A 56220-nucleotide genomic window follows, 5' to 3' on the forward strand; every position below is an offset into this window, starting at 1 on the left:
GGCTCTGAAATCCGGTTAGAGGCTCTTTGCAGACGCCGGGTTGATCATCCGCGCCAACCCAAGGTTCTTCAGCGCCAATTGCAGCGAGCTGTGGATAACTTGCGGGTTGTCGATAGTCATCAACTCCGCCAGCAGCTCCTTGGCCCGGCTCAGGTTGATCTGGCGCAGCATCCATTTCACCTTCGGCAAGTTGGTGGCGTTCATCGACAGGCTGTCAAAGCCCATCGCCATCAACAGCACAGCCGCCGCCGGGTCACCGGCCATCTCGCCGCAGATACTCACCTGCTTGCCTTCGGCATGGGCATCGCGCACCACGTTCTGCAAGGCTTGCAGCACCGCCGGGTGCAGGTAGTCGTAGAGGTCGGCCACCCGCGGGTTGTTGCGGTCCACGGCCAGCAGGTACTGGGTCAGGTCGTTGGAGCCCACCGACAGGAAGTCCACCTGCCGCGCCAGCTCCTTGGCCTGGTACACCGCCGCCGGAATCTCGATCATCACGCCAATCGGCGGCATCGGCACGTCGGCGCCTTCGTCGCGCACTTCGCCCCAGGCACGGTGGATCAGGTGCAGGGCTTCTTCCAGCTCGTGGGTGCCGGAGATCATCGGGAGCAGGATGCGCAGGTTGTTCAGGCCTTCGCTGGCCTTGAGCATCGCGCGGGTCTGGACGAGGAAGATTTCAGGATGGTCGAGGGTAACGCGAATACCGCGCCAACCAAGGAAGGGGTTGTCTTCCTTGATGGGGAAATACGACAGTGACTTGTCGCCGCCAATGTCCAGGCTGCGCATGGTCACCGGTAACGGATGGAAGGCGGACAATTGCTCGCGATAAATCGCCAGCTGCTCCTTCTCACTCGGAAAACGCTGGTTGATCATGAACGGCACTTCGGTGCGGTACAGGCCCACCCCTTCGGCGCCGCGCTGTTGTGCACGTGCCACGTCCGCCAGCAGGCCGGTGTTGACCAGCAGCGGTACGCGGTGGCCGTCGAGGGTCACGCACGGCAGTTCCCGCAGGGCGTCGAGGCCCTGGGACAGCTGGCGTTCTTCTTCCACCACTTCGGCGTATTGCTTGCGCAGCACTTCGCTGGGGTTGGTGTAGACCTCGCCGTGGTAGCCGTCGACGATCATTTCGATGCCGTCGACCTTGGAATACGGCAGGTCCACCAGACCCATCACCGTCGGAATGCCCATGGCCCGAGCCAGGATCGCGACGTGGGAGTTGCCCGAACCCAGTACCGAGACCAGGCCCACCAGTTTGCCTTCCGGCACTTCGCCGAGCATGGTGGCGGTCAGTTCTTCACTGATCAGGATGGTGTTGTCGGGGTACACCAACGTGGTCGAGCGCTCTTCCTGCAGGTAGGCCAGCAGACGGCGACCGAGGTCCTTCACGTCCGAGGCGCGCTCGCGCAGGTAGGCGTCGTCCATCAATTCGAAACGGTTGACGTGATCGGTGACCACCTGGCGCAGCGCGCCCTGGGCCCACTGGCCGGTCTTGATCACGTCCTTGACTTCGCTGCCCAGGGACGCGTCGTCGAGCATCATCAGGTACACGTCGAACAACGCCCGCTCTTCAGGCCGCAGCTGGGTGGCCAGCTTGGTCGAGAGGGTGCGCATGTCATTGCGTACGCCTTCGAGGGCGGTCTTGAACAGGATGATTTCAGCGTCGATGTCGGTGACGGTCTTGTCCGGCACCACGTCCAGGTCGGCGGGCGGCAGCATGACCACGGCGGTACCGACAGCAGCACCCGGCGAACCCGGCACGCCGACGAACTTGGCTTCCTGGATGCCCTTGCCCTGGCGTCCCAGGCCGCGAATCGAACCGGTGGCCTCGGCATGGGCGATAACCCCGGCGAGCTGCGCGCTCATGGTCACAAGGAAGGCTTCTTCACCTTCGTCGAACTGGCGGCGTTCTTTCTGCTGGATGACCAACACGCCGACAACGCGGCGGTGGTGAATGATCGGCGCACCGAGGAACGAGGCGTAGCGCTCTTCACCGGTTTCGGCAAAGTAGCGATAACGCGGGTGATCGGCCGCGTTTTCGAGGTTCAGGGGTTCTTCACGCGTCCCCACCAGGCCCACCAGACCTTCATTGGGCGCCATGCTGACCTTGCCGATGGAGCGCTTGTTCAAGCCCTCGGTGGCCATCAGGACAAAACGGTTGGTCTCGGGGTCCAGCAGGTAAACCGAGCAGACCTGGCTGCCCATGGCTTCCTTGACGCGCAACACAATAATCCCCAACGCCGCCTTGAGATCCTTGGCGGAGTTAACTTCCTGGACGATCTTGCGCAGCGTATTGAGCATGGCTCGGGGTCGAACTCCGTCGTCAGTCGCGCGCTAAAAGGCGCGGGGCAAGCTCTTTAAGAGCGCGACGATAAACCTCGCGCTTGAATGTCACCACCTGGCCCAACGGATACCAATAACTGACCCAGCGCCAGCCATCGAACTCCGGTTTACCGGTCAAATCCATCCGCACCCGCTGCTCGTTGGAGATCAGGCGCAGGAGAAACCATTTCTGTTTCTGGCCGATGCACAGCGGTTGGCTGTGGGTACGCACCAGACGTTGCGGCAAACGATAGCGCAACCAGCCTCGGGTGCAGGCCAGAATTTGCACATCTTCACGTTCAAGGCCTACTTCTTCGTTCAACTCACGGTACAAGGCGTCTTCAGGGGTTTCGTCGGGGTTGATTCCGCCTTGAGGAAACTGCCAGGCATCTTGGTTGATACGGCGAGCCCATAGCACCTGTCCGGCATCATTCGTAAGAATAATCCCGACATTAGGACGGAAACCATCGGGGTCGATCACGGCAACAACCTCGCAAACGCATGTCACCGCATTGTTCCACAAAGATTGATACAGCGGCAACGAGGCTGCTTACCTTATGTGCACTCTTGTGAAAAGACCGTATTCTGGACGCCTTTTTACAGACTTTTCAGCGAGTAACTGCAATGCGCCTGGCTTTATTCGACTTGGACAACACGCTTTTGGGGGGTGACAGCGATCACGCCTGGGGCGATTACCTCTGTGAACGCGGGATTCTCGACGCCGTGGCCTACAAGGCCCGCAACGACGAGTTCTACCAGGACTACCTGGCCGGCAAGCTGGATAACGCCGAGTACCTGAACTTCTGCCTGGAAATCCTCGGCCGCACCGAGATGGCCCAGCTGGATGAATGGCATCGCGACTACATGCGCGACTGCATCGAGCCGATCATGCTGCCCAAGGCGGTTGAGTTGCTGGCCAAGCACCGGGCGGCGGGCGACAAGCTGGTGATCATCACCGCGACCAACCGTTTTGTGACCGCGCCGATTGCCGAGCGACTGGGGGTTGAAACCCTGATTGCGACGGAATGCGAGATGCAGGATGGCCGCTACACCGGGCGCAGTACGGATATCCCGTGCTTTCGCGAGGGCAAGGTGACGCGCTTGAATCGCTGGCTGGAAGAGACCGGGTATAACCTGGAGGACAGCTACTTCTATAGCGATTCGATGAATGACCTGCCGCTGTTGGAGCAGGTGACGCATGCAGTGGCGGTGGATCCGGATCCGAATCTGCGGGCTGAGGCTGAGAAGCGTGGTTGGCCGGTGATTAGCCTGCGCGGCTGATAAAGCTTTCGCGAGCAAGCCCGCTCCCACATTTGCTCGAGTTCCACCTTTGGAATGCAGTCAAATGTGGGAGCGGGCTTGCTCGCGAATTGAGGCAACTCGGTCTCAAGCCTTAAACCGGCTTGGCACCCATCAACCCGGCAATCGCCACAAACCCCACCAGGCTCACCACCGCCAGCGCCACGGTAAAGTTCAAACTCCCCGCCCCGCCCAGCCGCAGTCGATTAAGCCGCACCACCAGCCAGAACCAGCTCAGCGCCGCCACGGTGTAGATCACGCTGGAACCCAGGATCCAGGTTTGCCCCAGCGGCCAGCCGATCAGGTGCGCCAGCCACCAGCCGGTGAACGGCATGCTCACCACGCAAATGCCCATCAACAACCACACAAACACCCACGGCCGCTGCACGGTATAGGCCGGCCCCGCGCTGCGTTTGCGCCAGGCCAGCACTGCCAGGGCGAGGCCGCTGAGCAGCAGCAACACCGTGGCCGCGATGTGGATAACTTTAAGGGTGGTCAGCGTTTCCATGTTCTCGATTCCTTGAAGGCCGCCCAGTCAGCGTAGTCGCTCAACCGAGGAACAGCTGGTAGGCCGGGTTATCACTTTCATCCCAGTACGGGTAGCCAATGGCCTCCAGCGCCGCCGGCACCAGGTGACGCTCGTCCGCCGGTACTTGCAGGCCCGCCACCACGCGCCCATCGGCGGCGCCGTGGTTGCGATAGTGGAACATCGAGATGTTCCAGCGCCCGCCCAATTTGTTAAGGAAGTTGAACAGTGCCCCCGGACGTTCCGGGAATTCGAAGCGGAACACCACCTCGTCGCTGACATCCGCCGCATGGCCGCCGACCATATGGCGGATGTGCAGCTTGGCCAGTTCGTTTTCCGTCAGGTCCAGCACCGGGAAACCCTGGCTGGTGAGGCTGGCGATCAGCGCGCTGCGCGGGTCGTTTTCCGGGTGGGTCTGCACGCCGACAAAAATGTGCGCCTCGCGCCCGGAGTGGTAGCGGTAGTTGAATTCGGTGATCTGGCGCTTGCCCACGGCTTCGCAAAAGGCCTTGAAGCTGCCCGGTTTCTCGGGGATGGTCACGGCAATGATGGCTTCGCGGCCTTCCCCCAGCTCGGCGCGCTCGGCCACATGGCGCAGGCGGTCGAAGTTGACGTTGGCCCCGGAATCGATGGCCACCAGGGTTTGCCCGGTGATGCCACGGGTCTCGACGTACTTCTTGATGCCCGCCACGCCCAGGGCGCCAGCCGGCTCCGTGATGGAGCGGGTGTCGTCGTAGATGTCCTTGATCGCCGCGCAGATTTCATCGGTGCTGACGGTGATCACTTCATCCACGTAGTCCTTGCAGATGTCGAAGGTGTGCTGGCCGATCTGCGCCACTGCCACGCCGTCGGCGAAGATGCCCACGGTCGGCAATACCACGCGCTCGCCCGCCGCCATGGCGGCTTGCAGGCAGTTGGAGTCGTCCGGCTCGACGCCGATGATCTTGATTTCGGGCCGCAGGTATTTCACGTAGGCCGCGATACCAGCAATCAGGCCGCCGCCGCCCACCGGGACGAAAATCGCGTCCAACGGCCCCGGGTGCTGGCGCAGGATCTCCATCGCCACGGTGCCCTGCCCGGCAATGGTGTGCGGATCATCGTAGGGGTGAATGTAGACGTAGCCTTTTTCGTCGACCAGCTTCAGCGAATACGCCAGGGCTTCCGGGAAAGAATCCCCGTGCAGCACCACTTTGCCGCCACGGGAACGCACGCCTTCGACCTTGATCTCGGGGGTGGTCTTGGGCATCACGATGGTGGCCTTGACCCCCAGCACCTTGGCCGCCAGGGCCAGGCCCTGGGCATGGTTGCCCGCCGAAGCGGTGACTACGCCGCGCGCACGTTCTTCGGCGCTCAGTTGGGTCAGCTTGTTGTAGGCACCGCGAATCTTGAACGAGAACACCGGCTGCAAGTCTTCGCGCTTGAGCCAGACCTTGTTGCCCAGCCGCTCGGAGAGCTGGCGGGCGGTCTGCAGCGGGGTTTCTACGGCAACGTCGTAAACGCGCGAGGTGAGGATCTTTTTGACGTACTGTTCAAGCATCGGAAAGCATCACTGGGCGGGTTGGGCAGGGCCAAGGAGTCTAACCCAGCGTTTGGCCGGGCGACCACACGAAAACCGAGGTTTTGTTGGGTTATACTCGCGCCCCTCTTTACTCCCCGCCCGTTCCGGAGCCCGCATGACCCAGGATCAACTCAAACAGGCAGTGGCCCAGGCCGCCGTCGATTTAATCCTTCCTAAACTCGACGATAAAAGCATCGTCGGTGTCGGCACCGGTTCCACCGCCAATTGCTTTATCGATGCGCTGGCCCTGCACAAGGGCGCGTTCGACGGCGCGGTTGCCAGCTCCGAAGCCACCGCTGCGCGGCTCAAGGGCCACGGTATTCCGGTGTACGAGCTGAACACCGTCAGCGACCTGGAGTTCTATGTCGACGGCGCCGATGAAAGCGACGCACACCTGAACCTGATCAAGGGCGGCGGCGCAGCCCTGACCCGCGAGAAGATCGTCGCGGCCGTGGCCAAGACCTTCATCTGCATCGCCGACGCCAGCAAACTGGTGCCGGTACTCGGCGCGTTCCCGCTGCCGGTGGAAGTGATCCCGATGGCCCGCAGCCACGTGGCCCGCGAACTGGTGAAACTGGGCGGCGACCCGGTGTACCGCGAAGGCGTGCTGACCGACAACGGCAACATCATCATCGACGTGTTCAACATGCAGATCACCAACCCGGTGGAACTGGAGCGCCAGATCAACGCGATCGTCGGCGTCGTCACCAACGGTTTGTTCGCGGCCCGTCCGGCTGACGTACTGCTGCTGGGCACCGCGGAAGGCGTGAAAACCCTTAAGGCGTAATGCAAAACCCGTGTGGGAGCGGGCTTGCTCGCGAATGCGCAGTGTCAGTCACTGAATATGGCGCCTGATACACCGCATTCGCGAGCAAGCCCGCTCCCACATTTGTTCTGCACATGACTCAAGACTTGGTTTTTTTGAATACATAGAAAAGATTGGGCTCACTGACCATGTACAACGTGCCGTCGTTGTCCATGGCGATCCCCTCGGCCTGAGGCACGCGCTGCTTCAGGCCATGGCGCCCCTTGAGCAGCGACAGGCTGCTCAGGGGGCGACCGTCGATATCCAGTTCCAGCACCAAAAATGACTCATCCGACAGCGCCAGCAGATGACCGCTACGCTCGTCGTATTGCAGGCTCGACAGGTCGCGCACAAACAACCCGGCATCGCGCTTGGGGTTGTTGATCACGTGCACCGAGTAGGTTTTTTCCGGTTTGAAATGCGGAAAGCCGTGGACCTCGTAGATCAGCATCGGGTCGCGTTCCTTGGCCACAAACAGGCGCTTGCCCACCGAGTCATAGGCCAGGCCTTCGAAGCCCTTGTTGCCGCCCAGGTGCACGCCGAGGGTCATTTGCTCGGCGTCGGCGGCATCGAGGAATTGGGTGTCGTCATCCACGTGGACCTTGATCAGCCGCTGCTGGCGTTCGTCGCTGATCACGTAGGTGTTGTCGCTGATGTACTCCACGGCCTCGGCATCGCCAAACCCCACCAGCGCAATGCGCCGCAGGATTTTGCCGTCCAGGGACAGTTCGACCAGCTCAGCGTTCTTGTTGGTCACGGTAAACAGGCTGTTGCGCACCGGATCAAAGGTCAGTGCCGAGACATCATCGTTGAGGCCGTCGATCACCTGCGCCTCCAGGGCCACCCGGTAATCCCCAAGGCCAATGGAGTGCTCCCCGGCGGGATTGCGCCAGGATTGCCAGTTGAACCAGGCACGCTCGAACAGACGCAATTGCTGGGCAACCACACCGCACGCCACCAGGGCGATCAGGATCAGGATAAAAAAAGCAGGTTTGGGGCGGGCAAGTCGACGCATCGGGCGGGGCTCAGAGTAAAAACTGGCGAATGAATATCACGGTCGCCTGAATTTAAACTTAAACGCCCCGGGTGTCTGGCATATGCCGCAGATAGAGAAAAATCTGACGTAATCGAACTACTGCGCCTGCTTCTCGAAGCGATAGAACAGGTTCGGCTCGCTGACCATATACAGCGTGCCGTTCTCGTCCATGGTCACACCTTCGGCACGCGGGATGGTGTTCTTCAAGCCATTGAAGCCGCCGAGCAAGGTCATGAAGCTGACCTGCTCGCCCTTTTCGTCCAGTTCCAGCAACAGATGGGAGTCCGCCGACAGCGCCAGCAGGTGGCCGGTACGCGGGTCGACGGTCAGCGCCGACAGGTTGCGCATGTCCAGTTCAGTGCTGGCGAGCTTTTGCTTGACGCCGGAGAGGGTCTGGCTGCCGTCGCTTTTCCAGGTGAACAGGGCCGGTGGGCGTTCTTCGCCGAGGATCAGCTGTTGGTTGCGCTTGTCCCAGGTGACCGCCTCAAAGGCTTTGTTCTGGTCCTTGGACGGGCCCAGGTCATAGGACGGGAAGTCGGCTTTGTTCAACTGCTGGGTCTGCGGGTCGACCTTGACGATGGTCAGGCTGTGCTGGCGCTCATCGACCACGGCCATCAGGCCGTTTTCCATCATGGTCACGCCTTCCGGGTTGTTCCAGCCGTTGAGCGGCATCTTGCGCAGCACGTCGCCTTGCAGGGTCAGTTCAACCAGGAACGGGTTCTTGCCCATCACCGAGAACAGGGTCTTGGTCAGCGGGTTGTAGGTGAGGTCCGAGGCTTCGTCCTTCTCCATGCCGGGCAGCAGCTTGGCGTCGATCACCGCGTGGTAGTCCGGGAGCCAGACGCTTTCCAGGCGCTCGGCCGGGGTTTCGAAACCCTCCGCCAGCCACAACACACCGCGGTCGTCCCAGTGCATCGCCCAGGCCACGCCGTAAATGATCGCGCCGGCGAGGAACAGCCAGGAATACCAGCGCATGGCAAGGCGTGAACGAAACGTGGGTTTTACGGAGGGGAGAGGCACGGCCATTACGCTTTCCAGAAAGTCAGCTTTAGGGGATAGCACAGGATCACAAGGTCCGCGCGCAGGAGGCTGAGGATTATCCGGATGGGGTGTGAAAAAAATGCAAAAACCCGATTGGGTGACAGTACACAGATCAAATGTGGGAGCGGGCTTGCTCGCGAAAGCGGAGTATCAGTCACTGAATCTGTCACTGATACACCGCTTTCGCGAGCAAGCCCGCTCCCACATTTTTTAACCGCGTTTCACCCGGTATTTAGCGAACGCTGCTTTCGAAGCGGCTCACACCCGGCAATTCCAGCACCAGCTCGTCACCCACATTCAGCGGGCCCACGCCTGCCGGCGTACCGGTGAGGATCACATCCCCGGCCTGCAACGAGAAGCAGCCGGCCATGTACTGGATCATCGGGATGATCGGGTTGAGCATGATCGCGCTGTTGCCGTCCTGGCGCACTTCGCCATTGATGGTCAGGCGGATGCCGATATCCGTCACATCCGGGAAGGTGCTGCCGACCACGAACGGGGCAATCACTGCCGCGCCATCAAACGACTTGGCGATTTCCCACGGCAAGCCCTTGGCTTTCAGCTCGGCCTGTTTGTCCCGCAGGGTCAGGTCCAGGGCCGGGGCGAAGCCGGAGATGGCGTCCAGCACTTCCTCGCGGCTCGGTTTGGCCGACAACGGCTTGCCGATCAACACCGCGATTTCCGCTTCGTAATGCACCGAACCGCGCTCGGTAGGGATGGCAAAACCGCCTTCCAGTGCCACTACGCAACTGCCGGGCTTGATAAACAGCAGCGGCTCGGTGGGTACCGGGTTATCCAGTTCCTTGGCGTGTTCGGCGTAGTTACGCCCGATGCACACCACCTTCCCCAGGGGAAAGTGAATATTGGTGCCGTCGACATACTTGTGCTGGTAGCTCATGGACCGACTCCTTCAGGGACTGTTAAACAGCGAAAATCTTGCCCGGGTTCATGATCCCGTTCGGGTCGAACACCGCTTTCACTGCCTTCATGTATTCAATTTCAACCGGCGAACGGCTGTAGGTCAGGTAATCGCGCTTGGTCATGCCCACGCCGTGTTCGGCGGAGATCGAGCCGTTGTACTTCTGCACGGTCTCGAACACCCACTTGTTGACGGTGGCGCACTTGGCGAAGAACTCGTCCTTGCTCAGGTTTTCCGGCTTGAGGATATTCAGGTGCAGGTTGCCGTCCCCGATGTGGCCGAACCAGACGATTTCGAAGTCCGGGTAGTGTTCGCCGACGATCGCGTCGATTTCCTTCAGGAAGGCCGGTACTTTCGACACAGTCACCGAAATGTCGTTCTTGTACGGCGTCCAGTGAGAGATGGTCTCGGAGATGTACTCGCGCAGCTTCCACAGGTTGTGCAGTTGGGTTTCGCTCTGGCTCATCACGCCGTCCAGCACCCAGCCCTGCTCGACGCAGTGTTCGAACGTGGCCAGGGCATCGTTGGCCACTTCTTCGGTGGTCGCTTCAAATTCCAGCAGCGCGTAGAACGGGCAGTCGGATTCGAACGGCGCCGGCACGTCGCCGCGACCGAGGACTTTGGCCAGGGCCTTGTCGGAAAAGAATTCGAAGGCGGTCAGGTCCAGCTTGCTCTGGAAGGCGTGCAACACCGGCATGATCGAGTCGAAATCGGTGGTGCCGAGCACCATCGCGGTGAGGTTTTTCGGCGCCCGGTCCAGGCGCATGGTCGCTTCGACCACAAAGCCCAGGGTGCCTTCAGCGCCGATGAACAGCTGGCGCATGTCGTAGCCGGTGGCGTTCTTGATCAGGTCTTTGTTCAACTCCAGCAGGTCGCCCTTGCCGGTGACGACTTTCATACCGGCCACCCAGTTACGGGTCATGCCGTAGCGAATGACCTTGATTCCGCCGGCATTGGTGCCGATATTGCCGCCAATCTGGCTGGAACCCGACGAGGCGAAATCCACCGGGTAGTACAGGCCTTTTTCTTCGGCGACGTTCTGCAATTGCTTGGTGACCACGCCCGGCTGGCACACGGCGGTGCGGTCGGTGAGGTTAACGTCGAGGATCTGGTTCATATAGTCGAACGACACAACCACTTCGCCATTCGCAGCGACGGCAGCGGCCGACAGGCCGGTACGGCCACCGGACGGCACCAGCGCGACCTTGTGCTCATTGGCCCAACGGACGATGGCCTGCACCTGCTCGGTGGTCTTCGGGAAGACGATGGCCACCGGGGCCGGCGCGAAATGCTTGGTCCAGTCCTTGCCATAAGCCTCAAGGGAGTCAGCATCGGTCAGGACCTTGCCAGGCTCAACCAGGGTCTTCAGCTCATCAATCAGGGCAGGATGGGTCATCGACAGAACTCTCGAACAATTCATGGTCATCCTGAGAACGCTTCACGTCGCAGGAATGGGTGTTTAGCGGGGCACGTATGCTAGCATACCGCCCCCGCAGGATAGTGCCCAAGGGCGTTCTGCGGTGACGGCTTTCCTGCCGTCCGGGTCAGCTTACGTGATCCGATTCCCTGCCATTTTTCTCCGGGATACAGGTTTACGCAGATGAGCAAGACTTCTCTCGATAAGAGCAAGATCAAGTTCCTTCTTCTGGAAGGCGTCCACCCATCGGCCGTCGAAGTCCTGAAGGCCGCCGGGTACACCAGCATTGAGTACATCACCAGTTCTCTGCCGGAAGCCCAGCTCAAGGAAAAGATCGCCGACGCGCACTTTATCGGCATTCGCTCCCGCACTCAGCTGACCGAAGAGATCTTCGATCACGCCAAGAAGTTGGTAGCTGTCGGCTGTTTCTGCATCGGCACGAACCAGGTCGACCTCAACGCAGCGCGCGAGCGCGGCATCGCGGTGTTCAACGCACCGTACTCCAACACCCGCTCCGTTGCTGAGCTGGTATTGGCCGAGGCGATCCTGTTGCTGCGCGGTATTCCCGAGAAGAACGCTTCCTGCCACCGTGGCGGCTGGATCAAGAGCGCAGCCAACTCCTTCGAAATCCGCGGCAAGAAGCTGGGTATCGTCGGTTACGGCTCGATCGGCACGCAGTTGTCGGTACTGGCCGAAGGCCTGGGCATGCAGGTGTTCTTCTACGACACCCTGACCAAGCTGCCATTGGGTAACGCCACTCAGGTGTCGAGCCTGACCGAGCTGCTGGGCATGTCCGACATCGTGACCCTGCACGTACCGGAAACCGCTGAGACCCAGTGGATGATCGGCGAGAAGGAAATCCGCGCCATCAAGAAGGGCGGGATCCTGATCAACGCTGCACGCGGCACCGTGGTCGAGCTGGACGCCCTGGCCGACGCGATCAAGGACAAGCACCTGATCGGCGCCGCCATCGACGTGTTCCCGGTAGAGCCGCGCTCTAACGACGACATCTTCGAAAGCCCGCTGCGTGGCCTGGACAACGTGATCCTGACCCCGCACATCGGCGGCTCCACCGCTGAAGCCCAAGCCAACATCGGCCTGGAAGTGTCGGAGAAACTGGTCAAGTACAGCGACAACGGTACGTCGGTGTCCTCGGTCAACTTCCCGGAAGTGGCTCTGCCGGCTCACCCTGGCAAGCACCGTCTGCTGCACATCCACCAGAACATCCCTGGCGTGATGATGGAGATCAACAAGGTCTTCGCGGAAAACGGCATCAACATTTCCGGTCAGTTCCTGCAGACCAACGAGAAAGTCGGCTACGTGGTTATCGACGTAGACGCCGAGTATTCGGACCTGGCGCAAGAGAAGCTGCAGCACATCAACGGCACTATCCGTAGCCGCGTGTTGTTCTAATCGCTAAACGCGCATAAAAAAGGGAGACCCTCGGGTCTCCCTTTTTTTGTCTGAACAAATCTTACTTGACGTTAACCGTGATGACTTTCGAGGCTACAGTCGGGTTGAACTGCATGTGCAGTTTGTCGCCGGCTACCAGTTGCAGCGTGTGCTTGCCTGGGGTGAGGGTCAGCTCGGTTTCGGTCTGTGCCTTGCCGTAGTGGATCACGGTGTCGGTGGCCGGGATCGGCACGCTGGCATCCGGCAATTCTTTCTGGTCGATCAGCAGGTGGTGGTGGCCGGTGCCCGGGTCCTGACTGGTGGCCGGAGCCAGTTTCAGGCCTTCCATGCCGAATTTCACGGTGAAGGTTTTATCGACAGTGGCGCCATCTTTGGGCGACACGATGAACACTTTGGCACCTTCTGGTGGAGCGCTGCGCGGGATGCCATCAGCAGCGGTCGCCAGCATCGAAGCGCCCAGCAATAGGCTGGCCAGGGTTGCACGGGTCAAAAAGGCTTTCATTCACTTCTCCAGTTTTTCCGGGAAATCTGTAGGGTTATGACAACTTCGCGACAAATTGCTGTCCAAGGCATTCAACACCATAGCAAAGCGAGCCTGAACAACGCTTCGCTCATTCGAATTCTTTAGGAGCGACCATGCGTTTCCTGCCTGGCCTGTTACTTTTACTGCCCCTTGCAAGTCCCTTGGCCCATGCCGAACTGATCGACGATGTATTTGACCGCGGGGAACTGCGCATCGCAATGGAAGCCAACACCCCGCCCTTCAACTTCAAGGAAGGCGACAAACTCACCGGTTTTGAAGTGGAGCTGGGTGAGTTGCTGGCCAAGGAAATGGACGTACGCCCCTCCTTTATCACTGTCGATGCCGCCGAGTTGCTGCCCGGCGTGGAAAGCGCCAAGTACGACGTGGCCATCAACCATATCGCTATGACTCCTGAACTGGCGGATCGTTTCGACTTCAGCGAGCCCTACAGCTACTCCAGCGCACAGCTGATCGTGCGCAAGCAGGAACAGCGCCCGTTGGGCAGCTTTGCGGCGCTCAAGGGCAAGGCGTTGGGCGTGGCCCAGGGCAGCCAGTTTGTGGAGCAGGCACGCACCGCCGAGGGCGTTGATTTGCGCAGCTATGCCGATGCCAGGCAGCCGATCAAGGACGTTGCCGATCAACAGATCGATGCCGCCATCAGTGATCGGCTGCTGATTCCCTACGCGATTCGCGACAGCCAGCTGCCGGTGAAGGAAGGCGCAGACGTCGGCCCGACGCTGAGCCTGGCGATTCCGTTCCAGAAGGGTAACCCGGCGTTCAAGGCCAGCCTGGACAAGGCCCTGCAACGAGTGAAGGCCGATGGCCGGCTGGCGGCGCTGTCGGAGAAGTGGTTCGGGATGGATGCGAGCAAGCCGGTGAAAAAGGCCGAATAAACGACTCGGTCAATGTGGGAGCGGGCTTGCTCGCGAATGCGGTGGCTCGGCTTGAGCATCGGGTGACTGACACTGCGCTTTCGCGAGCAAGCCCGCCCCACATGTTGATCTATGTCGGGCTTGAGCATTTTGCCAGGGCCACTGCCGCTTCAGGCAACTCCAGCTCACTGAACACCAGCACCCCATGGCGCTTGAGCAACGCCGCCGTCACGCCTTCGCCCGTGACCTTCACGCCGGTGAAGGTACCGTCATAGGTCAGCAGATTGCCGCACGACGGGCTGTTGGCCTTGAGTACGGCGACGCGGATATTGTGACGCTGTACCAGCGCCAATGCCTGGCGGGCGCCATCGAGGAAGGCTTCGCTGAAGTCTTCCCCCTGGGCCGTCAGCACCTGGGCGCGGCCTTCCCACACGTCAATCCCCTGCCCGCCCGGGATTTCGGCAGACGGCCGTGGCGTCGGCAAGCCACCCGCCACTTCCGGGCACACGGCAACCACCCGGCCTTCGGCCTGCCACGCGGCCAATTGATCGAAAGGCCCGCTGGCCCCTCCGTCGTAGCGTACCCGGTGCCCCAGCAGGCAGCGGCTGACCAGAATCTTTTGCATCATCAAAACGGCTCGTTGCCCCGCCGGCGAAACCAGCCGGTGAGGGACAGGCGTTCGCGGGTGGCGGGCATGACTTCATGGGGGATTTCCCCCGACAGGAATACCACCAGGCAACCGCCGGTGGGCACCACATCGTATTCGACGTCGCCCTTGAGGTACATGCGCAACTGGCCGCCATGTTCCGGCAGCCAGGCGTTGTTCAAGTAGATCACCGCCGACACCATGCGCCGGTCGTCATCGCGAAAACGGTCCACATGCTTGAGGTAAAACGCCCCCGGGGGGTACATCGCGAAGTGGCTTTCGAAGTCTTCCAGGCCCAGGAACAGGCCACGGTTCATCGCCACCCGCAGGCTGTCCATCAGCTCCAGGTAGTTATCGCAGGCCACCACTTCGCCCGGCTCCAGCCACTGGATATGGTCACCCCGGATGCCCTCGCGAATCTCCTGGGAAGGCCCCCGTCCGACCGCCGCGGGCGCCAATTCACCTTCGGCGGCGCGTTTTTGGCACTCAGCCGCCAGTTCGAGGGTCAGAGCCTCGGGCAGGAAGATATTCTGCTGCGACCAGCCTTGTGCGGCCAGGTCATCGACAATGCGTAACAGCAGCGGGTGATCGGAGGGTATGGGCATGGCGCGCATAGTATCCATACGCCTGTGAATCCGACAGAGCCGCCGAGCGTCTGAATACACTTTAGTCAGGTGACCGATAGGATTTCTCGACAAATCCTACGCCCGACACGGACAATAGTGGCCGACTGACAGGAGTCCATATGCGTCGTTTGTTTTTTTCCTTGCTGATGTTCTGCGTTTTGCCCGCCTGGGCAGACAGCCATGACCAGTTGTACAAGGTCGCCGGCTGGGCAGACCAGCGCGCGCATTTTAATGACGCCCTCAGTGCCGCCCAGCAACGCTACCGCAACAGCCTGCCGCCGGCGGTGTATCAGGCGCTGGTGGACAACAGCAATAAACGCTTCGCGCCCCAGTCGGTAGACCAGCGCGCCGAAGCGCAACTGCGCAAGAATTTGGCGGACCCTAAGCCGGCACTGGCCTTCTTCCAGTCGCCGCTGGGCCGCAAGATTGTCGCCGCCGAGTTGCTCGCCACCCGCCGCGATCAACTGGCGAAGAACGCCCAGGGCTTGCCGCACATGGAAGCCGATGCCACCCGCAGCCTGATCATCGGCCACCTGGCCCAGGCCTTGCCTGCGCGGGAAGCCGGGGCTGAAGTCAGCCTGGCGATTGCCGGCGTGGCGGCCGACAGCTTGAGCCAGATGATCCCCGGGCTGTTGGGCGGAGGCCAGGCGCAGGGCATGTTGAACGGCCAGCGTGAGCGCCTGATGCAGCAGATCGGCAACGATCTGAACAACACGCTGTTGTACGTCTACCGGGATTTGTCCGACCCGGAGCTGGAAGAGTTCGCGACGTTCGCGGAGTCGCCGGAGGGCAAGGCGTACTACAAGGCGGCACTGGCGGCGATTCGCGCCGGGCTGGCGGTCGGCCAAAGCACCTCAAGCCTGGCGCAGTAACCCTGTGGGAGCGGGCTTGCTCGCGAAGACGGTGTGCGAGTCACTGGTTATGCTAACTGATCGACCGCCTTCGCGAGCAAGCCCGCTCCCACATTTGGATTGCGTTATTTCAGGTGGTCGGTGAGAAACCCGAAGTATTGCTGCCGAATCTCCGGAATCTCATTCGCCAAGTGATGCCTGCCACGCGGCAGCATCAACACCTCCGGCTGGTCGAACTTGCTGCGCAGCACCTTCAGGTTGTGCTGCCAGTCCACCGTCATGTCTTCCTCACCCTGCACGATCAACGGCCGCCGCGTGCTGCGTGGCGCCGCTTCAACACGTTTGATCCAGCGCGCCAGGGCGCCCACCCAGGCAGTCGGTAACTGCCGTGGCTGCAACGGGTCGGCCTCCAGGAACGGCTTGAACTGCGGGTCGTTGGTGTTATCGCTGAAGCGCCGGGCAATGCCTTTGACGAACGGCCGGAGCAGGTAATAACTGAGCTGCGACCAGCCCCAGGCGCGGGGCCGCACCAGCGGTGACAACAGGAACGTCTTGCCCTGGGCCGGGCTGTCGACGCCATGGCTAAGCAGGTGATCCACCACAATCGCGCCGCCGGTGCTTTGCCCGAACAAGTGCCACGGCTGCGGCAATTGCAGCGCCCTGGCCTGTTCAAACAACGCCTGCACCACGTCCTGGTACACCGCAAAGTCATCAATGCTGGCCCGCTCGCCGCTGGACAGGCCGTGGCCCGGCAAGTCGCAGGCGATCACCACAAAACCCTGATCCAGCGCCCAGTCCACGGCATGCCGGTACAGGCCCATATGGTCGTAGAAGCCATGGAACAGGAACATCGTCGCCACCGGCACCGGTGGCCACCACACCTGGCAGACCACGTCGAACCCATCCACTGCAAACCGCCCCAGGCGGCTTGTCGCGGGCACCTTGCGGGCAGCGAGGTCCAGGCCGTAGAAGCGCTGGTAGACCCGGGCCTCGGCTGAAAGCGGCTGCGCGTCCACCAGTGGGCGCAAGCTTTCGCGTAGATGATCAGGGTCAAACGTAACGGGCATAAGAACTTCCAGACTGTGGCTTCAACGCATTGAACAGATGAATATCGAGCCGCGATATTCATCTGTCAGGGCAAGCATGGCAAGCTACGCGTCCTCCGAGGATTGATCCAAATGCGACAGCCCTACCGCACCACCCTCTTCGCCAGCCTGATCGTGATCATTTGCGCCGGGGTGTTGTGGGCGGCGTATGACTGGTTCCAGGGACGCTACCTGCGGGCATTCAGTGAGCATACGGCGGTGTTTTCCGGTGACAGCCTGAGCCTGCCGGCCGAGCTTGCCGGCCCGGGCCCGATCCGCCTGGTGCACTTCTGGGACCCCGCCTGCCCGTGCAATGTCGGCAACCAGCAGCACCTTGGCGAGTTGATCGAGCAGTACGCCCCCCAGGGCGTGGAGTTCTATTCCCTGCAGAAAGCCGGCAGCCACGGGCAGTTGCCCGCCACCCTGGGCTCGATGAAGGCCCTCAAGGCCGTGCCCGGTGCCCAGCATCTGCCGGCCAGCCCTGCCGTGGGCATCTGGGACCGCAGCGGCAAGCTGGCGTATTTCGGGCCCTACAGTGAAGGGTTGACGTGTAACTCCAGCAACAGCTTTATCGAGCCGATCCTGCAAGCCCTCGAAGGCGGACGCGAGGTCAATGCGACCCACACCCTGGCGGTCGGCTGTTACTGCGAGTGGAACGGGGAAACATCTCCACCCTGACCCGGCAAGCTGAACAGACGCTGTTCGTTCGACAAACTCGAACAACTGTATCGGCACGCTCCTGTATCGTAAGCAACTAGCCGTACAAGCAGACGACACGGGAACACATGAGCCAATTAACCATCATCCTCTGGATACTCAACGTCATCGTTGATACGTCCGGCCAGTTGGCGTTCAAAGCCGCAGCCTCAGCCAGCGCCGAGCATGACGGCATGGCCCACTGGCGCCATATGCTCAAGCGTCCGTGGATCTGGCTGGGCATCATCTGCTATGTGTTCGAATTCGTGCTGTGGCTGGCCTTCCTGACACTGGTGCCGTTGTCGGTCGGGGTGATGCTGGGCTCCATCAATATTGTCGTGATCATGATTGCGGGGCGTTTCCTGTTCAAGGAAAGCCTGAGCAAATGGCGGTTGATCGGCATCATGCTGATCGCCTGTGGCGTGACCGTCGTGGGGTTCGAGTAATGAAACGGTTTTATATCCTCGGTTTTCTGTCGCTGATCATTTTCGATACCTTGGCGCAGGTCAGTTTCAAGTTCGCCTCGATTCATGCCGAACCGCTGACGATGGACGCCGCCTGGTTGATCCGCGTGTTCGGTGCGCCATGGATCTACGGCGCATTCGTGGGCTACATCGGCGCGTTTTTCACCTGGATGACGCTGTTGAAATACGCCCCGGTGGGCCCGGCGTTTGCGGCCTCCCACCTGGAGCTGATCAGCGTGACGCTGATCTCCGTCTGGCTGTTCAACGACACCCTTACCCTGCCCAAAATCGTCGGTGGCGCGCTGATTATCGCGGGCATACTGTGCCTGGCGCGCAGCGAAGACAAAGAAAGCAAGACCGTCGAGGCCGAACCCTCGCAGACGCTGGCGTCATGACGCCCGTTGTCAGCCAGCGGGAGATTCCGCCAACGGCGGGGCTTCCCCTGCGCTGGCAGGACTTGTTCAACCGCTCGGGCGACCTGGCCCGCGACCTGGCCCGACAGCTCGACATCCCGCTGCCGGCCCTGCCCTGCTCCGGCACCGCCGCGCTGATCATGGCGCTGCGGGTGTTGCAGCAGCGCACGCCGGGGCGCACCGAGCTTATCGTGCCGGCCTATACCTGCCCGCTGGTGGCCCTGGCGGCCCATCACTGCCCGCCTTTGCGCGTGGTAGCGTGCGATCTGCAGCCCGGCAGCATCGACCTGGACGAACACCAGCTGGCGCAGCTGTGCAACCAAAACACCTTGGCGATCGTCGTCACTCACCTGGCCGGGCGTGTGGCGGATGTGGAGGCTGCCAAGCGCATTGCCGAGCCACTCGGCATTGCGGTGATCGAAGACGCCGCCCAAGCCATGGGCGCACTGGATGATGGAAAAAGCGTCGGACTGAAAGGCGACATCGGCTTTTTCAGCATGGCGCTGGGCAAAGGCCTGACGACGGCTGAAGGCGGTGTGTTGTTCAGCCGGGATCCGGCGCTGCATCAGGCGTTGCACCAGCAATGCCGGCAGGACTTGCCCTTCAGCCTGCGCTGGGAAGTGCAACGCAGCGCCGAGCTGTGGGGCTATGCCGCGGCGTATCAGCCCCGCGGGCTGAAGTACGTGTACGGCAAACCGCTGCGGGCGGCGCTGGCGCGGGGCGATGAAGTGGCGGCGGTGGGCGATGATTTTTCCGTCAACGATATTCCGTTGCACCGGTTGGGCGGCTATCGCCAGAAGGTCGGCGCCGCAGCCCTGGCACGCTTGCCCGAGCATTTGCAGCAAGGCCGCCTGCGGGCCTTGCGTCGCGTGGCGCAGCTGAGCAGCTTGCCCGGCGTGTCGGTGTTGACCGACAGCCCGGGCCAGCAAGGCACCTGGCCGTTCTTGATGGTGGTGATGCCCAGCGCACAAACCCGCGATACCGCGATGGCGCAGCTGTGGACGGCAGGCCTGGGCGTGACCCGCCTGTTCATCCACGTATTGCCGGGCTACCCGGCACTCACCCCGCTGTTACAGCAAGGCGCCGATATCCCCCGCGCGCAAAGCTTCGCCGCCCAGACACTGTCGATCAGCAATAGCCACTGGCTGACGGACGAGCTGTTCGAGCAAGTGCTGGATCATCTGCGGCGGATTCTTAAACGCTAGGCCCAGCTTTGATCGATACGGGTCAACAAGCGCGCATTCAGCTCATTCTGCTGCTGTTGCCAGATCACCACCTGGTTCTCCGGCAGCTCTTCCTGGCCATCCGACGCACTCAGCCAGCGCTTGAACTTGCTCTGGTAGTGGTAGGCGGACACGTCGCCGGTAATGTCCGCGCCAATAATGCTGCCGTGGCAGGCGTCGATCAGCGCATTCAAATGCTTCTCCAGAAACTCGCCCTGGTCCCAGTTGGTATTCACCACCTGCGGGCTCAGCACGTCTTTGTCGATGGAGAGATACACCGGCAGCGAACGGTCGAGCTGCGCCAGGAACGCGCTCATCAACTCGTCCGCGCTGGTGAATGCACGATTGCTGCGGCCTGCGCCGATCCAGTTCAACCAGCGGGTATCGACGTTGGTGTTCCAGTAGGTCAGCTTGCGTTTCACCAGCGGCGACCAGTGATTCTCCCAGGCGTGCTTGAGGGAAATGTCCGGCGAGCCAATGCCCAGCACGTGAACGTGCTCGACCTGCGGCAGGCGGCTGGCCCAGTAGACCCAGGACCCACAATGGATGCCAAACGGATAACGCATGTTGTCCGGGTGGTTATCGCAAATGATCAGCTGGATCTTTTGCTGGGTGGGAAGACGGTTCAACAACAGCTGGCTGAGGTGGTGATAATCACCGCTGCCGGTAAACACACAGCCGTAATCGCTGGGCATCTGCGCGTGCAGGGCGCTCTCCAGCTCCTTGAACTGCGCCCAGCGGCAGCCGAAACGGATTTTCTCCTGCCAGGCTTGCAACGGCAGGGTAAGGGCGCCGGGAATGTTATTCACGGCCCCGTCAAAATCGAGGATCAATGCGGGACGGGCCTGGCTCATGCGGTTTGCTCCTGCTGCCACTGGGTATCGCTTTCAAAATGGTGCCGGAAACGGTTCATCACTTTGCGCAGCAGCGGGTTCCTCACCCACACCAGATGGCGGGTAAACGTGAACTTGGCGCCGAGGCTGGATTTGACCTGCGGATCGGTCCACCCCGCGACATAAAACTGCAGGCCCTTTTCCAGGGCGAACTCCAGGTTCACAAACCAGCTGACGAAGTACAGGTTGTGCTCCAGCGCCAGCGGGTAGTTCAGGCCGATGTACTTGTCGAGCAACTTGCCGTCTTGCTGGTAGCAAAGGTTATAGCCAACCAGTTCGTCCTCGTCCCAGTAGCAGAACACATGCCCGCCGCTGTCGGCATCGGTGAGCAACTGGATGAAGAATTCGGGCGTGAGCAAGTCGAAGTGGATTTCGCTCTGTGCGTACACCGCCTTGTACAGCCGATACAGTTCCTGCTGCCATTGCTCATCGCTGAAGCGGGCATCGCCGGTGTCCAGGATCTCGATGCGCAGCTCATCACGGCTGCGCAGCTTGCGGCGGATATTGCGGCGACGGCTGTGGGACAACCGCGACAGATACTCATCCGTCGAGCTGAAGTCGATCGGTACATAGGCCAGCGCCTGGCCCTCTACATTGATGAATCCGCGCTGGGTGCAGGCCTCGATCAACGCGTGTGCGTAGCGATTGTCCTCAACGCTGAGCAGCGGAGAATCCAGCGGCACATCCTTGACGATGGTGAGCTTGCGTTGCGGTGCACACTCCTGTTGCAGCCATTGCGCCATGTCCTGTGGCGGTACGTTCAGCGGGAACGGGGAATATTCGCTGACCGTGGTGCCGATAAAACAGGTGTCGATATGCAGCCATGACTGCCACAAACGGTACCCCGGCCAACTGCGCAGGCGGCTACGCAGCTCATCGTCGGCGGTGGTCTGCAGGTCGAACCGGGTGAAAAAGTACGGCAGTCCCTGTGCTGACAGCTGGGCAGTGAAACCCACCGGCGGGTATCGCAAAAAATTGCTGATCAGCGATGGCGTTTCCATGCAGCAGGCATAAGGCACCTGTGCACGGCTGGGATCTGTCATAAATTGCATTCCGAAAGTGATAGCAAAGGCGCGCCCGGATGACGGGGTGAATCATCGCGCCGCTGGTTTCATGTAACAGAGTAAACATAATACTCCGCCTACCCGCGGCCCACTTCAGAACCCCCACTTCATGCAGCTCAGGTTCAGGGAGCACGAACCCGAGAGCATTTTCCGCAGCGCTCGCCAAACCCACTAAACTGCCCGAATCTTCACGGTGACCGACTAATAAGGGACAACCCATGAAACGCATCCTGACCGCGCTGGCCATCCTGCTCGTAGCCCTTATGGTTGGCGCCGGCTGGTACGTGTACAGCAAGCAGCCGACCCGCCAGGGCACGGTGGAGCTGGCCCATCTGCAAGGTTCGGTCACCGTGCGCTACGACGACCGAGGCGTGCCGCATATCCGCGCCGAGAACGAGACCGACCTGTACCGTGCCCTCGGCTACGTGCATGCCCAGGACCGGTTGTTCCAGATGGAGATCATGCGGCGCCTGTCCCGTGGCGAGCTGGCCGAGGTGCTGGGGCCCAAGCTGCTGGAGACCGACAAGCTATTTCGCAGCCTGCGCATTCGCGAGCGCGCCTTGAGCTACGTCGAGCACATGGACCATGAGTCTGCGTCCTGGAAGGCCCTGCAAGCCTACCTGGACGGGGTCAACCAGTATCAGGACAGCCACGCCAAACCCATGGAGTTCGACGTACTGGGCATCCCCAAGCGCCCGTTCACCGCCGAAGACACCATCAGCGTCGCCGGCTACCTGGCCTACAGCTTTGCCGCAGCCTTCCGCACCGAACCCTTGCTGACCTACGTACGCGATCAGTTGGGCAACGACTACCTGAAGGTCTTCGACCTCGACTGGCAGCCCAAGGGCGCGCTGAACCTGGCGGCCGGTGACTGGGAAGACCTCGGCGCCATTGCCCAGTTGAGCGAACAGGCCATGGCCGACAACGGCCTGCCGCAGTTCGAAGGCAGCAACGCCTGGGCCATCAGCGGCAGCCGCACCAAGAGCGGCAAGCCGTTGCTGGCGGGTGACCCGCATATCCGTTTCTCGGTGCCGTCGGTGTGGTACGAGGCGCAGCTGTCGGCGCCGGGCTTCGAGCTGTACGGCTATCACAACGCGCTGGTGCCGGTGGCGTTCCTGGGCCACAACAAGGATTTCGGCTGGAGCCTGACCATGTTCCAGAACGATGACCTCGACCTGATCGCCGAGAAGGTCAACCCGGACAACCCCAACCAGGTCTGGTACCACGACAAGTGGGTGGACATGACCAGCAGCGAGCAACAGATCGCGGTCAAGGGCCAGGACCCGGTAACCCTGACCCTGCGCACCTCGCCCCACGGTCCGATCATCAACGACGTGCTCGGCGAGAATGCCGGCAAGACGCCGATTGCCATGTGGTGGGCATTCCTGGATACCGAAAACCCGATCCTCGACGGTTTCTATCAGCTCAACCGTGCCGATACCCTCGCCAAAGCGCGTGCGGCGGCGGCCAAGGTCCAGGCGCCTGGCTTGAACATCGTATGGGCCAATGCCAAGGGCGATATCGGCTGGTGGGCGGCGGCGCAATTGCCGATCCGCCCGGCCGGGGTCAACCCGGGCTTTATCCTCGACGGCAGTACCGCCCAGGCGGACAAGCTCGGTTTCTACCCATTCAGCGCCAACCCCCAGGAAGAAAACCCGGCCCGCGGTTATGTGGTGTCCGCCAATGCCCAGCCGGCGTCACCCACCGGCATGCCGATCCCCGGGTATTACAACCTGGCAGACCGTGGCCAGCAGTTGAACGCGCAACTGAGCGACAACAGCGTGAAATGGGACGTGGACAACAGCCAGGCCTTGCAGCTCGGCACCACCACCGCCTACGGCCCACGGCTGCTGGCACCGCTGCTGCCGGTGCTGCGTGAGGTGGTCAAGGACCCGGCGCAGTTGAAGCTGGTGGAGCAACTGGCAGCCTGGAAAGGCGATTACCCGCTGGACTCCACCAGTGCCACGCTGTTCAACCAGTTCCTGTTCAACCTCACTGACGCGGCGTTCCACCCGAAACTGGGCGATGGGATGTTCAAGACCTTGCTCACCACTCGGGTAGTGGACGCAGCCTTGCCGCGCCTGGCCGCTTCAGCGGATTCGCCGTGGTGGGATGGCCACCGCGCCGAGACCGTCAAGCTTGCCTGGGACAACAGCCTGCAACACCTCAAGGCGACCTTTGGTGACGACCCATCGCAGTGGCAATGGGGCAAGGCCCACACCCTGACCCACGGCCATCCACTGGGCTCGCAGAAGCCGTTGGACAAGATCGTCAACGTAGGCCCGTTTGCCGCTCCCGGCAGCCATGAAGTGCCCAACAACCAATCCGCACAGATCGGCCCGGCGCCGTGGCCGGTGACGTACGGGCCGTCGACCCGACGCCTGATTGATTTCGCCGATGCCGCACATGGGCTGACCATCAACCCGGTCGGGCAGAGTGGTGTGCCGTTCGACAAGCACTATTCCGATCAGGCGGAAACGTACATCGAAGGCGGGTATGAGCAGGCGCATTTCAATGATGAGGAAGTGACGGCGAATACTCGTAGTACGCTCAAGCTGTTGCCGGCCCGGACACCGCAATAACTGAAGAAACAAAAAACCAATGTGGGAGCGGGCTTGCTCGCGAATGCGGTGGATCAGTCAATACATCTGGTGACTGACACTCCGCATTCGCGAGCAAGCCCGCTCCCACATTTTGATTTGCGTTGTTGCTTCTAGCGGGTACGCAGCCGCCCCGGCGCCTCACCGTAGGTTTCCTTGAATTTCTTGCTGAACGCCGCCTGGGATTGATACCCCGCCCGAGCGGCAATATCCGTCAGGCTCAGCCGCGACTGATGCAGCAGGTTGAACGCCAGCTCCATGCGCAACTGCGTCAGCAACACCCACGGCGACACGCCCGCCACTTTGACAAACCCACGCATGAAGGTCGCCCGGGACATCGACGCGGCGCTGGCCAGGCTGTCGATGGTCCACTCATGCCCAGGATCCGCCAGCATCGCCTGCCAGGCCTTGCCCAGGCGTTTGTCGGTCAACAAGGCAAAGGTGCCCGCCACCGGCGCTTGCTGCGTCAGCCATGCCCGCAGGATCAGGGTGAACAACGCCGACGACAGCGCATCAATGAAAAACCGCGCCCCCAGCCGCTGCCCATCCGCCTCGCTGCGCAGCAGTGCGATCAATGCCGCCAACTGTCCATCGGCCTGCCACTGCCGGCTGGACACCACTAGGTAGTCCGGCAACGCACTGAACAGCAACGACTGGCGGTTGTAGCGAAAGCTGCCGCAGAGCATGTCCACGTCCGGCTGCTCACCGCCCAGGCGATGGATCGGCAGCAAGCCGCCTTCGATCACGGTCTGCGCCACCGGCTTTACCCGCGCGCCCTGGCTGCGCACCAGGTGCGTCGCGCCACCGGGCATCAACAGGATGTCGCCCTCCTCCAGCGTCACCTGCTGCCCGCCGGACAATTCGGCGCGGCAGGTGCCCGCCAGCACAATGTGATACGGCGCCACGCCCAGCGGCTCGGGCTCGTGGTCCATGGCCCAGGCGCCCTGGAACTGGCAACGCAAGTCCAGGCTGCCCCGCAGGTTGGCCAACGCGATGAGGGTGTCGATGGAGTTCATTTGCGAGCATCGGTCAAAAAGGTGAGTGGATCGAACAAAAGCGCCAAACCTGAACCGCGCACACTGGCTTCACACCCAACCCGTTCAGGAGTTAACACGATGTTCAATAACTGGTCCGACTTGCTGCCTACCGTGACGAAAGCCTTTGGCGCGCTGGGCAAGAGCAACCCGAAGATGGTCAAAGCCTACATGGCGCTGGGGGAAGCAGCCGAGGAAAATGACGTCCTCGATGCCAAGACCCGCGAGCTGATTTCCATCGCCGTGGCCATCACCACCCGCTGTGACGGCTGCATCGGCGTGCATGCCGACGCGGCGATCAAGGCCGGCGCCACCCGCGAAGAAGTGGCCGCGACCCTGGCCACCGCGATCTCGCTGAATGCCGGCGCGGCGTATATCTACTCGCTGCGCGCCCTGGAAGCCTATGACACGCTCAAACCGGCGCAGCAAAATTAAGCCGGAATTGTTGCGGCGTCACGCCCAGCCGGCGATTGAACACACTGCGCATGTGCTGGGCATCGCGAAAGCCGCATTGATACGCCACGGTCTTGAGCGGTGCGTGGGTGCTTTCGAGCATCACCCGCGCCGCATCCACCCGCGCCCGCTCGACGAACTCCGCCGGAGTGATCTGCGCCTCCCGGGCAAATACCCGCGAGAAGTTGCGCGCGCTCATGTTGGCGGCTTTGGCCAGGTCGGCGATGGTCAGGTCGCCCGTCAGGTTGGCCAATACATACAGCTGCACCAGCGCCACCGCCGAGGTGGCTTGCGCGTGGGGTGTCAGGAACGGGCTGAACTGCGACTGCCCGCCGGAACGCTGGGTGAACACCACCAGGCGCTTGGCCACGCTGAGGGCGACTTCCGGGCCGTGGTCCTGGGCCAGCAGGTACAGCGACAGGTCGATGCCCGCCGTCACCCCGGCCGAGGTGTAGAGGTTGCCGTCCTGCACATAGAGGCGGTCGGCTTCGACCTGGGCCGATGGGCATAAGGCGGCCAGGTCGGCAGCGTCGCCCCAGTGGGTGGTGACGGTGCGCCCGTCCAGCAACCCGGCGCGGGCGAGCATAAAGGCACCGTTGCAGATGGAGCCGAAGCGCCGGGCTCGCGCACTGGCGTCACGCAGCCATTGATTGAACACCGGGCCGAAATCCTCGAAGGGCAACTGAGGCCCGCCGGCCATCAACAGCAAGTCGTAAGGCTCGAGGGCCTCGCTGAAATGCCGGTGTGCCTGCAACGACAAGCCGTTGGAACAGGCCATGTTGCCGTGCCCCAGGCCAATCACCTCCAGCTGGTAATGCGCCTCGGGCGGCAGAAAACGGTTGGCCTCGCAGAACACATCCAGGGGGCCGGTCACGTCCAGTGACTGGACGCCGGGGAAGATCAGGATGGCGACGGTTTTGCCCATGAGCAGAAACACCTTTTTCTAACTGAATAAACACAACCCTTGTAGGAGCTGGCTTGCCGGCGATGCAGACACCTCGGTGTAGCAGGTATACCGAGGTGATGCTATCGCAGGCAAGCCAGCTCCTACATTTGATCGCGCATAGCCTTGGCGCGATATCGCGGCACATTGGCCGGGATCGCATCCTCGCCGCGATGGCCCCTTCGCGGGCGCGCGACCAGACTGGACTCATCGGCGCCACCCGGCGCTTTCTTGAGGAGAACGACCATGAGCACCACCATCGCCGGCATCAAGATCCCGGACAGCGCCCTGGCCAAGGCCACCACCGAATACATCCGCGACATCGAATCCGACCTGCTCTACCACCACTCCCGCCGGGTGTTCCTGTTCGGCGCATTGAGCGGCGAGCGCCAGCAGTTGGCCTATAACCCGGAGTTGCTGTACGTCGGCGCGATGTTCCACGACCTGGGCCTGGTGGAAGGTCACCGCAGTGACGACGAACGCTTTGAAGTGGACGGCGCCAACGCGGCGGCGGACTTTCTCAAGCCTTACGGGTTGAGCGATGACGACATCGAACAGGTGTGGTTGTCCATCGCCCTGCACACCACACCGGGGGTGCCCAAGCACTTGCGTCCAACCGTGGCGCTGGTGACCGCGGGCGTGGAAATGGATGTGCTGGGAATGGAGTACGCGGCGTTTACCAGCGTGCAGCGCGAAGCAGTGGTGCATGCGCATCCACGGGGTGAAGGGTTCAAGGAGTGCATCATCTGCGCGTTTGCCGACGGCCTGCGCCATCGTCCGCAGACCACGTTTGGCAACGTGAAGACCGATGTGCTGGTGGATCAGGAGCCGGGGTTCAAGCCGATGAATTTCGTCGAGGTGATTCGCAAGTCGCCTTGGACTGCTTAACCCGAATTGGAATGCAATCAAAATGTGGGAGCGGGCTTGCTCGCGAAGGCAGTGGATCAGTCAATACATCCGGTGACTGACACTGCGCTTTCGCGAGCAAGCCCGCTCCCACATTTTTGATCCGGTTTCTTCAGGGCTACCTGATTAGACCGGTGCTGGAGCCCGACGCGAATCCGCCGGCTTCTCCCAACCATCCGCAGCCGCTTCTTCAATCGCCTGCTGGATCGCTTTCTTGCGATGCTCTTCGGCACGGCGGCTGAAGAACCACACCAGGAAGGTCACGATCGACACCGCCAACAGAATCAGGCTGGCCACGGCGTTGATCTCGGGTTTAACCCCCAGGCGCACCGCCGAGAATACTTCCATCGGCAACGTGGTCGAACCCGGCCCCGACACGAAGCTGGCCAACACCAGGTCATCCAGCGACAGCGCGAACGACATCATGCCGCCCGCCGCCAGCGACGGCGCGATCATCGGGATGGTGATCAGGAAGAACACCTTCCACGGCCGCGCACCCAGGTCCATGGCTGCCTCTTCAATCGACAGGTCCAGCTCACGCAAGCGCGCCGACACCACCACCGCCACATACGCCGAACAGAACGTGGTGTGGGCGATCCAGATGGTCACCAGGCCACGTTCCTGCGGCCAGCCGATCATCTGCGCCATGGCCACGAACAGCAGCAACAGCGACAGGCCGGTGATCACTTCCGGCATCACCAGCGGCGCCGTCACCAGGCCGCCGAACAGCGTGCGGCCCTTGAACTGGCTGATGCGCGTCAGCACGAACGCCGCCAATGTACCGAGTGCCACTGCCGCAATCGCGGTGTAGCAGGCGATTTCCAGGGAACGACCGACCGAGCCCATCAACTGGGTGTTGTCCAACAGGCCGACGTACCACTTGATCGACCAACCGCCCCACACCGTCACCAGTTTGGATTCGTTGAACGAGTAGATCACCAGGATCAGCATCGGCAGGTAGATGAACAGCAACCCCGCCACCAGCATGAAGCTTGAGAAACTGACGCGCTTCATATCTTGCCCTCCATCTCTTTGGCTTGGCTGCGGTTGAACAGGATGATCGGCACGATCAGGATCGCCAGCATCACCACCGCCAGGGCAGACGCCACCGGCCAGTCACGGTTGTTGAAGAATTCTTGCCACAACACTTTACCGATCATCAGGGTTTCCGGACCGCCCAGCAGTTCCGGGATCACGAACTCGCCCACCACCGGGATAAACACCAGCATGCAGCCGGCGATGATGCCGTTCTTGGACAGCGGCACGGTGATTTTCCAGAAGCTGTTGAAGGTGCTCGAACCCAGGTCCGACGCGGCTTCCAGCAGGCTCTGGTCGTGCTTCACCAGGTTGGCGTACAGCGGCAGGATCATGAACGGCAGGTACGAATAGACCACGCCGATATACACCGCAATGTTGGTGTTGAGAATCTGCAGCGGTTCGTTGATCAACCCGATGGACATCAGGAAGCCGTTGAGCAAGCCGTTGTTGCTGAGGATGCCCATCCACGCATAGACCCGGATCAGGATCGCAGTCCAGGTCGGCATCATGATCAGCAGCACCAGCACGGTCTGGATTTCCTTGCGTGCGCTGGCAATGGCGTAGGCCATCGGGTAGCCGATCAGCAGGCAGAGGATGGTGCTGAAAAACGCCATCTTCAGCGAGCCCAGGTACGCCGCGATGTACAACTCGTCATCGCCCAGCATCCCGTAGTTGGCCAGGTTCAGCACCAACTGCAGTTTCTGTTCAACGAAGGTGTAGATCTCGGTGTAAGGCGGGATCGCTACGTCGGCTTCGGCAAAGCTGATCTTCAAGACGATGAAGAACGGCAGCATGAAGAACAGGAACAACCAGAGGAAAGGGATCCCGATGACCACATGCCGGCCACCGGGGGTTATTCGTTGCAGCTGGCGTTTGAACTTCTTCATGTTCATGAGCGAAGTACCACGCCGCTGTCGTCTTCCCACCACACGTACACCTGGTCGCCCCAGGTAGGGCGCTGGCCACGGCGTTCGGCGTTGGCCACGAAGGATTGCACCAGCTTGCCGCTCGGCAATTCGACGTAGAACACCGAATGGCCGCCGAGGTAGGCGATGTCATGCACCTTGCCGCTGGACCAGTTGTGCTCGCAGGTCGGCATTTCGGTGGTCACCAGCAGCTTTTCAGGGCGGATGGCGTAGGTCACCGACTTGTCTTCCACCGAAGTGGCGATGCCGTAGCCGACGTAGATATCGCGGTCCAGGTCCGGGCACTTGAGTACCGCGTGGCCTTCGGCGTCGTCCACCACCTGGGTGTCGAAGATGTTGACGTTGCCGATGAACTCGCACACCAGGCGGCTGGTCGGCGTTTCATAGATGTCGATCGGGCTGCCGATCTGGGCGATCCAGCCCAGGTGCATGATCGCGATGCGCTCGGCCATGGTCATGGCCTCTTCCTGGTCGTGGGTCACCATCACGCAGGTCACGCCCACGCGCTCGATGATCTCCACCAGCTCCAGTTGCATCTGCGAACGCAGCTTCTTGTCGAGTGCGCCCATCGGCTCATCGAGCAGCAGCAGTTTCGGACGCTTGGCCAGGGAACGCGCCAGCGCCACCCGCTGACGCTGGCCGCCGGACAGCTGGTGCGGCTTGCGCTTGGCGTACTGGCTCATCTGCACCAGCTTGAGCATCTCGGCCACACGGGCGTCGACCTCGGCCTTGGGGATCTTGTCCTGCTGCAGGCCAAACGCGATGTTCTGGGCCACGGTCATGTGGGGGAACAAGGCGTAGGACTGGAACATCATGTTGATCGGCCGCTCGTACGGCGGCATGTCGGTGATGTCCACACCGTCGAGGTAAATGCGTCCTTCCGTTGGGCGCTCGAAGCCTGCGAGCATGCGCAGCAAGGTGGATTTGCCCGAACCCGATCCGCCGAGCAAGGCGAAGATTTCGCCTTTCTTGATTTCCAGGGACACATCGTCCACCGCAATCGTCTCGTCGAACTTCTTCGTGACCCGGTCGATTTTGACCAGCACCTTTTTCGGTGTCTGGTCGCCCTCGAGGGCTTTCTTATAGGCGCCGGAGGCAACTGCCATTTACGAAACTCCCAGAATAAAAAGAGTGCAGCTCGCCCAATACGGGCCAGCCTTGGATAGTTTGAGCGTTAAGCCTTACTTGCCCGTCTTGACCTTGGTCCAGCTACGGGTCATCAAACGTTGCACTTTCGGGGGTAGCTCGAAGTTGACAAAAGTCCGGTCGAGAACCGCCTGCGGTGGGTAAACCGCTTCGTCGGTGCGTATCGATTGCTCCATCAGTTTGTCCGCCCCTGGGTTAGGGTTGGCGTAACCGACGTAATCACTGACCTGAGCGATCACTTCAGGTTTCAGCAAATAGTTGATGAAGGCGAGGGCCTCTTTGACGTTGGTGGCATCCTTGGGGATGGCCAGCACGTCGAACCACAGGTTGCCGCCTTCTTTCGGAATCACGTAGGCGATGTTCACGCCCTTGCCCGCCTCGGCTGCACGAGCCTTGGCCTGGAACACATCACCGGAGAAGCCGGCCGCCACGCAGATGTTGCCGTTGGCCAGGTCCGAGATGTATTTGGAAGAATGGAAGTAGGTCACGTAGGGACGCACTTTCAGGAGTTTCTCTTCAGCCTTCTTGTAGTCTTCAGGGTTGGTGCTGTTGGGGTTGAGGCCCATGTAGTTGAGCACCGCCGGCAGCATTTCATCCGCCGAGTCCATGAACGACACACCGCACGTGGCCAGCTTCTTCATGTTTTCCGGCTCGAACAGCACGGCCCAGGAGTCGATCTTGTCGACGCCCAGCACTTCCTTGACCTTGTCGACGTTGTAGCCAATGCCGTTGGTGCCCCACAGATACGGCACGGCGTACTGGTTGCCCGGGTCGTTCTTTTCCAGGCGCGTGAGCAGCGCCGGGTCGAGGTTGGCGTAGTGGGTCAGTTGCGACTTGTCGAGCTTCTGGAACGCGCCGGCCTTGATCTGCTTGCCGAGGAAGTGGTTCGACGGCACGACCACGTCATACCCGGTACGCCCGGCGAGCAACTTGCCTTCCAGGGTTTCGTTGGAATCAAACACGTCGTAGACCGGCTTGATGCCGGTGGCCTTTTCAAAGTTGGCCAGGGTGTCCGGGCCGATGTAGTCCGACCAGTTATAAATATGCACAGTCGGCGCGGCCTGCACGCTGACAGCCAGCGTGATACCTGCACCCACCAGCAAGGCTTTGCGAAATAAAGAAATTGGCAAGTGGAGGTCCTCTTAAATAGTTGGGCCCGAAGTTGTTGCCCGGCAACAAAACCGGCGCGCAACTTACCCTCGATAAACCGATCCGGCAAAACTTTCTGTCATTTAATTGTTTCGCTAACCACCGCGCGCATCGCGGCAGTTAGCAAAACAGGTATCAAAGCGGCTTTACTTGCCCGATTTGATTTTGGTCCAGCTGCGGGTCATTTCCCGCTGAGTAGCAGCCGGCAAGTCAGCAATGGCATACAGCTTGGCTTGCACGTCCGCTGGCGGATAAATGCCTGGGTCGCTGGTGATGTCTTTGTCGACCAACGCGGTAGCTTTCTCGTTACCGTTCGGGAAACGTACGCTGTTGGTAATGCCCGCCATGACTTCCGGCTTCAGCAGGTAGTTCATGAACTTGTAGGCAGCGTCGACGTTTTCGGCATCTTTAGGGATGGCGACCATGTCATAGAAGCTGCCGGCACCTTCTTTCGGAATGTCATAGGCAACCTTGACCTTGCCACCGGCTTCAGCCGCGCGGGACTTGGCCTGTTGCACGTCACCCGAATAACCCACGGCTACGCAGATGTTGCCGTTGGCCAGGTCGGAAATGTACTTGGACGAGTGGAAGTAGCCGATCGAAGGACGCAGCTTGAGGAACAGGGCCTCGGCTTGCTTGAGGTCTTCCTTCTTCTGGGTGTCGGTCGGCAGGCCCAGATAATGCAGTGCCACTGGCAGCATTTCGGTTGGCGAATCGAGGAAGCTCACACCGCAGCCTTTGAGCTTGGCGAGGTTTTCCGGCTTGAGGATGGTGTCCCACGAGTCGATCTTGTCGATGCCCAGTGCGGCCTTGACCTTCTCCGGGTTGTAGCCGATGCCGATCGAGCCCCACATGTACGGGAAGGCGTGCTTGTTGTCCGGGTCGCTGATGGACACGGCTTTAAGCAGGGACTTGTTCAAGTTGTCGTAGTTCGACAGCTTGGACTTGTCCAGTTCCTGGTAAACACCGGCCTTGATCTGCTTGGCGAGGAAGTTGTTCGACGGCACGACAATGTCGTAGCCGGACTTGCCTGCCAGCAACTTGGCTTCCAGGGTTTCGTTGGAGTCGAACACGTCATAGACCACCTTAATCCCGGACTCTTTTTCAAAGTTCGCGATGGTGTCCGGTGCGATGTAGTCGGACCAGTTATAAACGTGCAGCACTTTATCGTCGGCGTGTGCCGCGCCTGCCATGGCCCCCATCAGGGACAAGGCCAGGAGGGTCTTGCCAGCGTTCTTCAAACCTAATGCCTTCATTCGGTCATGCTCCAATTTTTTCTTTTTTGGGCCACGTTCGTTCTTTAATTACAACGTGTTTCGCAGCCCGTCTAAGGGCGACAAAACAGGGCGACAGTCTGGCAAGTTCAGGGGCTGGCTTTCAACCAATGCCCCGCTTTTCTAACATCCCAGAGGCAGCGCCCGACAGGCGCTGCGTTCTGAGCCTAGCATTTAGCCCTGCAATGCCGCCAAAGTCAGGTCCAGGCAGTGCCGCGCCTTGGTCACCAACTCGTCTATCTCGGCCTTGCTGATCACCAACGGTGGCGAAATGATCATGGTGTCGCCCACGGCGCGCATAATCAGGCCATTCTCGAAGCAGAACGTGCGGCAGATCATGCCAACACCACGGCCTTCATAACGCTTGCGCGTTGCCTTGTCCTGAACCAGTTCGATGGCACCGAGCATGCCCACACCGCGAACTTCACCCACCAGCGGGTGATCAGCCAGTTCCCTCAAACGCTTTTGCAAATAGGGTGCCGTTTCGTCGTGCACGTGCTTAACAATTTGTTCATCGCGCATGATGCGGATGTTTTCCAGGGCTACCGCTGCCGCCACCGGGTGACCGGAATAGGTGAAGCCGTGGTTGAAATCACCGCCTTCGTTCAGCACGGCGACCACTTCGTCGCGCACGATCAGGCCGCCCATCGGGATGTAGCCGGAGGTCAGGCCCTTGGCGATGGTCATCATGTCGGGCTTGAGGCCGTAGAAATCGCTACCGAACCACTCACCGGTGCGGCCAAACCCACAGATCACTTCGTCAGCCACGAACAGGATGTCGTACTTGGCGAGGATTTCCTTGATGCGCGGCCAGTAGCTGTCTGGCGGCACGATCACGCCACCGGCACCCTGGATCGGCTCGGCAATAAAGGCACCGACGTTGTCCACGCCCAGTTCCAGGATCTTCTCTTCCAGCTGGTTGGCCGCCCACACGCCGAATTCTTCCGGGCTCATGTCGCCGCCTTCGCCGAACCAGTAAGGCTGGGCGATGTGGACGATGCCCGGGATCGGCAAGTCGCCTTGTTCATGCATATAAGTCATGCCGCCCAGGCTGGCGCCGGCCACGGTTGAACCGTGGTAGCCATTCTTGCGGCTGATGATGGTTTTCTTGTTCGGCTGGCCTTTGATCGCCCAGTAGTGGCGGACCATACGCAGCATGGTGTCGTTGCCTTCGGAGCCGGAGCCGGTGAAGAACACGTGGTTCATGCCTTGCGGGGCGATATCGGAGATGGCTTTGGCCAGTTCCAGCACCGGCGGGTGGGCGGTCTGGAAGAACAGGTTGTAGTAAGGCAGTTCTTTCATCTGCTTGGCGGCCGCATCAGCCAGTTCATCGCGACCGTAACCGATCGCCACGCACCACAGGCCGGCCATGCCGTCGAGAATCTTGTTGCCTTCGCTGTCCCACAGGTAAACGCCGTGGGCTTTGGTGATGATCCGTGGGCCTTTCTCTTTCAATTGCTTGAAGTCGCTGAACGGCGCCAGGTGGTGATCGCTGCTCAAGGCTTGCCATTCACGGGTTTGCGGGTTGTTGCTGGACATACCAATCTCCTAGATGTTTCAGGTGAGGACGCGCCGTTTGAAGGGCGCGCCCGGCGCATCAGACGGCGAAGAGCAGGAATTCCCGCTCCCACGAACTGATCACGCGCTTGAAGTTTTCATGCTCGGCCCGCTTGACCGCGACGTAGCCTGTGATGAATTTGTGACCCAGGTATTTCTCGATGGTCTTGCTGTTTTCCATGCGTTCCAGGGCGTCTTCGATGGTCAGCGGCAGGCGCAGGTTGCGGCGCTCGTAACCACGGCCCACCACCGGTGCGCTTGGGCTGATGCCTTCGACCATGCCGATGTAGCCACACAGCAAGCTGGCGGCAATCGCCAGGTACGGGTTGGCGTCGGCGCCCGGCAGGCGGTTTTCCACCCGACGGTTTTGTGGGCCGGCGTCCGGAACCCGCAGGCCAACGGTGCGGTTCTCTTCGCCCCACTCCACGTTGACCGGCGCCGAGGTGTCGGGCAGGAAGCGGCGGAACGAGTTGACGTTAGGGGCGAACAGCGGCAACAGCTCGGGGATGAATTTCTGCAGGCCGCCGATGTGGTGCAGGAACAGCTCGCTCTTGGTCCCGTCTTCATTGGAGAACACGTTCTTGCCGGTGGCGATATCGATGATGCTCTGGTGCAGGTGCATTGCACTGCCGGGCTCGCCGGTCATGGGCTTGGCCATGAAGGTGGCCGCCACGTCGTGCTTGAGCGCCGCTTCGCGCATGGTGCGCTTGAACACCAGGATCTGGTCGGCCAGGGACAGTGCGTCGCCGTGACGGAAGTTGATTTCCATCTGCGCCGTGCCGTCTTCGTGGATCAGCGTGTCGAGGTCCAGTTCCTGCAATTCGCACCAGTCGTAGACGTCTTCGAACAACGGGTCGAATTCGTTGGCCGCTTCTATAGAGAAGGACTGGCGGCCAGTCTCCGGGCGACCGGAACGGCCAATCGGCGGTTGCAGCGGGAAGTCCGGGTCTTCGCAGCGTTTGGTCAGGTAGAACTCCATCTCCGGCGCCACGATGGGCTGCCAGCCTTTATCGGCGTAGAGCTTGAGGACTTTCTTGAGCACGTTGCGCGGCGACAGCTCGATCGGGTTGCCTTGCTTGTCGTAGGTGTCGTGGATCACCTGGGCCGTAGGCTCTATGGCCCAGGGCACGAGGTACACCGCGTTCTCGTCCGGGCGGCAGATCATGTCGATGTCGGCCGGGTCGAGCAATTCGTAATAGATGTCGTCTTCGACATAGTCGCCGGTCACGGTCTGCAACAGAACGCTTTCGGGCAGGCGCATGCCTTTTTCGGCGATGAACTTGTTGGTCGGCGAGATCTTGCCCCGGGTGATGCCGGTGAGGTCGCCAATCATGCATTCGACTTCTGTGATCTTGTGGTCTTTCAACCAATCGGTGAGCTGGTCGAGGTTGTTACTCATAAATGCCTCTGGGCTGTGTTTCCTGACATCCATTAAAGGTCAGGCGTAAGTTGACGCAGCATCCGCGTCGCGTTGCATCACCCGCTTTCGACAGGCATTGCCAAATGCCTGGAAGATTGCGAGGTAGTGCGGGTTAGAGCTTACCTGCCATTCGGGGTGCCATTGCACTCCTAAAGCAAAAGCCTTGCCCGCGGGCACTGAAAAGCCTTCGATCAGGCCATCCGGCGCGGTGGCCTCGACCTGGAAACCGGCCGCCAGGCGATCAATGCCCTGTGAATGAATCGAGTTGACCTGGATCGTCGACGGCAAGCCCAGGCTTGCCAATACCCCATTCGGGGAGATGGTTACCGGATGTGCCGGGCCGTACTGGATGTCCAGCGGCTGGGTGTCGTCTTCGCGGTGATCCATCATGCCCGGCACTTCATGAACCTTCTGGTGCAGGCTACCGCCAAACGCCACGTTCATTTCCTGGAAGCCACGGCAAATCCCCAGTACCGGAACACCGGCCGCTATGGCTGCACGCAGCAGCGGCAGGGTGGTTTGGTCCCGTGCAGAATCATGAGCAGTCCCGGGCGCGCTGGCCGGACCGTCGTAGTGAAAGGGTTCGATATTGGAAGGTGAGCCGGTAAATAGAATGCCGTCCAGGCCGTCAAGAATATTGGCCGGGTCGAGCAGATCCGCCAGGGACGGAATAATCAACGGCAAGCCCTTGGCAGCGGTGGCCACTGCACGGACGTATTTGTCGCCACTGATGTGATAAGCATGCAGACCGACCTGTTTGGAGCAGGCGGTGACGCCGATTAACGGCAGGCGAGACATGAAGCACCCCGGTATTATTGCTGTTATGGGTTTGAATCGAGCTTAGCCTTGTTCATTTTTTTACACAACACCCCCGTAAAAAATACAACACGGCCCGCTCAAACGTGCTGGTTCCAAGAGCCCCAATCCCAAAAAATTGCCCCAAAAAGCCCCAAAAAAGCCCTCACGGCGCTTTTTTAGGGCAAAAAAGGCCTCGCTTGACTTCGGCATGCCGTTCGGGTTGACTGAAACCCGAAGAGATCAATGATTGATATTTTTAACAACAAAGGTGTTGCATCATGTCGGTACCCCCGCGTGCCGTTCAGCTTAACGAAGCGAACGCGTTCCTTAAGGATCATCCTGAGGTTCTGTACGTAGACCTTCTAATTGCGGATATGAATGGTGTGGTGCGCGGCAAGCGCATCGAACGCACCAGCCTCCACAAGGTTTACGAGAAGGGCATTAACCTGCCTGCCTCTCTATTTGCCCTGGATATCAACGGCTCAACGGTGGAAAGCACCGGCCTGGGTCTGGACATCGGTGATGCTGACCGAATCTGTTATCCAATCCCCGACACCCTGTGCAATGAACCCTGGCAAAAGCGCCCAACCGCGCAACTGCTGATGACCATGCACGAACTCGAAGGTGAACCTTTCTTCGCCGATCCTCGCGAAGTACTCCGCCAAGTTGTAAGCAAATTTGACGACCTCGGTCTGACCATCTGCGCCGCATTCGAGCTGGAGTTCTACCTGATTGACCAGGAGAACGTGAATGGCCGGCCACAACCGCCCCGCTCGCCGATCTCCGGCAAACGCCCGCACTCGACACAGGTCTACCTGATCGACGACCTCGACGAATACGTCGACTGCCTCCAGGACATTCTGGAAGGTGCAAAAGAGCAAGGCATCCCTGCCGACGCCATCGTCAAGGAAAGTGCCCCGGCGCAGTTCGAAGTGAACCTGCACCACGTTGCCGACCCTATAAAGGCCTGCGACTACGCGGTACTGCTCAAGCGCTTGATCAAGAACATCGCCTACGACCATGAAATGGACACCACCTTCATGGCCAAGCCTTACCCGGGCCAGGCAGGCAACGGCCTACACGTGCACATTTCGATCCTGGACAAGGACGGCAAGAACATCTTTGCCAGCGAGGATCCCGAGCAGAACGCCGCATTGCGTCACGCGATCGGCGGTGTGCTGGAGACCCTACCCGCCCAAATGGCGTTCCTGTGCCCTAACGTCAACTCCTACCGTCGTTTCGGCGCACAGTTCTACGTGCCGAACTCGCCGTGCTGGGGCCTGGATAACCGCACCGTGGCGATTCGCGTACCGACCGGCTCGTCCGACGCCGTACGTATCGAACACCGTGTGGCCGGGGCTGATGCCAACCCTTACCTGCTGATGGCTTCGGTATTGGCGGGCGTGCATCACGGCCTGACCAACAAGATCGAGCCTGGCGCACCGGTGGAAGGCAACAGCTACGAGCAGAACGAACAGAGCCTGCCGAACAACCTGCGTGATGCACTGCGCGAGTTGGACGACAGCGAGGTGATGGCCAAGTACATCGATCCTAAATACATCGATATCTTCGTCGCCTGTAAGGAAAGTGAGCTGGAGGAGTTCGAACACTCCATCTCCGACCTTGAGTACAACTGGTACCTGCATACCGTGTAAGCGGTTGCCGGGCTAAAAAGAACGCCGCAGGCCTTTGGCCTACGGCGTTTTTTTATGGCCGTTGTGGCGAGGGAGCTTGCTCCCGCCGGGCTGCGAAGCGGCCCCAATAAGAACCCCGGGTTCTTTCAGGCGGAACCGAGGTGCAGGTCTTGGGCCTGCTGCGCAGTCCAGCGGGAGCAAGCTCCCTCGCCACAGGGTATGGATCATCCAGTGGCTCTGCGTACAATGCCCGCTGCCCTGTAGGAGACTTCAATGAATCGCCCTGCCACTCCTCGCAAACCCCGCGCCCGCAGCCAGGCCCGGATCGACGCGATCCTCGATGCCGCCCGCACCTTGCTGGCCGCCGAAGGCGTGGCCAGCCTGTCGATCTACAGCGTGGCCGAGCGGGCGCAGATTCCACCGTCATCGGTGTATCACTTCTTCGCCAGCGTGCCGGCGTTGCTGGAGGCGCTGACCGCTGACGTCCATGCGGCCTTTCGCGCGGCCATTCAGGCGCCCATCGATCATGATTCACTCAAGCACTGGCGCGACCTGTCCTGCGTGGTGGAGCAGCGCATGCTCAGCATCTACAGCAACGACGCCGCCGCCCGCCAATTGATCCTGGCCCAGCACGGGTTGACCGAAGTGACACAGGCCGACCGCCAGCACGACCTGGAGCTGGGAAACCTGATGTTTGAGGTGTTCAACCGGCACTTTGAGGTGCCGAGCCTGCCCGCCGATGTCGACGTGTTTGCCCTGGCCCTGGAACTGAGCGACCGCGTCTACGCGCGCTCGGTGCATCAGCATGGGCAAATCACCCCGCGCATGGCCGAGGAAGGCATGCGGGTGTTTGATGCGTATGTGGGGCTTTATCTGCCGGCGTTCTTGCCCAAGCGGGTGGCTGCGCTCTGATTTTTTGTTGCCTGTCCGGGCCTCTTCGCGAGCAAGCCCGCTCCCACATTCGACCGTATTCCAAAGGTAGAACTCGGTCAAATGTGGGAGCGGGCTTGCTCGCGAAAGCAATCTTGAGAACGACAAAAACCCCGACAGGCTTTCACCTTCGGGGTTTGTGCGAACCATTGATCACAACTTGGCGATCGACACCTCGGTGGATTTCACGAAGGCAATCACTTCACTGCCGATCACCAGTTCCAGCTCTTTCACCGAGCGGGTGGTGATCACGGAAGTGACGATACCGGACGCGGTCTGTACGTCGATTTCCGACAGCACGTCGCCTTCGACGATTTCCTTGATGGTGCCTTTGAACTGGTTACGCACGTTGATGGCTTTGATAGTCATGGTCGTTCTTCCTGTGTAAGACAAGTGAGTTATTGAGCCCAACGCAATTGCGTAGGCAGCGGTGAAACAGGTTCGGGTTCCGGCGGGGTGCCGGGCAGCGACAACACACGGTTAAGCACTTCGGTTTCCAGCGCCGCCAGGCGGTGGGAGCCACGCACCCGCGGACGTGGGAGTTCCACGTGCAGGTCGAGGCCGATTTCGCCGTCTTCGATCAAAATCACCCGGTCGGCAATGGTCACGGCTTCGCTGACGTCGTGGGTCACCAGCAACACGGTGAAGCCGTGCTTCTGCCAGAGGTTCTCGATCAGTTGCTGCATCTCGATCCGGGTCAGGGCATCCAGCGCCCCCAGCGGTTCGTCCAGCAGCAACAGGCGCGGTTGGTGGATCAGGGCGCGGGCCAGGGCCACGCGCTGCTTCTGGCCACCGGACAACGCCGCCGGCCACTCATTGGCGCGCTCGGCCAGGCCGACCGCTTCCAGCGCTTCCAGTGCCTGCGGGCGCCAGTTGCCCTTGAGGCCAAGGCCCACGTTGTCGATGATCTTTTTCCACGGCAGCAGGCGCGCTTCCTGGAACATCAACCGCGTGTCTTCAATCGCTTCGCTCAGCGGCGCGGAGCCGGCGAGCAGTTCGCCGCCGCTGGCTTTGTCCAGCCCGGCCAGCAGGCGCAGCAAGGTACTTTTGCCGCAGCCACTGCGGCCCACGACCGCCACGAATTGACCGGCAGGAATATGCAGGTCGATTTCCTTCAGCACTTCCCGCGAACCGAAAGCCTTGCGCAACTTGCGCACTGCCAGGGGAATGCCCCGCAGCAGGCGTGGAGGTTGTTGAGCGGTCATGCCGCACCTCCTTTATTCAGTTGATAAGCCGGGTGCCAGCGCAGCCAGACTCGCTCCAGGCCTCGCGCCGCCAGGTCTGCCAGCTTGCCGAGGACCGCGTAAAGCACGATCGCCAGAACCACCACGTCGGTCTGCAGGAATTCCCGGGCGTTCATCGCCAGGTAGCCGATACCGGAACTGGCGGAGATGGTTTCCGCGACGATCAACGTCAGCCACATAAAGCCCAGCGCGAAGCGCACGCCCACCAGAATCGAAGGCAAGGCGCCCGGCAAAATCACTTGGCGAAACAGGCTGAAACCGGACAGGCCATAACTGCGGGCCATTTCCACCAGCGCCGGGTCGACGTTGCGGATGCCGTGGTAAGTATTGAGATAGATCGGGAACAGCGTGCCGAGGGCGACCAGGAATATCTTCGCCGTCTCGTCGATGCCGAACCACAGGATCACCAGCGGGATCAGCGCCAGGTGCGGCACGTTGCGGATCATCTGCACCGAGCTGTCCAGCAGGCGTTCACCCCAGGTCGACAGGCCGGTAATAAAACCCAGGGTCAGGCCGATGCTGCCGCCGATCACAAAGCCCAGGCCCGCACGCCAGCCGCTGATGGCCAGGTGGGTCCAGATTTCGCCGCTGCGCACCAGGCTGACACCTGCTTCGATCACCGCGCTGGGTGCCGGCAGAATGCGCGTCGACAACCAGCCGGCCGAGACGGACAGCTGCCATACCGCCAGCAACAGGATCGGCAGCGCCCAGGGCGCCAATCGATGACTTAACTTTTCAAGGTTCATGGCGGCGCCTCAGCTCTGGGACGCAGCTTTGGGAAGAATGTCGTTGGCGACCATTTCGCCGAACGGGCTGACGTAGCCGGCGCCTTTCGGCAGCTCGGGACGCTCGATGTCCAGGTGCGGGAATAGCAGCTCAGCCACGCGATACGACTCTTCCAGATGTGGGTACCCGGAGAAGATAAAGGTGTCGATACCGAGGTCCGCGTATTCCTTCACCCGCGCGGCCACGGTCGGACCATCGCCCACGAGTGCCGTGCCGGCGCCACCGCGTACCAGGCCTACGCCCGCCCACAGGTTGGGGCTGACTTCCAGGTTGTCGCGACTGCCGCCGTGCAAGGCGGCCATGCGTTGCTGGCCTACGGAATCAAAGCGCGACAACGACGCCTGGGCGCGGGCGATGGTTTCATCGTCCACGTGGGAGATCAGTTTGTCGGCGGCCTGCCAGGCTTCGGCGTTGGTTTCACGCACGATCACATGCAGGCGAATGCCGAAGCGCAGGGTACGCCCGAGCTTGGCGGCCTTGGCGCGAACCTGTGCAATCTTTTCCGCCACCGCGGCCGGTGGCTCGCCCCAGGTCAGGACCATTTCCACTTGTTCGGCTGCCAGGTCCTGGGCCGCTTCGGAAGAGCCACCGAAATACAGCGGCGGACGCGGTTGCTGGATCGGCGGATAGAGCAACTTGGCGCCTTTGACGCTGATGTGCTGGCCGTCGTAATCGACGGTCTCGCCTTCCAGTACGCGGCGCCAGATGCGGGTGAACTCCACCGACGCCTGGTAACGCTCTTCATGGCTCAGGAACAAACCGTCGCCGGCCAATTCATCCGGGTCTCCACCGGTCACCAGGTTGAACAACGCGCGGCCGCCGGACAGACGATCCAGGGTCGCGGCCTGACGCGCAGCCACCGTCGGGGAAATGATCCCGGGGCGCAGCGCGACAAGGAATTTCAAGCGTTGGGTCACCGGGATCAGCGACGCCGCCACCAGCCACGAATCCTCGCAGGAGCGGCCGGTGGGGATCAGTACCCCGCCGAAGCCAAGGCGGTCGGCCGCCTGGGCCACTTGCTGCAAGTAGCCGTGATCAACGGCGCGAGCGCCTTCGGCGGTGCCAAGGTAATGGCCGTCGCCGTGGGTAGGCAGAAACCAGAAAATATTGAGGCTCATGGAGTTGTCTCCTGAAGAAGTCGGATTACGGCGCTTTGGCAACGGCGGCAGGTGGTGTCCAGATCACGTCCTTGATGCTCAAGGGTTTGGGGATCAATTTGAGTTGGTAGAAGCTGTCGGCGATTTTCTGCTGCGCCGCGATCACTTCAGGCGTCAGGAACTGCGCACCGTAGCCCTGGCGTTTTACCGAGGTCAGGGTGATGTCGGCCGGCAGGCCCAGCAGCGGAGCAACTTGTTCGGTGACTTGTTCCGGGTTGGCCTTGGACCATTCGCCCACGGCGCGGACTTCTTCCACCAGCGTCTTGATCACTTCAGGGTGTTTTTCGGCGTACGGCTTGGTGGCCAGGTAGAACTGATGGTTGTCGGCAATGCCGGTGCCGTCACGCAGGGTGCGGGCTTGCAGTTGCTTCTCGGCGGCTGCCTGGTACGGGTCCCAGATCACCCAGGCATCGACGCTGCCACGCTCGAACGCGGCGCGGGCATCGGCGGGCGGCAGGAACACGGTCTGCACGTCGGTGTATTTCAGGCCGGCATCTTCCAGGGCACGTACCAGCAGGTAATGCACGTTGGAGCCTTTATTGAGGACGACTTTCTTGCCCTTGAGGTCTTGCACCGATTTGATCGGCGAGTCTTTCGGTACCAGGATCGCTTCGCTGGTAGGCGCCGGCGGTTCATAGGCGACGTAGAGCAGATCGGCACCGGCAGCCTGGGCGAACACTGGCGGGGTTTCACCCGTCACGCCGAAGTCGATGGAGCCTACGTTCAACCCTTCCAGCAGCTGCGGGCCGCCGGGAAACTCGGTCCACTGCACTTGCACGCCCTGCTCGGCCAGGCGCTTTTCCAGCGAGCCCTTGGCCTTGAGCAGCACCAGGGTGCCGTATTTCTGATAGCCGATCCGCAAGGTTTCGGCGGCCTGGGCTTGAACGATGGCGCCGAAGGACACAGCCGCAGCAAACAGTGCGACCAGACCACGACGCAAGATGACAGTGCGCATGGCGCTCTCTCCAAATATACGATTAGGGGGTTGGCTGCACCTGCTTGGCCGTTGGCGGCTGAGTAAGGTGAGTAGTACTTGTCGAATTCAGGTAAAGCTGGGTAAGGCTTAAATGCTCCAGCGAGCACTCAACAAACGTTCATTCAACACATTGGGGTCAAGGGGTTTCGGGCGGCGGGCCATGGCGCTGTAGAACGTCTCCAAAGCCTCGCTCAAGCGTTGTTCCAGCACCGGCACCAGTTGCGCCTGGGCGCTGCCTTCGCCGTAGGCGATCTGGCTGTCTTCGGCGAAAATCCCGTGGAGCAATTCCTGGGCTTTCAATGCCGACAGCACCGGCTTCAGCGCGTAGTCCACCGCGAGCATGTGGGCGATGCTGCCGCCGGTGGCCATCGGCAACACTATTTTGTGGGCCAGGGCGCGTTCAGGCAGCAGGTCGAGGATGGTTTTCAGCGCGCCGGAAAACGAAGCCTTGTACACCGGCGTGGCAATCACCAGGCCATCGGCGTTCGCCACTTGCTGCAACAGGTCGATGATTTTCGGGCTATCGAACCGCGCGTGCAGCAAGTCTTCGGCCGGGAAGTCCCGTATCTGATAACTCACCACTTCCACGCCTTGTTGCTGCAACCAGTTGCGGGTGTGATCCAGCAAGACCCCGGACCGGGAACGTTGGCTGGGGCTACCACCAAGTGTTACGACCAGCATGTAGGAAATTCCTTTGGAAAGTGTCGGCGGTTCGCTATGTGGCGATGGCGCCAAGATGGGACAGACCATATCAGCCAATTTATATATCTATAAATCTTATTTTTTCATTTGTTTATTCTTTAAATGCATATGCTGCCGACTAAATCGCAGGCATAAAAAAAGGCCGTCGAAACGGCCTTAAAACCCCTGCTATGTGAGACTTGAAATGCGCGCAAGTGTGGGAGCGGGCTTGCTCGCGAAAGCGGTGTGTCATTCAAAGATGCATCAACTGACAATGCGCATTCGCGAGCAAGCCCGCTCCCACATGTGGTTGTGTGTCAGCGATTCGGTTGAGGGGTGAGCCGCAGGTACGGCTTCACCGCCCGGTAACCCTTCGGAAAGCGTTTCTTGATCTCTTCCTCGTCCTTGAGCGACGGCACTATCACCACTTCGTCACCGTCCTGCCAGTTGGCCGGGGTCGCGACTTTGTGGTTGTCGGTCAGTTGCAGCGAGTCGATCACCCGCAGGATTTCGTGGAAGTTGCGACCGGTGCTGGCCGGGTAGGTGATGGTCAGGCGAATCTTTTTGTTCGGATCAATCACGAACAGCGAACGCACGGTAAGGGTGTCACTGGCATTCGGGTGGATCAGGTCGTACAGGTCGGAGACCTTGCGGTCAGCGTCGGCCAGGATCGGGAAGTTGACGATGGTGTTCTGGGTTTCGTTGATGTCTTCGATCCACTTGTGGTGGGAGTCCACCGGGTCCACCGACAGCGCAATGGCCTTGACGCCCCGCTTGGCGAATTCATCCTTGAGCTTGGCGGTGAAACCCAGCTCGGTGGTGCACACCGGGGTAAAGTCCGCCGGGTGGGAAAACAGCACGCCCCAGCTATCGCCCAGCCACTCGTGGAAGCGAATCTTGCCGGCGCTGGAATCCTGTTCAAAGTCGGGGGCGATGTCGCCCAGTCTGAGGCTCATGGTGTGGCTCCTGATGAGTGCTTATGGAGCCCACTGTGCCTGTGTCGCGGATTATTTAAAAAGAATAAATATCGATTTATCTAGACGATAAAGGAATATTAAAAATCTGTTCATTGGACTTGGCAACGGGCGTGGATCAACATCCGCTTCAAGGTTCGAGAAGGCCTTGAGACGCTGTACAAAGAGGGGTTCAGGACGGGCTTGCGGGGGTTGAGCCCGGCTTGAAAAGTAAAGCACCCTGCCCGGCATTGCGCCGGGCAAGGTTTTACGCTCTTACTTGAACGCGTAGGTGTAGCTGAGGATTACGCGGTTTTCGTCCTGGGAACGGGTGTTCGCCAGGTCGGTACGCCACATCGCGTTTTTCCAGGCAACGCCCAGGTTTTTCAGCGGACCTTCTGGAACAACGTAAGCCAGGGTCAGGTCGCGTTCCCACTCGTTACGCTCGCCGACGGTGGTGTCGATGTTGCTACCTTTGAGGTAAACCACACCGGCAGTCAGGCCAGGTACGCCGATCTTGGCGAAGTCATAGGCGTAGCGAGCTTGCCAGGTACGTTCGCCAGCACGGGCAAACTTCTGGATTTGCATGTCGGTGATGGTGCTGTTAGACGAGCCGTCACCTTGGTTCAGCCAAGGGAAGTCGCTGTCGCCCTTGGTGTACTGGTAGCCAGCACCGAAGGTGTGACCGGCAACCGAGTACAGCGCCAGGTAGCTGTACAGGTCGTTGTCGACCTTACCTTTGACCTTGGTGGCGTTGGTCGGATGATCCGAGTAGTAGCCGGAGGTGTAGTAACCGGCAGTATCACCGTTGGCACCGTTGTCACGGCTGCGGTAGTAGCGCAGGTCACTTTTCAGGACGCCAGGACCGATCGCCCAGTTGTGGACCAGGCCCAGGAAGTTCTGAGAGTAGAAATCCTTCAGCTCGCCGAAGTAGTACGAAGCGGTCAGGTCTTTGTTGATTTTGTAGTCAGCACCGGCGTAGTAGAACTTGTTGACGAAGTTACCAGCGTCGTAGTTCGAGCTGCCGTTGGCACCGGCCAGGGACAGACCTTCATTGTTGCTGGAGTTACGGCCTTTGGAGTGCTCGATCTGACCAGCAGTCAGGGTCAGGTCCTTGAACTCGTTCGAAGAGATCTCGCCGCCCTGGAAGGTTTGTGGCAACAGACGACCGTCGTTGGTCTTGATCACCGGGTTGTTCGGCTGCAAGGTACCGATCTTCAGCACGGTTTGGGAGATCTTGACCTTACCGGTCACGCCCAGGCTGGCGAAATCGTGAACGGCCTTGTTGCCATCACTTGGGAACACGGTGCCGCCGGAAGCAGTACCAGTGTAGTTACCGTGATCAGCGCGGCTGGAATCCAGACGCACGCCGTACAGGCCGATGGCGTCAAGACCGAAGCCCACAGTACCTTGGGTAAAACCCGAGATGAAACGCAGGTCGAAACCCTGACCCCATTCAGCGTTTTTGCTGCGGGTGTTCGAGGTAGCCGATGGCTTCAGATCGCGGTTGTCGGTGTTGATGTAAAAGTTACGTACGCCCAGCGTGATCTTGCTGTCATCGATAAAACCAGCGGCGCCTGCTTGTTGGGCGATTGCCCCCAAAGCTACGGCCAACGCCAATGTTGACTTCTTCATGTACCGCTCCTCTCATTTCTAATTTTTGTATTTCTTAGGTCTCGGGTCTGACGCCCTCGATCCACAGATGCGCGATTAGCACCGGATAGTGACTGACAAGTCAATCGTAACCTTGTGTGTCTACTACTTTCGTCTAACCGCAGTTAATTTGGTCCTTGCAGGGTAATGAGTTTTTCATACACCCAAAAAGAATTGTTTCGTCCTTTTTCATACCATTCAGGAATAACGCTTTCCATGGGACGGTCAAGCCGACAGGCGATGCCGCTCCATAAGCGTTTTCCGAAAGAGTATGTCTTTGCGCTTTTTTAGATCGTTTTGTGTTGACCAAACGGGGTCATACGTCACTCACGATCAAAAACGCGACGCCATCATGGCCAAACGCACATCATTCCGTCAATTTGTTACAGTTTTTGTATCGATGAAACTTTTCTGCCGTCCCAGCAATCCACCTCACCGTACCCGGTGATAATGTCACTTTGATGTCAGTTATATGTATAAATTGGCAAACCCTGTGTACAGGGCCGATGCATCCGCCGAGGAGCATGACTCGCCAAAGTGACAGGCGAGAGGATTGCCCCCTCGCCCCTTAGCCTTACAACGCCTTTTCGAAAATCTTCGAATTACGCTGATAGTTGTATAACGACGCCCGCGCCGACGGCAGGCGATCCACCGTGCTCGGCACAAAACCACGTTCGCGGAACCAGTGGGCGGTACGGGTCGTCAGCACGAAGAGCGTCTTCAAACCCTGGGCCCGGGCACGGGTCTCGATGCGCTCCAGCAGCTCGTCACCGCGACCGCCATGACGGTACTCCGGGTTCACGGCCAGGCACGCCAGCTCCCCTGCGTCGGAGTCGGCGATCTGATACAGCGCCGCACAGGCGATGATCATGCCTTCACGTTCCACCACGCTGAACTGCTCGATTTCCCGCTCCAGCACTTCCCGGGAACGACGCACCAGAATCCCCTGCTCTTCCAGCGGGCTGATCAGATCCAGCAACCCGCCGACGTCTTCAATCGCCGCTTCGCGCACCAGTTCGAACTGTTCCTGGGCCACCAGCGTACCGCCGCCATCCCGGGTGAACAGCTCGGTCAGCAAGGCGCCGTCTTCGGCATAACTGACAATGTGGCTGCGGCCTACGCCGCCACGGCAAGCTTCAGCCGCCGCGTCCAGCAATTCGGCCTGGTAGTTGTTGCCCAGGCGTTGCAGGTGCGCGGGCACCTGTTGCGGCCGCAATTCACGCACCAGGCGGCCGTGCTCGTCGATCAGGCCGAGATCGGCACCGAACAGCAGCAACTTGTCCGCGCCCAGGTCGATGGCCGCGCGGGTGGCGACGTCTTCACAGGCGAGGTTGAAGATTTCGCCGGTAGGCGAGTAGCCCAGCGGCGACAGCAGCACGATGGAGCGCTCGTCCAGCAGGCGGTTGATGCCCTTGCGGTCGACCCGGCGCACTTCGCCGGTGTGGTGATAGTCGACGCCTTCAAGCACACCGATCGGGCGCGCCGTCACCAGGTTGCCGCTGGCCACCCGCAGGCGCGAGCCCTGCATCGGCGAAGAGGCCATGTCCATGGACAAGCGCGCTTCGATAGCAATGCGCAGATGGCCGACCGCATCGATCACGCACTCCAGGGTTGCGGCATCGGTGATGCGCAAGCCTTCGTGGTAAGCCGGGGTCAGGCCGCGGGCGGCGAGGCGGGTTTCAATTTGCGGGCGCGAACCGTGGACCAGCACCAGTCGCACGCCCAGGCTGTGGAGCAGCACCAGGTCGTGGACGATATTGCCGAAGTTCGGGTGCTCTACACCATCGCCCGGCAGCATGACGACAAAAGTGCAATCCCGGTGGGCATTGATGTAAGGCGAAGCGTGACGAAGCCAATTGACGTATTCGGGCATAAAAACCTGGGCCTGTAATAAAAAGCAGCCAAAAATGGATGAATCGCAAAAACGCACAGCGGGCTGTTGGTTATCGTCGGAACAGGCTTGGCGACACGCTCGCTCTCCTTCTATGTACGGATGGGCAGGGGTTAATTTATGCAGGTGTCAGGCAGTAATGTTGAATCAGTTCACGCAATAGACGCACTGTAGGCGTCAAGCGTGACATTTCAAGGTACTCGCCTGGCTGGTGGGCGCAGGCGATATCGCCAGGGCCAAGCACCAGGGTCTCGCAACCAAGGCGCTGAAGATAAGGCGCTTCGGTGCCGAACGCCACTGCTTCGGCGCGATGACCGGTAAGTCGTTCAGCTACCCGCACCAACTCTGCATCCTCGGTCTGCTCGAACGGCGGCACTTCGGGGAACAGCGGCGCATAGTCGATCTTCACCTGATGGCGCTCGGCCAAGGGTTCAAGCTTCTGCCGGATGGCAGCGCGCAGCACCTGGGGATCCATGCCCGGCAGGGGCCGCAGGTCGAATTCCAGGGAGCATTGGCCGCAGATGCGGTTGGGGTTGTCGCCACCGTGGATGCAGCCGAAGTTCATGGTCGGCTGCGGCACGCTGAACTGCGGATTGCGGTATTCGCGCTGCCAGGCCAGGCGCAGGCCACGCAGTTCGCCAATGGCGTCATGCATGGCTTCGAGGGCGCTGTGGCCCAGGCTTGGGTCCGACGAATGGCCGCTGCGCCCGAGAATATCGATGCGCTCCATCATTACGCCCTTGTGCAGGCGGATGGGTTTGAGGCCGGTGGGTTCACCGATCACCGCCGCACGGCCCAAGGGACGACCCGCCTCGGCCAGTGCACGAGCACCGGCCATGGAGCTTTCTTCATCGCAGGTAGCAAGAATCAGCAGCGGCTGCTTGAAAGGCTGGTCGAGCAACGGCTGGACGGCTTCGATCACCAGGGCGAAAAAGCCCTTCATGTCACAGCTGCCCAGTCCTACCCAGCGGCCGTCGACTTCCGTCAGCTTGAGCGGATCGGTCTGCCATAGGGCGCCGTCGTACGGCACGGTGTCACTGTGGCCCGCCAGCACCAGGCCGCCAGGGCCGGTGCCGAAACTGGCCAACAGGTTGAATTTGCCTGGGCTGACCTGCTGGATGTCGCAGGCAAAGCCCAGGTCTGCCAGCCAGGTGGCGAGCAAATCGATGACCGGGCGGTTGGATTGGTCGAGAGAGGCCTGGGTACAACTGACCGAAGGCGCGGCAATCAGCGCGGCGAATTGTTCTTTCATGGACGGTAAAGGCATGCGCTGTCTCTCAACTTCCCGGACGAACCCCATCATAGAGCTATCTGAGTGACACAATAAACCGTTGCGGCACGTTGCCGGGCTCAGTCCTGTACACTGCACGACCTTGGCAGCCACTCTTTTCCCCGGCTGCGCTCCCGATCCTGGATTTTCCGGCCATGCAGAAAGAAACCGAAATCAAGCTCCGTGTCAGCCGCGAAACCCTCGCCGCGCTGCGTGAGCACCCGTTACTGAAAAAACGCAACAAAAGTGGCTGGGAACGCCGTGAGTTGATGAACCAGTACTTCGACACCCCGGAACGCGACCTGGCCCAGGCCAAAGTGGCCCTGCGCCTGCGCAAAGACGGCGACGAAGTGATCCAGACCCTCAAGACCCGTGGCCAGAGCGTCGCCGGCTTGTCGGAACGCAATGAGTACAACTGGGACCTGGCCAAAGCCAAGCTCGACGTGAAGAAACTCGACGGCGAATGCTGGCCCGAGCAACTGGCCGAGCTGGACAAAAAGACCCTCAAGCCGATCTTCACCACCGATTTCGTCCGCGAACGCGCTGAAATCGCCTGGGGCCGCGGCAAGGCCAAGGTGGTGATCGAAGCCGCCCTGGACCTGGGCCACGTGGTTGCCGGCAAGCAGAAAGAAGAAATCTGCGAGCTGGAACTGGAACTGCGCGAAGGCGACCCGGCCGCCCTGCTGGAGCTGGCCGCTGAACTGGCCGCGACCCTGGCGCTGATGCCGTGCGATATCAGCAAGGCCGAGCGTGGCTATCGCCTGTTCGACGCCAACAGCTACTCCCTGAGCCTGCCGGCACCGCTGCTGCACGCCGAAATGCCACTGGACGACGCATTTGCTGCCGTCATGTGCCATCTGTTGGGCAGCAGCCAGCGCCTGGCCGAGCAATACCGTTTCAACGGCCACTGGCGCCTGCTGCAGGACTGGGTGGAAAACCTCGGCGAACTGCGGGCCCTGCTCGGCAGCCTCGGCCAGGCCGCACCGCGTCAGTCCACCAGCGAATTGCGCGCCGCACTGGACGCCTTGCTGGAAGACTGGCGTCCGCTGGTCCAGGCCGGTGACGACGATGAAGACATCCGCAAGGCCGCGCCGGAGCAGTTCGCCGAAGAACTGGAAGACGTGCGCTGGGGTTTGTTCTCCCTGACCACTTCCCGCTGGCTGCTGGCCCGCACCTGGGCCGCGGATCGCAACGTGCGTGGCAATCGCCAGGGCGCTGCACAGCTGGCCAACTGGCTGCCGCGCCTGCTGGCCGATGACGCCGTTGCCCTGCAACTGCCGCGCTACCAGCAACAGCCGGAAGACCTGGCCGAGCAACTGCCGCGTATCGAACGCATCCTGGCCTGGCTGCACCATGCACGCCAGGTGCTGGATATCGCCGAGCTGGACCGTTTGTATGGCGAGCTGAACAAGCTGGCGCACCTGGCCAACCAGCCGATCACCGATGAGTCGCTGGATGCGCGGATGCATCAGGCGATTGCGGTGTATCAGAATCGCGCCTGGAAAACCCTGCTGCGCCTGTAAAACCTTGTGGCGAGGGAGCTTGCTCCCTCTTCACTAAAATCAGGCCAAGACAACTATCAGCGCAACACCGGCAAACTCGTGGTGGACTTGATCTCCGACAAGGCCACTATCGAGTTGACCTCCTGAATCCCCGGCACCATCGACAGCTTCTCAAAGAAAAACCGCTCATACGCCTCGATGTCCGACGTGACGATCCGCAGTAAAAAGTCCACCGCCCCCATCAGCACATAACATTCCAACACTTCCGGAAAACCGCGAATCGCCTCGGTGAATTCAGTGAAGTTGGAACGGCCGTGGGCGTTGAGTTTCACCTCGGCAAAAATCTGCGTATTAAGGCCGATTTTCTTGCGATCCAGCAGGGTGACCTGGCCGCGAATCACACCCTCCTCTTTCAGCCGCTGAATCCGGCGCCAGCACGGCGACTGCGACAGGCCGACCTGTTCGGCGATCTGCGCGCTGGAGAGCGAAGCGTCTTCCTGCAACAGCGCGAGAATGCGCCGGTCGTACACGTCCAATTCAGCGTGCATAAAAATACCCATTAATCATGATTTAAAGAATTACATGATTCTCTTATAAGCCAATACAGGCTGTTTTAGATAAGAAATCTCCCGCGACGAATGCAAAAATTTCTCCAGTCGAATCCGGAGAATCATCATGCACGTCGTCGAAGCCTCCCACCCCGCCCAACGCGTTGACGCCTGGGCCGTCAGCAATGCCCACTGCCAGGCGCACTATCAAATCCTCGCCGAGGCTGAACCCGACGTGCTGTGCCGGGTGCTCAACTATTTTGCCCTGCAGTTCCTGGTGCCACGTCAGGTGAGCGTGCAGCGTGAAGACGACCTGCTGGCGATCGATATCGTGATGGATGGCCTGAGCTGGCACCGGGCCCAGGTGATCGGCGAAAAACTTCGTAACCTGATCAGTGTGTGCTCGCTGGAGCTGCGCCCGGCAGATGCTGCGCGGCCTCTGGCGGTTCAGGCGGCCGCTCAGTAAAAGCCTGCAATAAACCCCGGAGGCCGAAGCGCAAAGCGTGACTAGCCTGAGGACTACGCCTAATCGTTGCCCAGGAACGTCACCATGTCCGTTGCGCCAAATCCGCAGGATCGCTGGCTGGAAATCCATCAGTTGTTGCCTGCCCTGATCGACCAGGGCCTGGTGCCCGCCGACCTGGCTCTACCGGCGAACAGTGGGCTGCATCCCCTGGAATGCATTGCCAGCCATGGGCCGTCTCTGGAAATGCTGACCGAATGGCTCGCCCGCCACTGCGGCCAGCCCTACCTGCGTATCGACCCGTTGAAAATCGACGTCGCGGCGGTGGTGCCGCTGATGTCCTATGCCTTTGCCCAGCGCCACAAGATCCTGGCCGTTGCGGTCGACGCCCACAGCGTTACCGTCGCCAGTGCCCAGCCTTACGTGTGCAGTTGGGAAGCCGGCCTGGCTCAGGTGTTGAAGCGCTCCATCAAGCGGGTGCTGGCCAATCCCCAGGAGATCCAGCGCTGCACCGTGGAGTTTTACCGACTGGCGAAATCGGTCAGCGGCGCCATTGATCAAAAAACCTCCGGCGCGCCGAATATCGAACAACTGCTCAATCTCGGCGCCAGCGACCAGGAGCCCGACGCCAACGACGCGCACATCGTCAACATCGTCGACTGGCTGTTGCAGTACGCCTTTGGCCAGCGGGCCAGTGATATCCATATCGAACCCGGACGCGATCAGGGGCGCGTGCGTTTTCGCATCGACGGGCTGCTGCATGACGTCTATCAATTCCCATCCCAGGTGACGATGGCGGTGGTCAGCCGCCTGAAAAGCCTGGGCCGGATGAACGTGGCGGAAAAACGCAAACCCCAAGACGGCCGGGTGAAGACCAAAAGCCCCACGGGCGGGGAAGTGGAGCTGCGCCTGTCGACCTTGCCCATAGCCTTCGGCGAAAAGCTGGTGATGCGAATTTTTGACCCGCAGGTGCTGCACAAGGATTTCCAGCAACTGGGACTTTCCAGCGACGACCTGCAACGCTGGCAATCCATGACCGGCCAGGCCAACGGCATCATCCTGGTCACCGGCCCTACCGGTTCCGGCAAGACCAGCACGCTGTACACCACGCTCAAGCAACTGGCCACTCGCGAGGTCAACCTGTGCACCGTCGAAGACCCGATCGAGATGGTGGAGCCGGCCTTCAACCAGATGCAGGTGCAGCACAACATCGACCTGACCTTCGCCAGCGGCATCCGCGCCCTGATGCGCCAGGACCCTGACATCATCATGATCGGCGAGATTCGCGACCTGGAAACCGCAGAAATGGCGATCCAGGCCGCCCTGACCGGGCATCTGGTGCTGTCGACGTTGCACACCAACGATGCGCCCGGCGCCATCAGCCGCTTGCTGGAACTGGGCATTCCCCATTACCTGATCAATGCCACGCTGCTGGGGGTGATGGCCCAGCGCCTGGTCAGGCTGTTGTGCCCGCACTGCAAGCGGCAAGCCGGGCAGGTCCATCAGGCAGTGGGTTGCGGCGAGTGCCGGGAAAGTGGCTATCGGGGTCGAGCCGGGGTCTACGAGATCATGCTGATGAACGATCGCCTCAAGGCCCTGGTCAGCCCGGGCACCGACCTCCAGGCCCTGCGTCTGGCGGCCCTTGACCAGGGAATGTGCAGCTTGCGGTCCGCCGGTATACGCAAGGTAATGGCAGGACTGACAACACTTGAAGAGGTACTGCGAGTGACGCCTGGGGATTCAGAAACAAATCCTTTGATCGATGGCGCGGTAATCCGTCCTTATCCGTGACAACACCGTTACAATCGGAAAAACCTCGCTTCACCGTCACCAGACAAGGAATCGTTATGCAGATCGGAACCGTACTGCTTCTTTTTGTAGGCTTGGCCGTCGCCATCCTCTTCATGGGTTTCAAGGTGGTCCCGCAGGGTTACCAGTGGACAGTCGAGCGCTTCGGCCGCTACACCAACACCCTCAAGCCCGGCCTGAACATCATCATTCCGGTCATGGACCGCATCGGTCGCAAGATCAACGTGATGGAAAGCGTGCTGGATATCCCACCCCAGGAAGTCATCACCGCTGACAACGCCACGGTGCAGATCGACGCCGTGTGCTTCTTCCAGGTGGTCAATACCGCCCAGGCTGCCTACGAGGTGAACAACCTCGAACACGCCATCCGCAACCTGCTGCAAACCAACATCCGTACCGTGCTCGGCTCCATGGAGCTGGATGCGATGCTCAGCCAGCGTGACGGCATCAACGAAAAACTGCTGCGCACCGTCGACGAAGCCACCGCACCGTGGGGCATCAAGATCACCCGGATCGAGATCAAGGACATCAGCCCGCCTGCCGACCTGATGGCCGCCATGTCCGGCCAGATGAAGGCCGAGCGGATCAAGCGTGCGCAGATCCTCGAGGCCGAAGGCCTGCGAGCCTCCGCGATCCTGACCGCCGAAGGCAAGAAGCAGGCGCAGATCCTGGAGGCCGAAGGTGGTCGTCAGGCCGCCTTCCTGGAATCCGAAGCCCGCGAACGTCAGGCCGAGGCCGAAGCCCGCGCCACTCAAGTGGTATCGGAAGCCATCGCCACCGGTAACGTGCAGGCCATCAACTACTTCGTCGCCCAGAAATACATCGACGCACTGGGCAAGCTGGCCTCGGCCAACAACAGCAAGGTGATCCTGATGCCGCTGGAAGCCAGCCAGGTGATTGGCGCAGTCGGCGGCATCGGCGAAATCGTCAAGGCAACCTTCGACAACAAGAAAGCCTGAGGCACGCACCATGTGGGAATTCCTGCAGCACCTGTCGTTTTGGGACTGGCTGGCACTGGGCACGGTGCTGTTGATCCTTGAAGTGTTCGGTGCCGGTGGTTATCTGCTGTGGATGGGCATCGCCGCGGCAGCCGTGGGCGTGATCAAGTTCCTGGTGCCGAGCCTGGGGCTGGAGTGGCAACTGCTGCTGTTCGCCGTGCTGTCGATCCTCACGGCGGTGTACTGGTGGCGACGCCAGCGCAGCAGCGCCAAGGTCAGCGACCAGCCGGGGCTGAACATGCGCGGCTCCGAGTTGATTGGTCGCACCTTTGTGGTGCATCAGGCCATCGTCGAGGGCCGTGGCAAGATCAAGGTGGGTGACGGTGTGTGGATGGCATCCGGGCCGGACGCGCCGGCTGGGGCACACGTACGTGTCATTGGTCAGGAAGGCGTGATTTTGCAGGTTGAAACTGTTTAGTCATCCATGGAACTCGGCTGGGCTATCTACAATCAAACTGTTCAGATAACCCAGTCGGAGTCACCCATCATGCGTCTAAAATATGCTGTCGCAACCCTCGCTGTGCTTTCCCTTCCCGTCGGTTCAGCCATGGCCGACAGCTTCTGGCGTAATGTCATCTCATCGGGTGCCACGACCGGCTCGACGTACCTGACCTTCAAGGACCACAAAATGGTAGTCGCCGCCCAGGACGACGCCGGTAGCTTCGTCGCCAGTGACGGCAACATCCGTGGCCCATACCTGGAAGCTGCGATGCAGAAAGTCCGCGCCGATAACCCTGGCCTCAAGGCCACGGATATGGACCTGGCGAACGCAATCCTGGCAAAAAACGCCATTGC

General features: G+C 60.6%; 55 protein-coding genes (1 of these 55 cut by a window edge). 20 read left to right on the forward strand and 35 right to left on the reverse strand.

Translation table 11 applies throughout. The features are described from left to right. Window positions 1-15: 15 nt before the first annotated feature. The gene (gene ptsP, locus HX815_RS07650; protein ID WP_003213828.1) at window positions 16-2295 is read right to left on the reverse strand and encodes a phosphoenolpyruvate--protein phosphotransferase; all 2280 of its coding nucleotides are present in this window, start codon (window positions 2293-2295) and stop codon (window positions 16-18) included. Between the two features lie 22 nt (window positions 2296-2317). After that, window positions 2318-2797: an RNA pyrophosphohydrolase gene (locus HX815_RS07655; RefSeq protein ID WP_003176750.1), complete on the reverse strand. Its 480-nt coding sequence runs from the start codon at window positions 2795-2797 to the stop codon at window positions 2318-2320. Between the two features lie 143 nt (window positions 2798-2940). Here HX815_RS07655 and HX815_RS07660 point away from each other — a divergent pair, with 143 nt between their 5' ends. Beyond that, the gene (locus tag HX815_RS07660; RefSeq protein ID WP_177028029.1) at window positions 2941-3597 is read left to right on the forward strand and encodes an HAD family phosphatase; all 657 of its coding nucleotides are present in this window, start codon (window positions 2941-2943) and stop codon (window positions 3595-3597) included. 112 nt (window positions 3598-3709) lie between these two features. On the opposite strand, the gene HX815_RS07665 is transcribed toward HX815_RS07660, so the two are convergent. Next, window positions 3710-4123: a DUF2269 family protein gene (locus HX815_RS07665; RefSeq protein WP_102370118.1), complete on the reverse strand. Its 414-nt coding sequence runs from the start codon at window positions 4121-4123 to the stop codon at window positions 3710-3712. Between the two features lie 40 nt (window positions 4124-4163). Beyond that, window positions 4164-5678 (reverse strand): threonine ammonia-lyase, biosynthetic, encoded by a 1515-nt coding sequence (gene ilvA, locus HX815_RS07670; protein ID WP_177028030.1) that lies wholly within the window; start codon window positions 5676-5678, stop codon window positions 4164-4166. A 136-nt stretch (window positions 5679-5814) separates the two neighbouring features. On the opposite strand from ilvA, the gene rpiA reads away from it, so the two are divergent. Beyond that, on the forward strand, window positions 5815-6486 hold the full coding sequence (rpiA, locus tag HX815_RS07675) for a ribose-5-phosphate isomerase RpiA (protein ID WP_003213836.1): 672 nt from the start codon (window positions 5815-5817) through the stop codon (window positions 6484-6486). A 118-nt stretch (window positions 6487-6604) separates the two neighbouring features. Here rpiA and HX815_RS07680 read toward each other — a convergent pair whose 3' ends face one another. The 4 genes from HX815_RS07680 to HX815_RS07695 all read right to left on the reverse strand — a co-directional run bounded on the left by HX815_RS07680 (window position 6605) and on the right by HX815_RS07695 (window position 10896). After that, window positions 6605-7519 (reverse strand): SdiA-regulated domain-containing protein, encoded by a 915-nt coding sequence (locus tag HX815_RS07680; RefSeq protein WP_003213837.1) that lies wholly within the window; start codon window positions 7517-7519, stop codon window positions 6605-6607. A 117-nt stretch (window positions 7520-7636) separates the two neighbouring features. Beyond that, entirely contained in the window at window positions 7637-8566 is a 930-nt protein-coding gene (locus HX815_RS07685) for an SdiA-regulated domain-containing protein (RefSeq protein WP_177028031.1), read from the reverse strand. A gap of 247 nt (window positions 8567-8813) precedes the next feature. Further along, the gene (locus tag HX815_RS07690) at window positions 8814-9479 is read right to left on the reverse strand and encodes a fumarylacetoacetate hydrolase family protein (protein WP_003213842.1); all 666 of its coding nucleotides are present in this window, start codon (window positions 9477-9479) and stop codon (window positions 8814-8816) included. Between the two features lie 22 nt (window positions 9480-9501). Beyond that, the gene (locus HX815_RS07695) at window positions 9502-10896 is read right to left on the reverse strand and encodes an FAD-binding oxidoreductase (RefSeq protein WP_003213844.1); all 1395 of its coding nucleotides are present in this window, start codon (window positions 10894-10896) and stop codon (window positions 9502-9504) included. Window positions 10897-11100: 204 nt separating this feature from the next. On the opposite strand from HX815_RS07695, the gene serA reads away from it, so the two are divergent. Continuing rightward, window positions 11101-12330: a phosphoglycerate dehydrogenase gene (gene serA, locus HX815_RS07700; protein WP_003213846.1), complete on the forward strand. Its 1230-nt coding sequence runs from the start codon at window positions 11101-11103 to the stop codon at window positions 12328-12330. Between the two features lie 61 nt (window positions 12331-12391). Here the strand turns inward: serA and HX815_RS07705 are convergent, their stop codons facing one another. Further along, window positions 12392-12832, reverse strand: a complete 441-nt coding sequence (locus HX815_RS07705) for a DUF4399 domain-containing protein (protein ID WP_003213848.1) — start codon at window positions 12830-12832, stop codon at window positions 12392-12394. 134 nt (window positions 12833-12966) lie between these two features. On the opposite strand from HX815_RS07705, the gene HX815_RS07710 reads away from it, so the two are divergent. Beyond that, a complete protein-coding gene (locus HX815_RS07710; protein WP_003213851.1) occupies window positions 12967-13746 on the forward strand; it encodes a transporter substrate-binding domain-containing protein in 780 nt (259 codons plus the stop codon). Window positions 13747-13855: 109 nt separating this feature from the next. Here HX815_RS07710 and HX815_RS07715 read toward each other — a convergent pair whose 3' ends face one another. Continuing rightward, window positions 13856-14350, reverse strand: a complete 495-nt coding sequence (locus HX815_RS07715) for a DUF523 domain-containing protein (RefSeq protein ID WP_043226180.1) — start codon at window positions 14348-14350, stop codon at window positions 13856-13858. A 2-nt stretch (window positions 14351-14352) separates the two neighbouring features. Continuing rightward, entirely contained in the window at window positions 14353-14985 is a 633-nt protein-coding gene (locus HX815_RS07720; RefSeq protein WP_003213854.1) for a 2OG-Fe(II) oxygenase, read from the reverse strand. Between the two features lie 131 nt (window positions 14986-15116). Here HX815_RS07720 and HX815_RS07725 point away from each other — a divergent pair, with 131 nt between their 5' ends. After that, window positions 15117-15869: a DUF2059 domain-containing protein gene (locus HX815_RS07725; protein WP_008438922.1), complete on the forward strand. Its 753-nt coding sequence runs from the start codon at window positions 15117-15119 to the stop codon at window positions 15867-15869. Window positions 15870-15973: 104 nt separating this feature from the next. Here HX815_RS07725 and HX815_RS07730 read toward each other — a convergent pair whose 3' ends face one another. After that, complete coding sequence (locus tag HX815_RS07730; RefSeq protein WP_008438921.1) at window positions 15974-16915, reverse strand: alpha/beta hydrolase; 942 nt, start codon at window positions 16913-16915, stop codon at window positions 15974-15976. A gap of 111 nt (window positions 16916-17026) precedes the next feature. Between HX815_RS07730 and HX815_RS07735 the strand changes: the two genes are divergently transcribed. The 4 genes from HX815_RS07735 (at window position 17027) to HX815_RS07750 (ending at window position 19711) form a co-directional block, all read left to right on the forward strand. After that, complete coding sequence (locus tag HX815_RS07735; RefSeq protein ID WP_003213861.1) at window positions 17027-17611, forward strand: DUF6436 domain-containing protein; 585 nt, start codon at window positions 17027-17029, stop codon at window positions 17609-17611. A 107-nt stretch (window positions 17612-17718) separates the two neighbouring features. After that, window positions 17719-18075, forward strand: a complete 357-nt coding sequence (locus tag HX815_RS07740; RefSeq protein ID WP_003213864.1) for an EamA family transporter — start codon at window positions 17719-17721, stop codon at window positions 18073-18075. Beyond that, window positions 18075-18488 carry a multidrug efflux SMR transporter gene (locus tag HX815_RS07745; RefSeq protein ID WP_008438917.1) on the forward strand — a complete coding sequence of 138 codons (414 nt, stop codon included), beginning with the start codon at window positions 18075-18077 and terminating at the stop codon, window positions 18486-18488. Before HX815_RS07740 ends, HX815_RS07745 begins: the two co-directional genes overlap by 1 nt. Beyond that, window positions 18485-19711 (forward strand): DegT/DnrJ/EryC1/StrS family aminotransferase, encoded by a 1227-nt coding sequence (locus HX815_RS07750; protein ID WP_008438915.1) that lies wholly within the window; start codon window positions 18485-18487, stop codon window positions 19709-19711. The genes HX815_RS07745 and HX815_RS07750 overlap by 4 nt, the downstream gene beginning before the upstream one ends. Here the strand turns inward: HX815_RS07750 and HX815_RS07755 are convergent. Both HX815_RS07755 and HX815_RS07760 read right to left on the reverse strand, forming a co-directional pair. After that, window positions 19708-20583, reverse strand: a complete 876-nt coding sequence (locus HX815_RS07755; RefSeq protein WP_087693269.1) for a hypothetical protein — start codon at window positions 20581-20583, stop codon at window positions 19708-19710. The two genes, HX815_RS07750 and HX815_RS07755, sit on opposite strands and share 4 nt — an antisense overlap. Beyond that, window positions 20580-21665 (reverse strand): GNAT family N-acetyltransferase, encoded by a 1086-nt coding sequence (locus tag HX815_RS07760; protein ID WP_177022350.1) that lies wholly within the window; start codon window positions 21663-21665, stop codon window positions 20580-20582. Before HX815_RS07760 ends, HX815_RS07755 begins: the two co-directional genes overlap by 4 nt. A 239-nt stretch (window positions 21666-21904) precedes the next feature. Here HX815_RS07760 and HX815_RS07765 point away from each other — a divergent pair, with 239 nt between their 5' ends. Further along, window positions 21905-24268, forward strand: coding sequence for a penicillin acylase family protein (locus HX815_RS07765; protein WP_177028032.1), 2364 nt, complete (start codon window positions 21905-21907; stop codon window positions 24266-24268). Between the two features lie 131 nt (window positions 24269-24399). On the opposite strand, the gene HX815_RS07770 is transcribed toward HX815_RS07765, so the two are convergent. Then, window positions 24400-25302, reverse strand: coding sequence for an AraC family transcriptional regulator (locus HX815_RS07770; RefSeq protein WP_003213875.1), 903 nt, complete (start codon window positions 25300-25302; stop codon window positions 24400-24402). 99 nt (window positions 25303-25401) lie between these two features. On the opposite strand from HX815_RS07770, the gene HX815_RS07775 reads away from it, so the two are divergent. After that, entirely contained in the window at window positions 25402-25755 is a 354-nt protein-coding gene (locus HX815_RS07775; RefSeq protein ID WP_177028033.1) for a carboxymuconolactone decarboxylase family protein, read from the forward strand. On the opposite strand, the gene HX815_RS07780 is transcribed toward HX815_RS07775, so the two are convergent. Continuing rightward, on the reverse strand, window positions 25733-26698 hold the full coding sequence (locus tag HX815_RS07780; protein WP_003213876.1) for a GlxA family transcriptional regulator: 966 nt from the start codon (window positions 26696-26698) through the stop codon (window positions 25733-25735). The genes HX815_RS07775 and HX815_RS07780 overlap by 23 nt on opposite strands. A gap of 264 nt (window positions 26699-26962) precedes the next feature. On the opposite strand from HX815_RS07780, the gene HX815_RS07785 reads away from it, so the two are divergent. After that, window positions 26963-27604, forward strand: coding sequence for an HD domain-containing protein (locus HX815_RS07785; protein WP_003213877.1), 642 nt, complete (start codon window positions 26963-26965; stop codon window positions 27602-27604). Window positions 27605-27748: 144 nt separating this feature from the next. Here the strand turns inward: HX815_RS07785 and HX815_RS07790 are convergent, their stop codons facing one another. The 8 genes from HX815_RS07790 to HX815_RS07825 all read right to left on the reverse strand — a co-directional run bounded on the left by HX815_RS07790 (window position 27749) and on the right by HX815_RS07825 (window position 36930). After that, complete coding sequence (locus tag HX815_RS07790) at window positions 27749-28636, reverse strand: ABC transporter permease subunit (RefSeq protein ID WP_008438909.1); 888 nt, start codon at window positions 28634-28636, stop codon at window positions 27749-27751. Continuing rightward, on the reverse strand, window positions 28633-29553 hold the full coding sequence (locus tag HX815_RS07795) for an ABC transporter permease subunit (protein WP_003213882.1): 921 nt from the start codon (window positions 29551-29553) through the stop codon (window positions 28633-28635). The genes HX815_RS07790 and HX815_RS07795 overlap by 4 nt, the downstream gene beginning before the upstream one ends. Next, window positions 29550-30692 (reverse strand): ABC transporter ATP-binding protein, encoded by a 1143-nt coding sequence (locus HX815_RS07800; RefSeq protein ID WP_003195240.1) that lies wholly within the window; start codon window positions 30690-30692, stop codon window positions 29550-29552. Before HX815_RS07800 ends, HX815_RS07795 begins: the two co-directional genes overlap by 4 nt. Before the next feature lie 75 nt (window positions 30693-30767). Next, window positions 30768-31862 carry a polyamine ABC transporter substrate-binding protein gene (locus HX815_RS07805; protein ID WP_102604092.1) on the reverse strand — a complete coding sequence of 365 codons (1095 nt, stop codon included), beginning with the start codon at window positions 31860-31862 and terminating at the stop codon, window positions 30768-30770. Between the two features lie 165 nt (window positions 31863-32027). Beyond that, complete coding sequence (locus HX815_RS07810) at window positions 32028-33122, reverse strand: polyamine ABC transporter substrate-binding protein (RefSeq protein WP_003213887.1); 1095 nt, start codon at window positions 33120-33122, stop codon at window positions 32028-32030. Between the two features lie 207 nt (window positions 33123-33329). Then, window positions 33330-34694, reverse strand: a complete 1365-nt coding sequence (locus HX815_RS07815; protein ID WP_003213889.1) for an aspartate aminotransferase family protein — start codon at window positions 34692-34694, stop codon at window positions 33330-33332. A gap of 58 nt (window positions 34695-34752) precedes the next feature. Further along, a complete protein-coding gene (locus HX815_RS07820; RefSeq protein WP_003213891.1) occupies window positions 34753-36111 on the reverse strand; it encodes a glutamine synthetase family protein in 1359 nt (452 codons plus the stop codon). A gap of 39 nt (window positions 36112-36150) precedes the next feature. Then, entirely contained in the window at window positions 36151-36930 is a 780-nt protein-coding gene (locus HX815_RS07825; RefSeq protein ID WP_003213893.1) for a gamma-glutamyl-gamma-aminobutyrate hydrolase family protein, read from the reverse strand. 278 nt (window positions 36931-37208) lie between these two features. On the opposite strand from HX815_RS07825, the gene HX815_RS07830 reads away from it, so the two are divergent. Further along, window positions 37209-38585 (forward strand): glutamine synthetase family protein, encoded by a 1377-nt coding sequence (locus tag HX815_RS07830; RefSeq protein ID WP_003213894.1) that lies wholly within the window; start codon window positions 37209-37211, stop codon window positions 38583-38585. Window positions 38586-38837: 252 nt separating this feature from the next. Further along, on the forward strand, window positions 38838-39476 hold the full coding sequence (locus HX815_RS07835; RefSeq protein WP_003213896.1) for a TetR/AcrR family transcriptional regulator: 639 nt from the start codon (window positions 38838-38840) through the stop codon (window positions 39474-39476). A gap of 171 nt (window positions 39477-39647) precedes the next feature. On the opposite strand, the gene HX815_RS07840 is transcribed toward HX815_RS07835, so the two are convergent. From HX815_RS07840 to argE, 10 genes are all read right to left on the reverse strand, one after another. After that, window positions 39648-39863, reverse strand: coding sequence for a molybdopterin-binding protein (locus HX815_RS07840; RefSeq protein WP_003213899.1), 216 nt, complete (start codon window positions 39861-39863; stop codon window positions 39648-39650). A gap of 29 nt (window positions 39864-39892) precedes the next feature. Next, entirely contained in the window at window positions 39893-40699 is an 807-nt protein-coding gene (gene ssuB / locus HX815_RS07845) for an aliphatic sulfonates ABC transporter ATP-binding protein (RefSeq protein ID WP_177028034.1), read from the reverse strand. Next, the gene (gene ssuC / locus HX815_RS07850) at window positions 40696-41484 is read right to left on the reverse strand and encodes an aliphatic sulfonate ABC transporter permease SsuC (RefSeq protein ID WP_177028035.1); all 789 of its coding nucleotides are present in this window, start codon (window positions 41482-41484) and stop codon (window positions 40696-40698) included. The genes ssuB and ssuC overlap by 4 nt, the downstream gene beginning before the upstream one ends. A gap of 9 nt (window positions 41485-41493) precedes the next feature. After that, entirely contained in the window at window positions 41494-42642 is a 1149-nt protein-coding gene (ssuD, locus tag HX815_RS07855) for an FMNH2-dependent alkanesulfonate monooxygenase (protein WP_003213905.1), read from the reverse strand. 25 nt (window positions 42643-42667) lie between these two features. Next, on the reverse strand, window positions 42668-43636 hold the full coding sequence (locus tag HX815_RS07860; protein ID WP_003213907.1) for a sulfonate ABC transporter substrate-binding protein: 969 nt from the start codon (window positions 43634-43636) through the stop codon (window positions 42668-42670). Between the two features lie 108 nt (window positions 43637-43744). After that, complete coding sequence (gene ssuE, locus HX815_RS07865) at window positions 43745-44338, reverse strand: NADPH-dependent FMN reductase (RefSeq protein ID WP_003213909.1); 594 nt, start codon at window positions 44336-44338, stop codon at window positions 43745-43747. A 317-nt stretch (window positions 44339-44655) separates the two neighbouring features. Beyond that, window positions 44656-45294, reverse strand: a complete 639-nt coding sequence (locus tag HX815_RS07870; RefSeq protein WP_003213910.1) for a peroxiredoxin — start codon at window positions 45292-45294, stop codon at window positions 44656-44658. A 273-nt stretch (window positions 45295-45567) separates the two neighbouring features. Further along, window positions 45568-46926, reverse strand: coding sequence for an OprD family porin (locus tag HX815_RS07875; protein WP_003213912.1), 1359 nt, complete (start codon window positions 46924-46926; stop codon window positions 45568-45570). 592 nt (window positions 46927-47518) lie between these two features. Then, window positions 47519-48817 (reverse strand): amino-acid N-acetyltransferase, encoded by a 1299-nt coding sequence (gene argA, locus HX815_RS07880; protein ID WP_003213914.1) that lies wholly within the window; start codon window positions 48815-48817, stop codon window positions 47519-47521. Between the two features lie 136 nt (window positions 48818-48953). Continuing rightward, window positions 48954-50102 carry an acetylornithine deacetylase gene (argE, locus tag HX815_RS07885; protein WP_102370129.1) on the reverse strand — a complete coding sequence of 383 codons (1149 nt, stop codon included), beginning with the start codon at window positions 50100-50102 and terminating at the stop codon, window positions 48954-48956. 158 nt (window positions 50103-50260) lie between these two features. Here argE and HX815_RS07890 point away from each other — a divergent pair, with 158 nt between their 5' ends. Continuing rightward, a complete protein-coding gene (locus tag HX815_RS07890) occupies window positions 50261-51628 on the forward strand; it encodes an inorganic triphosphatase (protein WP_177028036.1) in 1368 nt (455 codons plus the stop codon). 56 nt (window positions 51629-51684) lie between these two features. On the opposite strand, the gene HX815_RS07895 is transcribed toward HX815_RS07890, so the two are convergent. Beyond that, window positions 51685-52155 (reverse strand): Lrp/AsnC family transcriptional regulator, encoded by a 471-nt coding sequence (locus HX815_RS07895; RefSeq protein WP_087693276.1) that lies wholly within the window; start codon window positions 52153-52155, stop codon window positions 51685-51687. Between the two features lie 127 nt (window positions 52156-52282). Between HX815_RS07895 and HX815_RS07900 the strand changes: the two genes are divergently transcribed. The 5 genes from HX815_RS07900 to HX815_RS07920 all read left to right on the forward strand — a co-directional run. Next, entirely contained in the window at window positions 52283-52621 is a 339-nt protein-coding gene (locus tag HX815_RS07900; protein WP_102604088.1) for a hypothetical protein, read from the forward strand. A gap of 84 nt (window positions 52622-52705) precedes the next feature. After that, window positions 52706-54409, forward strand: a complete 1704-nt coding sequence (locus tag HX815_RS07905; RefSeq protein WP_177028037.1) for a GspE/PulE family protein — start codon at window positions 52706-52708, stop codon at window positions 54407-54409. Between the two features lie 56 nt (window positions 54410-54465). After that, window positions 54466-55386 carry an SPFH domain-containing protein gene (locus HX815_RS07910; protein ID WP_003213925.1) on the forward strand — a complete coding sequence of 307 codons (921 nt, stop codon included), beginning with the start codon at window positions 54466-54468 and terminating at the stop codon, window positions 55384-55386. A 10-nt stretch (window positions 55387-55396) separates the two neighbouring features. Beyond that, window positions 55397-55843: an NfeD family protein gene (locus HX815_RS07915; protein ID WP_008438897.1), complete on the forward strand. Its 447-nt coding sequence runs from the start codon at window positions 55397-55399 to the stop codon at window positions 55841-55843. A 69-nt stretch (window positions 55844-55912) separates the two neighbouring features. Continuing rightward, a protein-coding gene (locus tag HX815_RS07920; RefSeq protein WP_008438896.1) for a DUF2388 domain-containing protein crosses the window boundary here: on the forward strand, window positions 55913-56220 show its 5' portion. It continues 10 nt past the right edge of the window; only the first 308 of its 318 coding nucleotides appear in the window; its start codon is at window positions 55913-55915; its stop codon lies beyond the right edge, outside the window.

Source organism: Pseudomonas sp. E6002 (genome assembly GCF_013385565.1).
In the GTDB taxonomy this organism is placed as follows: domain Bacteria; phylum Pseudomonadota; class Gammaproteobacteria; order Pseudomonadales; family Pseudomonadaceae; genus Aquipseudomonas.

Bases quoted from the DNA above. Each gene is read 5' to 3' on its own strand.
- ptsP (WP_003213828.1), bottom strand. From the start codon at position 2,295: ATGCTCAATACGCTGCGCAAGATCGTCCAGGAAGTTAACTCCGCCAAG.
- HX815_RS07660 (WP_177028029.1), top strand. From the start codon at position 2,941: ATGCGCCTGGCTTTATTCGACTTGGACAACACGCTTTTGGGGGGTGAC.
- HX815_RS07665 (WP_102370118.1), bottom strand. From the start codon at position 4,123: ATGGAAACGCTGACCACCCTTAAAGTTATCCACATCGCGGCCACGGTG.
- ilvA (WP_177028030.1), bottom strand. From the start codon at position 5,678: ATGCTTGAACAGTACGTCAAAAAGATCCTCACCTCGCGCGTTTACGAC.
- rpiA (WP_003213836.1), top strand. From the start codon at position 5,815: ATGACCCAGGATCAACTCAAACAGGCAGTGGCCCAGGCCGCCGTCGAT.
- HX815_RS07680 (WP_003213837.1), bottom strand. From the start codon at position 7,519: ATGCGTCGACTTGCCCGCCCCAAACCTGCTTTTTTTATCCTGATCCTG.
- HX815_RS07685 (WP_177028031.1), bottom strand. From the start codon at position 8,566: ATGGCCGTGCCTCTCCCCTCCGTAAAACCCACGTTTCGTTCACGCCTT.
- HX815_RS07690 (WP_003213842.1), bottom strand. From the start codon at position 9,479: ATGAGCTACCAGCACAAGTATGTCGACGGCACCAATATTCACTTTCCC.
- HX815_RS07695 (WP_003213844.1), bottom strand. From the start codon at position 10,896: ATGACCCATCCTGCCCTGATTGATGAGCTGAAGACCCTGGTTGAGCCT.
- serA (WP_003213846.1), top strand. From the start codon at position 11,101: ATGAGCAAGACTTCTCTCGATAAGAGCAAGATCAAGTTCCTTCTTCTG.
- HX815_RS07705 (WP_003213848.1), bottom strand. From the start codon at position 12,832: ATGAAAGCCTTTTTGACCCGTGCAACCCTGGCCAGCCTATTGCTGGGC.
- HX815_RS07710 (WP_003213851.1), top strand. From the start codon at position 12,967: ATGCGTTTCCTGCCTGGCCTGTTACTTTTACTGCCCCTTGCAAGTCCC.
- HX815_RS07715 (WP_043226180.1), bottom strand. From the start codon at position 14,350: ATGCAAAAGATTCTGGTCAGCCGCTGCCTGCTGGGGCACCGGGTACGC.
- HX815_RS07720 (WP_003213854.1), bottom strand. From the start codon at position 14,985: ATGCGCGCCATGCCCATACCCTCCGATCACCCGCTGCTGTTACGCATT.
- HX815_RS07725 (WP_008438922.1), top strand. From the start codon at position 15,117: ATGCGTCGTTTGTTTTTTTCCTTGCTGATGTTCTGCGTTTTGCCCGCC.
- HX815_RS07730 (WP_008438921.1), bottom strand. From the start codon at position 16,915: ATGCCCGTTACGTTTGACCCTGATCATCTACGCGAAAGCTTGCGCCCA.
- HX815_RS07735 (WP_003213861.1), top strand. From the start codon at position 17,027: ATGCGACAGCCCTACCGCACCACCCTCTTCGCCAGCCTGATCGTGATC.
- HX815_RS07740 (WP_003213864.1), top strand. From the start codon at position 17,719: ATGAGCCAATTAACCATCATCCTCTGGATACTCAACGTCATCGTTGAT.
- HX815_RS07745 (WP_008438917.1), top strand. From the start codon at position 18,075: ATGAAACGGTTTTATATCCTCGGTTTTCTGTCGCTGATCATTTTCGAT.
- HX815_RS07750 (WP_008438915.1), top strand. From the start codon at position 18,485: ATGACGCCCGTTGTCAGCCAGCGGGAGATTCCGCCAACGGCGGGGCTT.
- HX815_RS07755 (WP_087693269.1), bottom strand. From the start codon at position 20,583: ATGAGCCAGGCCCGTCCCGCATTGATCCTCGATTTTGACGGGGCCGTG.
- HX815_RS07760 (WP_177022350.1), bottom strand. From the start codon at position 21,665: ATGACAGATCCCAGCCGTGCACAGGTGCCTTATGCCTGCTGCATGGAA.
- HX815_RS07765 (WP_177028032.1), top strand. From the start codon at position 21,905: ATGAAACGCATCCTGACCGCGCTGGCCATCCTGCTCGTAGCCCTTATG.
- HX815_RS07770 (WP_003213875.1), bottom strand. From the start codon at position 25,302: ATGAACTCCATCGACACCCTCATCGCGTTGGCCAACCTGCGGGGCAGC.
- HX815_RS07775 (WP_177028033.1), top strand. From the start codon at position 25,402: ATGTTCAATAACTGGTCCGACTTGCTGCCTACCGTGACGAAAGCCTTT.
- HX815_RS07780 (WP_003213876.1), bottom strand. From the start codon at position 26,698: ATGGGCAAAACCGTCGCCATCCTGATCTTCCCCGGCGTCCAGTCACTG.
- HX815_RS07785 (WP_003213877.1), top strand. From the start codon at position 26,963: ATGAGCACCACCATCGCCGGCATCAAGATCCCGGACAGCGCCCTGGCC.
- HX815_RS07790 (WP_008438909.1), bottom strand. From the start codon at position 28,636: ATGAAGCGCGTCAGTTTCTCAAGCTTCATGCTGGTGGCGGGGTTGCTG.
- HX815_RS07795 (WP_003213882.1), bottom strand. From the start codon at position 29,553: ATGAACATGAAGAAGTTCAAACGCCAGCTGCAACGAATAACCCCCGGT.
- HX815_RS07800 (WP_003195240.1), bottom strand. From the start codon at position 30,692: ATGGCAGTTGCCTCCGGCGCCTATAAGAAAGCCCTCGAGGGCGACCAG.
- HX815_RS07815 (WP_003213889.1), bottom strand. From the start codon at position 34,694: ATGTCCAGCAACAACCCGCAAACCCGTGAATGGCAAGCCTTGAGCAGC.
- HX815_RS07820 (WP_003213891.1), bottom strand. From the start codon at position 36,111: ATGAGTAACAACCTCGACCAGCTCACCGATTGGTTGAAAGACCACAAG.
- HX815_RS07825 (WP_003213893.1), bottom strand. From the start codon at position 36,930: ATGTCTCGCCTGCCGTTAATCGGCGTCACCGCCTGCTCCAAACAGGTC.
- HX815_RS07830 (WP_003213894.1), top strand. From the start codon at position 37,209: ATGTCGGTACCCCCGCGTGCCGTTCAGCTTAACGAAGCGAACGCGTTC.
- HX815_RS07835 (WP_003213896.1), top strand. From the start codon at position 38,838: ATGAATCGCCCTGCCACTCCTCGCAAACCCCGCGCCCGCAGCCAGGCC.
- HX815_RS07840 (WP_003213899.1), bottom strand. From the start codon at position 39,863: ATGACTATCAAAGCCATCAACGTGCGTAACCAGTTCAAAGGCACCATC.
- ssuB (WP_177028034.1), bottom strand. From the start codon at position 40,699: ATGACCGCTCAACAACCTCCACGCCTGCTGCGGGGCATTCCCCTGGCA.
- ssuC (WP_177028035.1), bottom strand. From the start codon at position 41,484: ATGAACCTTGAAAAGTTAAGTCATCGATTGGCGCCCTGGGCGCTGCCG.
- ssuD (WP_003213905.1), bottom strand. From the start codon at position 42,642: ATGAGCCTCAATATTTTCTGGTTTCTGCCTACCCACGGCGACGGCCAT.
- HX815_RS07860 (WP_003213907.1), bottom strand. From the start codon at position 43,636: ATGCGCACTGTCATCTTGCGTCGTGGTCTGGTCGCACTGTTTGCTGCG.
- ssuE (WP_003213909.1), bottom strand. From the start codon at position 44,338: ATGCTGGTCGTAACACTTGGTGGTAGCCCCAGCCAACGTTCCCGGTCC.
- HX815_RS07870 (WP_003213910.1), bottom strand. From the start codon at position 45,294: ATGAGCCTCAGACTGGGCGACATCGCCCCCGACTTTGAACAGGATTCC.
- HX815_RS07875 (WP_003213912.1), bottom strand. From the start codon at position 46,926: ATGAAGAAGTCAACATTGGCGTTGGCCGTAGCTTTGGGGGCAATCGCC.
- argA (WP_003213914.1), bottom strand. From the start codon at position 48,817: ATGCCCGAATACGTCAATTGGCTTCGTCACGCTTCGCCTTACATCAAT.
- argE (WP_102370129.1), bottom strand. From the start codon at position 50,102: ATGCCTTTACCGTCCATGAAAGAACAATTCGCCGCGCTGATTGCCGCG.
- HX815_RS07890 (WP_177028036.1), top strand. From the start codon at position 50,261: ATGCAGAAAGAAACCGAAATCAAGCTCCGTGTCAGCCGCGAAACCCTC.
- HX815_RS07895 (WP_087693276.1), bottom strand. From the start codon at position 52,155: ATGCACGCTGAATTGGACGTGTACGACCGGCGCATTCTCGCGCTGTTG.
- HX815_RS07900 (WP_102604088.1), top strand. From the start codon at position 52,283: ATGCACGTCGTCGAAGCCTCCCACCCCGCCCAACGCGTTGACGCCTGG.
- HX815_RS07905 (WP_177028037.1), top strand. From the start codon at position 52,706: ATGTCCGTTGCGCCAAATCCGCAGGATCGCTGGCTGGAAATCCATCAG.
- HX815_RS07910 (WP_003213925.1), top strand. From the start codon at position 54,466: ATGCAGATCGGAACCGTACTGCTTCTTTTTGTAGGCTTGGCCGTCGCC.
- HX815_RS07915 (WP_008438897.1), top strand. From the start codon at position 55,397: ATGTGGGAATTCCTGCAGCACCTGTCGTTTTGGGACTGGCTGGCACTG.